The sequence below is a fragment of the Kitasatospora sp. NPDC058162 genome (assembly GCF_042884005.1).
Taxonomy (GTDB): Bacteria; Actinomycetota; Actinomycetes; order Streptomycetales; family Streptomycetaceae; genus Kitasatospora.
In genome coordinates this window covers 55,918-111,328 of record NZ_JBHVUS010000002.1, presented here as the reverse complement: position 1 = coordinate 111,328, position 55,411 = coordinate 55,918, and the positions used below count along the sequence as shown (strand labels likewise).

Sequence of the window (55,411 nt, the reverse complement as noted above, 5' to 3'; positions counted from 1 at the left end):
ATCTGCGACCCGGCCGGCACCACCCTCGCGCAGATCCCCCAGCCCCGGATGGGCGACGCCCCCTCCAACAACGGCATCCCGCGCCCCGCCCTGGCCCGGGTGCTGGCCGCCGCCGCCACCTCGGCCGGCGCCGACGTCCGCTTCGGCACCACCATCGCCTCGGTGGCGGACGACGGCACCGGGGTCAACGTCACCCTCACCGACGGCCACGGCGGCCGCTACGACCTGGTCGTCGGCTTCGACGGCATCGGCTCCCCGCTGCGCCGGCACCTGTACGGCGACCGGTACGCCCCCGAGTACACCGGCTTCGCCAACTGGCGCGTCACGCTGCCGCGTTCGCCCGAGGTCAAGGGCGTGGTGATGTCCGCCGGCAACCTGAAGGCCAAGGCGCTGCTCACCCCGATCAGCGAGGAACTCATGTACCTGGGCTCGGTGTTCGCCGAGGCCGAGGACTTCCGCCCGGACCCGGAGCGCGCCCACGAGCAGCTCCGGGAGCGGCTGGCCGGCTTCGGCGGCCCGATCGCCGAGGCCCTCGCCCAGGTCACCGACCCGACCGCCGTGGTCCACTCCCGGATCTCCCAGGTCACCGTCGAGGAGCCCTGGCACGTCGGCCGGATCGTCCTCGCCGGCGACGCCGCCCACGCCTCCACCCCGCACCTCGCCCAGGGCGCCGCGATGGCGGTCGAGGACGCCCTCGTCCTCGCCGAGAGCCTCGACACGGCGGCCGACGTCCCGGCCGCCCTCACCGCCTGGGAGGAGCGCCGCCGCCCGCGCGCCATGTGGGTCCAGTCGCTCTCCCGCGCCGTCCTCAAGCAGGAGACCGGCACGCCGACCACCCCGGAGGAGGACGAGCTGCTCAAGATCGGCATCCCGGGCGCCGCCCACGTGCTCGTCAAGCCGTACTGAGTCCGCTTCTTCCGGACACCGTGTCCGGATGCCGTCCCCGGTTGCCTCTCCGGACGCTGCCTCCGTACCCCGCGCGGGAGTTGCGCCCGCGCGGGGTCCGTAGCAGGCTGGTGATCATGACCGGCTTCTACCACGTCTGCTTCACCGTGCCCGACCTCGACGCGGCCATGGCCGACCTCACCACCGCCGCCGGAGTGCGGTGGCGGGAACCGGCCAACGGGCGGATCGGCGACTGGGACTACCGGATCGTCTTCACCACCGGCGACGCCCCCTACATCGAGCTGATCGAAGCCCCGAGCGGCGGCCCCTGGGGCGACACCGCCACCGCCCGCTTCCACCACCTCGGCTTCTGGTCCTCCGACGTCACGGCGGGCGCGGCCCGGCTCAGCGGCGCGGGCTTCCCGGAGGCCTTCTCCGGCTGCCCCTACGGACGCCCCTTCGTCTACCACCGCGTCGACAGCATCGGCGCGCACGTCGAACTCGTCGACTTCGCCCGGCAACCCGACTTCCTGGCCGCCTGGAACCCGGACGGCGCGCCGATGCCCGCGATCAACGAGTGATCTCCCGGCGCCGCTGCCACACCGCCCGCGAGACCCGGGCCAGCAGCCGGGCCGCCGGGTCGGTGCGGTCGCTGCCGTCGGCGAGCGGGCCGGTGTAGCAGACGGCGATCAGGTACGGCGGGCAGTCGTACGGGTGGACCAGGCCGACGCAGTGCCGGGCGCCGGGCACCCAGCCGTTCTTGAACGCGATCCGGATCCCCGGCGGGAGGCCGGCCGCCAGGTCCACCCGGAAGTCGTTGCGTTCGAGCAGGGCCAGCAACTCCGGCTCGTCGGCGAGCGAGTGCAGCAGGCGGACGAGGTCGCGGGCGCTCACCCGGTTGTGCACGCCCGCCGCGCGCGCCGCGTAGTCCTCGATCCCGCGCGGGCTGGAGCTGCGGGTGGCCCCCGCCCGGCGCCACACCTCGGCCACCGTCCGCTGGTCGGTGCGGGCCAGGCAGAGGTTGGTGGCCAGGTTGGAGGAGTGGGTGATCATCCGCTCGGCCAGCAGCCGCAGCGGCACGTGGGTGCCCAGCAGCTCCCAGGGCAGCGGATCGCTGTCCCAGTCGGGATCGTTGCCGAACTCCCCGCCCACCACGGACTCGAAGCGGTTCACCACCGGCACCTCGGCATCGAGGTCCACCCCGCCGCGGGCCAGCGCCGCCAGCACCGCGACCTTCATCGTGCTCGCGGCGTCGTGCAGTTCGTCCGGCGCGCGCAGGAAGACGGGCTCCGCCTGGCCCTCCCAGGGGGCCACCACCACAGACAGCATGGAGGAAGAGTAGGGGATATCCGCCCCGGAGCCGACGACCGCCGATACACGAACGAGACGCTCTCGACCGGAACATGACGTGATCGATGAACGGATGAAACGCCCTTCAGACATGAACCTGACCTCCCGTTCCTACAGTGCCGTCCATGTCACCCACACATGGCCGGACCAGGAACCGGGCGCGCACTCACCTCGCCCTGACGACAGTCGCGTTGGCCGCGGGGCTCGCGCTGGCGGCGCCCGCCTCCGCCGACGCCGGCGCTGGCGCCGGCGCCAGCCCGGTGGACCGCACCGCCACGAGCCGGGTCGCCGTCCACCCGTCGGCGGTCACGGCCACCCAGCAGCAGGCCGTCCTGGACTACTGGACCCCGGAACGGATCGCCGCCCTGACCCAGCCGTCCTCCGGCAACCCGCCCAAGAGCGGCCCCGACGGCGGTCCGTGGACCGGGTCCGACACCCTGAGCAGAACAGTGGGCAGGCTCTTCTTCACCAACCACGGTGAGGACGAGAGCTGCACCGCTACCGTCGTCAACAGCGCGAACCGCAGCACCGTCGTCACCGCGGCGCACTGCGTCAACAGCACCGACCTCCTCGGTGACAACAACGAGTGGCTGTCGAACGAGATGTTCGTCCCGGGCTACCACGACGGCCTCGCGCCGTACGGCAAGTTCGTCGCCCGCGCCGGGGTCGCCGACGCCACCTGGCTCCTCAACGACCAGCAGAACGGCCTGAAGTTCGACGCGTACGACCAGGCGTTCCTGGTCCTGAACAGCAACGCCGCGGGCAAGCGCGTGCAGGACGCCGTCGGTGCGGCCCAGCGCATCGGCTTCGACCGGCCGGGCAACGCTGCGGTCCACCAGTTCGGCTATCCGCGGGAGTCCTCGGGCGATCCCTCGCGCGCGGGCCTGCCCGAGTTCATCGGGGCGAGGCTCGCCGAGTGCGCCGGGCAGACCCGCGAGTACCCCGGCACCAAGGACCACCCGGAGCCCCGGGGCCAGTGGGGCGCCCCCTGCGTCATGGGCGGCGGCTCCAGCGGCGGTCCCCGCATCGCCGACTTCGACCCGTCCTCCGGGATCGGCACCGTCGTGGGCGACAACACCCAAGGCGCCTTCTTCGACTCCTCGGGCCAGGTCTGCGAGCGCGGCACCGCCTCGTGCACCCGGCACCTGGTCGGCCCGCAGTTCACCTCCGCGATCACGAAACCGCTCTACCAGGCCGCCCAGAGCGCCCGCGCCGCCGACTGAGCCGTCCGGGACGACGACAGGAGTGGGAAGTCGGACCGGCCGACTTCCCACTCCTCACCGCCGTCAGGGCGGAACAGGCCCCTCCCCGGTGATTTGTGGCCAGTTTCGACCCCGAACCATCCCTCCGTGGTCGATGCGCTCATTACATTCGCCCTTGACCTGTCATATACACGACCAGGGGGAAACGAATAATGATGCGTCCCGCAGGACCCGTCAGCCGCATCCGCGCATCACTCACAGCCGTGACGGCCACGGCGGCCGCCGTCGCGGCGACCGCCATCGGCCTCGCAGCCCCACCGGCCGCCGCGGCGCCCACCACCGCGTCCACCGCGGCGACGGCACTCCGACCCGGCGACAGTTGTACGACGGTCGACCTCGGCACCCGCCGCCCGTACATCAAGACCACCGAGGTCACCCCGACCATCACCCACTTCAAGGGCTGGTACGTCACCGCCGGCACGACCGGCACCCAGACCGTGAGCACCAGCACCCAGACCGTCATCGCGGTCTCCGTCGGCCTGACCGGCAACGCCGAGGGCAAGTTCGGCATCGACGCCCTCACCAGCGTCGGCGTCAGCCTGGGACTGAACGTCAAGGTCGACTTCACCTCCACCAGCACCGAGTCCAACTCGCTGACGTGGAACTTCAACCAGCCCGGCTACTACGGCGCCTACAAGGGCACCAAGAAGGTCACCGGCACGTACGGGAGCCTCTACTGCAACCGCGCCCAACAGGGCGACGGCAGCTGGGCGTTGAAGTGGGTCGAGGGGCCCCGCAACGGCAACTTCACCACCTACACCACCCTCGAGGAAGGCGTGGTGCGCTGCCAGGACAAGGTCCCCGCAGACAGCATCATGGCCAGGGCGCAGGACCTCCTCGCCTGCGGCTCCGCCGCCGCGAAGGCCGCGCACCCGGCGGGTGCGGTGGCGCCGACGGCGGAGCAGGAGCGGGACCGCTCCGCACCGGTCCAGGCCGCGGCCGGTGACGCGTCCGCCGACCAGCCCAAGGCCCCCGGGGTCGCCGCGCGGGCCCTCGCCCTCGACTGCACGCCCGGCGCCTACCGGATCGACGTCCCCGGCAGGGTCCTGAACTGGAGCGCTCCGCTCCTCGCCAACGACGGCGTCCGCCTGCGCGAGTCCACCTTCTTCAGCGCCCACCTGGACAACTGGCGCCTGTGCAACGTGACGGAGAACAACGGGATCCTCGAGGCGACCCTCTGGAACTGGGGCAACGGCGGCTGCGCGACCATCCCGGCAGGCATCGCCGACCAGGAGCAGGCCTACCTGACCACGGCCAACTGCGGGGAGGACGACCTCCAGCGGTTCTACGTCTACCGCGACGTGCCCGGCAGCTCGAAGGTCGGCATCCAGAACAAGTACACCGGCTCCATGATGAGCTACGACCGCTACGCGGACGGTGAGTTGATCCGCCAGTACGCCAGCGGCCAGCCGAACGGCACGGGCACGTTCACCATGACCGGAGTCTGACGACCCGACGCCCGACTCCCCCTGATCCGCCCCGGGTGGGCGGGGCCCGTGGTGGCCGTGCGGAGTCAGCGGGCGCTGATCAACCTGGGCACCGTGAAGTGGTTCAACGCCGAGAAGGGGTTCGGCTTCATCACCCCGGACATCCCCGGCCCGGACGTCTTCGTGCACTACTCGAGCATCATCGGGGTCGGGTACCGGACCCTGACGGAGGGCGAGCGGGTCGAGTACCAGGTGGTGGAGGGCCCCAAGGGCCCGCAGGCCGTCGACGTGCTCCCGCTCGGGTGAGGAACCCGAAGACCCCCGGCCGAGCGGGTCGGCCGGGGGTCTTCGACGGTCGGCGGCGCGTCAGCTGCTGCTGGGCTTCACGGCCGGCAGGGTGGCCGAGCCGGTCAGCAGCGGCCACTCCTTGTGGAAGGGCGGGAAGGGGAGGCTCTTCTCGAACAACGGGGTGCCGAAGATCTTGAGGTGGGCGGTCAGCGCGCCGGTCAGGTCGACTCCGCCGACGAGGGCCCAACTGCCCTTCAGCTCGGGCCCGTTGCCGGGAAGGTCGACGGCGAGGGAGCCGTCGGCCTTGGCGCTGAGGTAGGGGGCGACGGTGGCCTCGACGCCGACGGTGTCGTACAGGCCGACGCTGGCCTCGACGCCGAGGGCGGCGCGCACGGACGCCTTGCCGTTGAGGCGGACGTGCACCGGGGAGACCTTGGTGTCGGCGCTGGTGACCGGGGTCCAGCCCTTGCCGCCGGTGTAATCGGCGCGCACGGCCCAGGTGCCGGTGGCGTCCTGCTCGGTCTCCAGGTGGACCTGGCCGTCGGCGCTGACCTCCAGGTAGCAGGTGAGGCCGAGGTTGACGACGACGGGCAGGCCGGCGACGGTCAGCACCGGGCTGGCCTGCAGCTTGGCGAAGGGGACCCGGATCGGCGCCGCGCCGGTGTTGCGGGCGACGTCGCCGGTGACCTTCCAGTGCGCCTGGGCGCCCAGGTCGAAGCCGACCGAGGCGGTGCGCGGGCTGGTGGCCTGCGCGCCGTGGTAGGCGAAGTGGACGGCCGGGTGCAGCTGGAGGGAGCCGGAGGCGTCCAGGCTCGCGCCCGCGGGCAGCGGGATCGGGGCCTTGACGTCGATCCCCAGGGTGCCGGAGGCGTCGGCCTTCACGCCGTTGCCGTCGATGCCGGCGGTCGCCTTGAGGTCCTTGACCAGCGGGGTGACCTGGATGCCGTGCACGTCGATCGGCACCTGGCCGTCCGCCTCGGTGCCGCCGAGGAGTTCGGACAGGGTGGCCGGGCGAGTGGTCAGGTTGACGGTGTTGCCCGCGCCCGGGGTGGCGCCGGTGACGGCGACCAGGGCGCCCTGCGGGGCGGCGGCGGTGGGCGGGCTGGCGATCAGCTGGCCGGGCTGCACGGCCGCGGCGGCAGCGGTGGCGGTGGCGGTGGCGGAAGCCGAGGGGGCCGCGCTCGCGCTCGTGCCCGGCGAAGCGGTCGCCGAGGCGGTCGCCGAAGCGGTCGCCGAGGCGGTCGGCGAAGCAATCGGCGTAGCGGTGGACGAGGAACTCGGCGCGGCGCTCGGCGCGGCCGTCGCACCGGAGGAGGTGAGCACGGCCGTGCCCTTCCCCGGGTCGTACGCGGTGAGCTGGAGCGCCTTGGTCGCGGCCGTGACCGCGCCGCCGTCCTTGCCGGGGCTGCCGATGGCGGCCTGCTTGTCGTCCGCCGGCGCCACCGTGACGTTGCCGGTGCCCGAGGTCGCGGTCGGCCGGCCGGCGGCCGGGGTGCCGGCCCGGGCGCGGGGGGCGCCGGAGGCGGCGGCGCCGCCCGCCGGGCTGCCCCCGGCGGTGGTGGCGCCGGTGTCGGCGGTGCCGGTGGCTGCGGCCGCTCCGACGGCGGCCTGCGGGGTGCTGCCGGAGCCGGTGGGCCCGCACGCGGCCGTTCCGGCGAGGATGAGGGTGAGCAGGGCTGCGGGCGCGGCCCGGCCTATCGAGGGTTTGAACACGCGGCGTCATGTTACTGACGAGGAATAAGTTTGTCGAAGACAGGCCAACGGGCCGCCGGGCCGACCATGAGCCGCAGGTCAGACCAGCCGCGCGGCAGGCAGTCGACCGTCCGGCAGTGTACCCGCCGCGGGGGGCCCGGCGAGCTCGGCGAGGTAGCGGGCGCGCTCCGTCGGCTCCGCGCCGAGGCTGCGCACGTACGGCCCGTCCCACTGGGCGTCGAGCAGTCGCCCGCCCGCGGCACCGAACCGGGCCCCGAGGTCGGCGACGGCGATCCGGGCGGCGTCCGGGCGCCGGTGGAACATCGAGTCCAGGCTCAGCGCCGGGCCGACCGCCACGCCGAAGACCCCGCCGATCAGCTCCTCGTCCTCCCCCTCCCCCTCCCACACCTCGACGCTGTGCGCCGCGCCGAGCCCGTGCAGCTCGATCAGCACCGCCCGTAACTCCTCGGTCAGCCAGGCGGGTTGACGTCCCTCGGCGCAGGCCGTGAGGACCGCGTCGAAGGCCCGGTCGGCGGTCGTCCACCACTCCACGGCGCCGCGCAGCCGCCGGGCGAGCCGGCGGGGCAGCCGGACGGCCCCGGGGCGCAGCACCGGCCGCGGGTCGGGCGACCACCACGCCAGGGCGTACGGGTCCGCCCCGCCGGGCAGCAGGGCCACCTCGCCGGCCTCGACGGCGTCTCCGTGCAGCGCCTCGTTGTAGGCGGCCGCGTACTCGTCGGCGGCGGGCAGCGGGAAGAGTCCGCGCCGGTAGGCCGCCAGCAGCTGCCGCGGGCCGAGCACGCCACCGAAGGCCACCGGCCCGTCCCCCGGGGCGTGTCGGAGGTCGAGGGCGTCGACGTCGGGCACGGTGCGGGTCACAGGAACCCCTCGTCGGCCAATCGCGCCAGGTAGAGGTCCAGCAACCCGGCGTCCACGTCCGGCAGTTCGATGCCGCTGCCCTCCAGTGCCGCCTCCGCGTTGAGCCGGTCGAACCGGGGGAACACCGGCTGGAAGTACAGTTCGCTGATGGACAGCCGGGAGTCCGGCGCCCGGTCGACGAACAGCGGGACGAACGGCGTGATCGGGTGGGTCGGGTGCCCGGCGGCGAACCGGACCAGCCGCTGCACCCAGTGCCGGTACGGGAGTTCGGCGATCCGGTGGCCGCGCGCCCGGAGCCGGTCGGCGAGGTCGGGGAGCCCGGCCGGGTTCGGCGAGGTGAGGTGGTAGACCTCGCCGTCGGCGGGCGCGTGCGCGGCGATGTGGGCGAGCGCCCGGGCGAAGCGGTCGGCCGGGACGAAGTCCAGCGGCAGCCGGACGTCCGGGCAGCTGCCGCTGTCGGCGAAGTACTTGATCAGCGCGCAGAGTTCGGTGCCGGTGTTCATCACCCCGGTGGCGAGGTCCCCGGTGACGTCGTTGGTGCGCAGCACGGTGACCGGTAGTCCGCCCGCCGCCGCGTTGTGCAGCAGCTGTTCGGCGACCCACTTGCTCTCCACGTAGCCGACGCCGAGCCGTTCGGGGTGGGCGAGCGGGGTGCGTTCGGTGACCTCGCGGACGCCGGCCGCGCCGAAGCCGGCCAGCACCGCGAGGGTGGAGACGTAGTGCACGGGCACGCCCCGGCTGTGCCCGGCGAGCCGGACCACCTCCCGGGTGCCGCCGACGTTGGGCGCGCGCAGCTGGTGGTACGGGTAGAGGAAGTTGACCTGGCCGCCGAGGTGGTACACCGCGTCCAGGTGGTCGGCCAGCCAGTCGAACTGACGCTCCGTCAGGCCGAGCCGCTCGGCGGCCAGGTCGCCGACCAGCGGCACCACCCGGGCGTCCGCCAGGTCGTGGCGCAGGAAGCGCTGCTGGGTGGCGCGTAGCCGCTCCAGGGCGTGCTCCTGGTCGGGCGCGCGGACCAGGCAGTGGATACGGGCGTGGGTGGTGGCGAGCAGCTCGTGCAGCAGGTGGGCGCCGCAGAATCCGGTGGCGCCGGTGAGCAGGATCTCGGCGGGTTCGGCCCGGGAGGGCGCGGGGCTCCAGGACTGCCTGACGGCGTGGGTGAGTCGGGCCTCGGCGTACCAGTCGACGGCGGTGTCGGCCGAGGCGGCGGCGCCGGGGCCGGCACCGGTGCGGGCGGCCTGGAGGGCGGCCGTGAAGTCGCGCAGCACGGGCGAGCGCAGCAGCGCCCGGGTGAGGGTGCGGACGTGGCCGACGTCCAGGCCGAACATCATCCGGGCCCGGGCGAGCATCTCCATGGCGAGCAGCGAGGTGCCGCCGAGGGCGAAGAAGTCGCCGTCGGGACCGACGGGTTCGGCGCCGAGCAGCTCCGCCCAGAGGTGGCCGACGGCGTCCTCGACCGCGCTCGGTTCCGCCGCCCCGGGTTCCACCGCACCGGGTTCGGCTGCGGCCGGGGCGGCGTCGGCCCGGACCGGGGCGTCCGGCAGCGACCGCCGGTCGATCTTCCCGGCCGCCGTGAGCGGCATCGCCTCCAGCGCGACGAACTCCGCCGGGACGAGGTACTCCGGCAGCCGCTCCGCGAGGAACGCCCGCAGCCCCTCCGGCCGCACCGCCCGGTCGCCGAGCGTGTAGTACGCGGTGAGCAGGCGGCTGCCGTCCGGCGCGCTGCCGTCGGCCGCGACCCGGGCCTGCCGCACCGCCGGGTGGGCGGCCAGCACCGCCTCGACCTCGGCCGGGTCGACCCGGTGCCCACGCACCTTCACCTGGTCGTCGAAGCGCCCGAGGATCTCCAGCTGCCCGTCGGCCCGCCAGCGTCCGGCGTCGCCGGTGCGGTACATCCGCTCGCCGGGCAGCGGCGCGTACGGATCGGGCGGGAACGACTCGGCGGTGAGCCCGGGCTGCTCCCAGTAGCCCCGGGCGAGGCCCGGCCCGCCCAGGTGGATCTCGCCCCGCTCACCGGGCCGCACCGGGCGCAGCCGCCCGTCCAGCACGTGCACCCGCACCCCCGGCAGCGGGCGTCCGATCGGCACCGGCGCGGCCGGGGAGTCCAGCAGCTCCGGGGTGACCTCGCAGTGCAGGGAGGTGACGGCCGCCTCCGTCACCCCGTACGCGTTGAGCAGCCGCACCCCGGGCAGCCGCTCCGCGCAGGCCAGGCAGTCGTCGGCGTGCACCACGTCCCCGCCGACCACCACCAGCCGCAGCCCGGCCGGGGCCGGGCCGCCGGGCGGCAGCAGGTCGAGCACGTGGTGCCAGTACGCGGGCGTGAAGTCGGCGACGGCCAGGCCGAGCCCGGGCAGCCGCCGGACCAGCTCGGTCGGCGCCCAGGTGTCGCGGCCGCCGAGCACCACCGTCGCCCCGGTGAGCAGCGCGGAGAACACCTGCTCCAGCGCGGTGTCGGCGCCGAGCGCGGCCAGCTGGAGCACCCGCTCGCCGGGGGCGAGGCCGTAGGCGTGGACCACCCGGTCCAGGGTGAACACCAGCGAACGGTGGGTGACCGGGACGCCCTTGGGGCGGCCGGTGGTGCCGGAGGTGTAGATCAGGTACGCGAGGTCATCGGGGGTGGCCTGGTCCGGGGTGACCTCGTCCGGAGCAGCGTCGTCCGGCCCCACCCGCTCCACCCCGTCGAACCCGTTACCGTCCGTGACCGCCACCCGCGCCCCGGAGTCCGCCACCAGCCCGGCCAGCCGCCGCTGCGGATGCGCCGGATCCAGCGGCAGAAACGCCCCGCCCGCCTTGAGCACCCCCAGCCAGGCCACCACCAGCTCCACCCCGCGCCCCAGGCAGACCGGCACCACCTGCTCCGGCCCCACCCCCCGGGCCCGCAGCGCGGCCGCCAGCCGGTCGCTGCGCGCGTCCAGCTCGCGGTAGCTCAGCGTGGCCTCCTCCCCCACCACGGCGACCGCCTCCGGGTCGTGCGCGGCCCGGGCGCGGAACAGCCCGTGCGCGGTGTCCGCGAACCCGGCCCGGGCGGCGCGGGCGGCGCGCTCCGGTGCGGCCCGCCCGTTCCGCTCCACCCAGGCCCGGCACTGCGCCCGCCCGTCCGGGCCGTAGACTTGCCGCCACCCGCCGGGCAGGGTCAAGTCCCCAGGCCAGAGCGCGTACTGGCCGTCGTCGTTCCGTACCACGGCGTGACGTCCGGAGTTCACATCCGGGCGTACGCCCCGTGCGCTGTCGGCTGCGTCGTCCACCGGCTTGACCTCGTGCTGAAGCGGCAGAATGCTGGGAGGTGCGACAATTCCGACTATACGCACTCAGGGCACACCGACAACGTCCGTCGCACAGCCCGCCGGACGCCGCTCCCCCGTGGGCCGACCGGCCCCCGAGGACCCGTCCGCAAGACCCGCCCTCGCCCGAACTCCCCCGCCCGAACGGCGGGGTGGTGTCGCGGAGGAGGTAGCCTCGTTGACTCGCCGGCGACAACGCCTGATGGTCTGTTACCTGCTCTGGATGGTGCTGTTCACCGGCATCTACTTCGCCGACCCCGGGCTGCGGATCGTCTGGTGGACGGGCATGGGCCTCGGCGGCGTCGCCGCCGTGGTGGTCGGCGTCCGGCTCAACCGGCCCCGCCACCCGCTGTTCTGGTACGTGCTGGCGCTGGCCAACCTCAGCTTCACCACGGGCGAGGCGATCCAGGCCCTGCAGCTCGACATCCTGCACCTGAACAACCCGTTCCCGTCCGTCGCCGACGGCTTCTACCTCGCCGAGTTCCTGCTGTACGCGGTCGGCCTGCTCGGCTTCATCCGCTGGCGCACCGCCCGCCAGGACCGCGCCGGGCTGTTGGACGCCCTGATCATCACCCTCGGCCTGGCCCTGCTGGTCTGGATCTACCTGATCCTCCCGTACGCCCGGAACCCGGACCTCAGCTGGATCCAGAAGGCCGTCTCGATCGCCTACCCGCTCGGCGACGTCGTCGTCCTCGCCCTGCTGCTACGGCTGTTGACCCCGCGCGGCGGCAACTCCCGCTCGCTGCAACTGCTCACCGTCGGCGCCCTCGGCCTGCTCACCTCCGACGTCCTCTACGGGCTGATCCAGCTGCACGGCACCTGGCGGATCGGCACCGGCGTCGAGCTCGGCTGGGCCGCCTTCTACACCGCCTGGGGCGCGGCCGCGCTGCACCCGTCGATGGTCGAGCTGACCAGACCCGTCCCCACCCAGCAGCCGGACCTCTCCGCCACCCGGCTCGCGCTGCTGACCCTGGCCTCGCTGATCGCGCCCGGCATCCTGATCATCGAGTCGCTGGCCGGCAACACCAGCAACGCGGGCGTGATCGGCGCCTTCTCCGCGCTGCTCTACCTGCTGGTGCTGGCCCGGCTGGCCGTCGTGGTGGTCGCCCGCCGCCAGGCGGTGGCCCGGGAACGGGCGCTGCGCGAGGCGGGCGCCCGGCTGACCGCGGCGGTCACGGTGGCGGAGGTCGCCGACGCCGTCCAGTCCGCCGCCTCCACCCTGATGCCCGCCGAGCGGGGGCACGTCGCGCTGCTCGCGGTCACCGAGTCGGGGGTGCTGCACGTCCGCCGGGCCGGCAACAGCAAGGCGGGCGGCCGCGACAACCGTGGCGAGGACGTCGGCCGCGACGGCGCCGGCCGGGCCCCGGAGCAGGCCCAGCACGAGGCCCTCGCCCGCCTCGCCGCCCACCGCGAGACCCGCCTGCTGCCCGTCGGCTCCGACGAGCTGCCCACCCACCTCGGCGACATGCCCGCCGCCCTGGTCTGCCCGCTCACGCTGGCCGAACGCCCCTCCGGCGACCCGCTGATCGGCGCGCTCGTGGTCACCGGCACCGAACAGGAGCTGACCAGCCTCTGGGGCTCGCTGGAGATCCTGGCCGCCCAGGCGGCCCTGGCCGTCGAACGCCAGGTGCTGAGCCAGGAGATCACCCGGCGCAACAGCGAGCTGTACTTCCGCACCCTGGTGCAGAACGCCAGCGACGTCATCCTGATCCTCGACGCCGACGACGGCATCCGCTACGCCTCCTCCTCCGCCGAGCGCGTGCTGGGCCGCCCCGACCTGGACGGCACCCTGCTGACCGACCTCGTCCCGCCCGAGGACAGCCGGGAGGTCGGCACGGCGCTGGCCCGGATGCGCGGCTCCGGCGAGCCGCCCCGCGGCGACCAGCCGCGCGAGCACTGGCGGCTGCTGCGCCAGGACCGCACCCCGATCGAGGCCGAGGTGCGCTACACCGACCTGCGCGACGACCCGACGGTCGGCGGCCTGGTGCTCACCCTGCGCGACGTGACCGAGCAGCGCCAGATGGAGCGCGAGCTGACCCACCGGGCCTTCCACGACTCGCTGACCGGCCTCGCCAACCGGGTGCTGTTCCAGGACCGGGTCGGCCACGCGCTCTCCCGCGGCGAACGCAGCGGGGCCGTCACCGGAGTGCTGTTCATCGACCTGGACGACTTCAAGGTGGTCAACGACACCCAGGGCCACGCGGTCGGCGACGAACTGCTGGTCGCCGTCTCGCTGCGGATCTCCACCGCGCTGCGCAGCTCGGACACCGCCGCCCGGCTCGGCGGCGACGAGTTCGCCGTCCTGGTCGAGGACGCGTCCTGCCCGACCGACGTGGACACCCTCGCGGCCGGCGTGCTCGCGGTCTTCGCCGAACCGTTCAAGCTCAGCGCGGGCGCCGTCCGGGTCAGCGCCAGCATCGGGGTGTCCACCACCGAGGACAGCGTGGACTCCGCCGAACTGCTCGCCCACGCCGACCTCGCGCTCTACTCCGCGAAGGCGGCCGGCCGCCGCCAGTGGTGCCACTACCAGCCCGCCCTGCAGGCCGGGATGGTGGAACGGCACGAGATGAACGAGAACCTGGACTCCGCCATCGCCGAATCCGCCTTCCAGCTGTACTACCAGCCGATCGTCGACCTGCGCACGGGCGACCTGGTGGCCTTCGAGGCCCTCGTCCGCTGGCCGCACGACCGGCGCGGCATGGTGCTGCCCGACGAGTTCATCTCCCTCGCCGAGGAGAGCGGCCAGATCGTCCCGCTCGGCGCCTGGGTCCTCGAACGCGCCGCCGAGGAGGCCGCCGCCTGGCACGCCGCCAGCTCCGCCGCCCGCACCGCCACCGGCCGCCCCCCGCTGCGCGTCAACGTCAACGTCTCCGCCCGCCAGTTCCGCGACGCCGGCTTCGTCGACGTGGTCCGCCACGCCATCGACACCTCCGGCATCGACCCGCGCACCCTCGTCCTGGAACTCACCGAATCCGTCCTCATGCGCCGCGACGACCGGCTGCGCGCCGACATGGCCACCCTCGGCGAACTCGGCATCGGCCTCGCGATCGACGACTTCGGCACCGGCTACTCCTCGCTGTCGTACCTGCGCGAGTTCCCGATCTCCCTGCTGAAGATCGACAAGTCCTTCATCGACGGACTCGGCCTCTCCGCCCAGCAGTACGCCCTGGTCGAGGGCATCACCCGGATCGCCGACACCCTCGGCGTCCAGGTCATCGCCGAAGGCATCGAACACCCCGACCAGCGCGACCTGCTCGCCGCCATGGGCTGCCCGCTCGGGCAGGGGTACCTGTTCGCGCACCCGATGGACGGCGCGCACGCCCGGGTGCTGGTGCGGCGGACGACGTTCGAGCCGGCGTAGGGCCCTGACGATATTTCCGGCATATCGGAACCTTGCCGACGAATCGTCATTCCGTGAACGTCCCGAACCGTTGATCCGTTACGGAATCTTCATCCCCGTTGGCCATCCGGGGCTCATCGCCAATGAGAGATTGTGAATCGGCTTTTACCAAAGCCATGCGAAACATTGGCGATCTCTTGAGAGAGTCTTGATGACACGACGGTCTCAGGCCTCGTCCGGTTCCACGGACGGGGCCTTCTCCACGCGCAGGACACGGCGGATAGCCGCGATCCTGACGCTCGGTCTGCTCGTACAGACCGGTGTCGCGGTGGACGCGATCACGGCGGCCCCCGCGGCCGCCGCGCCCACGCCGCCCGTACCCCCGGTCGCGCCCGCCACCGAGGCGCTCGACGAGGCGTCCGCCCTGCTCACGGCCCGGCTGCAGAAGCGGCGGATCGAAGTCACCGGCGCCCGCACCGAGTTCACCACCCTGTGGGCCAACCCCGACGGCACGCTCACCTCCGACCGGTCCACCGGGCCGATCCGGATGAAGGTCGGCGAGGCCTGGGTGCCCGTCGACACCACCCTGGTGCAGACGCCCGACGGCAAGGTCGCGCCGAAGGCCCACCCGGGCGGGGTGGTCTTCGAGGGCGGCGACGCCGGGGTGACGGTGGGCGACAGCCTGCCGGGCACCGGCCCGACGGGGGTTCCGACAGCCGCTCCGACGGGGGTTCCGACGGCGGTTCCGACGGCCGCACCCAGCGCGACGCCGACGGCCACGCCCACGGCGACGCCTTCGGCAAGCGGCTCCGCCTCCCCCGCCGCCTCGCCCTCCGCTTCCCCGCCGGCCGACCCGACCCGGGCCTCCCGCGCGGGCGTCCGCCCCGCCGCCGACCCGAAGCCGTCCGACCCCAAGCCCGCCGACCCGAAGCCGTCCGACCCCAAGCCCGCCGAGCGCGAGCTGGTCAAGATCGGCTCCGGTGAGCAGCAGGTCAAGTTCGGCTGGCTCGGCAAGCTGCCCAAGCCCCGGCTGGAGGGCAACAAGGCGACCTACGTCGACGCCCGCCCGGGCGTCGACCTGGTCCTGGAGGCCACCCGGACCGGCTTCGAGCAGTTCCTGATCGTCAAGGACCGTGCCGCCGTCGCCCAGACCGGCACCGTGACGATCCCGCTCGACACCACCGGCCTCACCGTCGCCCCGCAGCAGGACGGTTCGATCCAGCTGCTCGACAAGGCGAGCGGCAAGGCCGCCGTCCGGATCCCGGCCCCCGTGATGTGGGACGCCGTCGTGGACCCGGCCTCGCAGGAGCACCTGAACCGCGGCGCGGTGACGATGCAGCTGCGCGGCCAGGGTGCCGACACCGAGCTGGTGTTCACCCCGGACGCCGGCTTCCTGGCGGACCCGAAGACCCGGTTCCCGGTCACCGTCGACCCGGTGGTGGACGTCGGCACGACCTTCGACACCTACGTCCAGACCAACGAGAACATCGACGCCTCCGCGTCGACCGACCTCAAGCTGGGCAGCTACGACGGCAAGGTCGTGGCCCGGTCGTTCCTGACCGTCCCGGGCGGGTCGTTCAACGGCAAGCAGATCCTGGGCGCCACGCTCCACCTCGCCAACTACCACTCCTCGTCCTGCACCCCGAAGCAGTGGGAGGTGTGGAACGCGGGCGGCGCGGCCTGGTGGACCCGCTGGGGCAACCAGCCCGCCATGGAGCGCAAGTGGGCCACGTCGAACGACACCTACGACGTCGCCGGCGACGGTGACAACCACGACTGCTACGCCCCGGACGGCACCTTCTGGGCCAAGGCCGACGTCACCGAGATGATCCGGCACTTCGCCGGGTTCGGCTACAACGACTACGGCTTCGCCCTCAAGGCCGCCGACGAGTCCAGCAGCCTGTCCTGGAAGCGGTTCAGCTCCGCCGAGGGCTACTGGCCGCCGTTCATCTCGATCACGTACAACACCGTCCCGGCGACCCCGGCGACCGTGGAGGTCCTGCCCTCGCAGCAGGGCAACCCCCGCTACACCTCGGACCCGAACCCGCGCTTCCAGGTGCAGGCGGCCGACCCCGACGGTGACCCGCTGAAGGTCTATCTGGACCTGTGGCGCGGCGGCACCTTCGTCGGCAGCATCGTCCGGGACACCCCGAACGGCGCGATCGCGACCGTCCGCCCCTCCGACTACGGCATCGCCCGCCTCGACGAGGGCGTGCAGTACTCGATCTGGGCCATGCTCGACGACGGCAAGTCCCGCTCCGGCTGGGTGGGCACCAACGTCGTCGCCGACACGGTCAAGCCCGGTACGCCGTTCGTGAGTTCGGCCGACTACCCGGCGGACGGCCTCTGGCACGGCACCGCCAACCAGCCGGGTTCGTTCACCTTCTCGCCCGCCCCGGGCACCGACGACACCACCGCCTACGTCCACACCCTGGACGGCGGCGCCCCGGTGACCGTCCCCGCGACCGGCGCGCTGACCACGTCGATCACGCCGACCACCGAGGGCCGGCGCGTGCTCAGCGTGCAGTCCAAGGACCGTGCGGGCAACCTGTCCCCGCCCGCGACGTACGTGTTCCACGTCGGCCAGGCGGGCATCAGCTCGCCGGTCAACGGCACCCAGGCGGCGAAGCGCGTCAAGCTCTCCGTCGACGCCCAGACCCAGTTCAAGCGGGTCCTCTACCAGTACCGCCGCGGCCCGGGCGCCACCGAGTACACCGTCCCGCGCGCCAACCTCACCAAGGCCGACAACTCCCCGGTCACCGAGGACAAGCCGCGCCTCGCGGACCTCGGCCCGCACGCCAACTGGAACGCGCTCGACACCCTCGGCCAGGTCGGCGGCGTCGTCCAGGTCCGGGCCGTGCTGTTCCCCGAGGACGGCTCCGGCAACGGCTACACCACCGTCTGGAACACCATGACGGTCGACCGCAACGCCGACGGCGCGGCGAGCACCGGCATCGGCCCCGGCTCGGTCAACCTGCTCACCGGTGACTACTCGACGGATGTCACCGACGCCGACGAGTTCGGCATGTCGGTCAAGCGGACCGCCTCCTCGCGCGACCTCGGCCGCGGCTGGCAGCCCCAGGGCGAGCGCCTGACGCTCAACCAGCGCCAGATCGGCGCCGACACCACGGGCTTCACCCCCGGCCAGGCGACCGTCACCCGCTCCACGACGCGGGGCCACGACAGCTCGACCGACTCGCTGTCGGTCACCCCGGCCGCCTCCGGCTGGGACTCCTTCGCCGCGCTGGGCCCCGAGTACACCATGGGTCAGGGCATGAAGCCCGGCCGCACCTACCGGCTGACCGGCTGGATCCACGTCCCCGGCGCGACCGGACTGGACAGCCCGCTGCCCAACCGCGGCCTTCGCCTCGTCGGCGTGTACCGCACCCCGGCCGGCTACGGCGAGACGGCCTCCCCGAAGGCCTCCTTCACCGACGGCTGGCAGCAGTTGACGGTCGACATGGCCGTCCCGGCCGACGCGACCGAGGCCTGGTTCCGCCTCTACAACGGCAATGCCGGGGGCAGCGGCAAGGAGGTGTTCTTCGACGACCTGTCCCTGAAGGAGATCGTCGCCCCCTTCGGTCCCCAGTGGGCCGGCGGCCCCGACGCCGGGACCGGCGGTGACTACCGCGCGCTGTCCTTCCCGCAGTCCGACCTCGTCGAGATCAAGGGCAACGACGACACCTCGCTGACCTTCGCCAAGGGCAACGACGGAACGTTCTTCCCCGAGCCCGGCGCCGAGTCCATGACGCTGAAGGCCATCCCGGCCAAGTCCGGCGCGATCGTGCTGTCCACCTCGGGCCAGTGCCTGGAGGTCCCGGGCGGCGTGCCCGGCAACGGCTCCCGGCTGCAGCCGGCCGCCTGCAACGGCGCCGCCAACCAGCAATGGACCCGCGGCGACGACCTCACCCTGCGACTGCTGGGCTACTGCCTGGACAACCCGCTGGGCCAGGTCGACAACGGCACCCCGCTCGTCCTGTGGACCTGCAACGGCGGTGACAACCAGCGCTGGGAGGTCCGCCCCGACAACACCGTGATGAACCGCCACTCGGCGAAGTGCCTGGACGCCGACAAGGGCGCCTCAGTCTGGGTCTGCTGGGCGGGCCCCAACCAGATCTGGGACCTCCAGACCGCCGGCACCACCTACGAACTGACCGAGCTGGACGGCTCCAAGACCGTCTTCGCCCGCCAGGCCGGCTCGAACATCTACCAGGTGGTCAGCGAGACGGGGCCCGAGGCCGCGTCGACCACCCGCTACCAGTACGACACCACCGACGGCCGCTCACTGGTCAAGCGCGTCATCCCGGCCGTCGAGCCGGGCGTCGACGACGCCAACGGCTGCACGGTCGACCCGCTGCCGCGCGGCTGCGAGGTGATGGAGTACGACTACGCCAAGGCGACGACAGCGACGGCCTCGGCTCCGGGTGACCACCTGGACCGCGTCCGCGGTGTGAAGGTCTGGTCGTGGAACCCGGCCACCTCCAAGCAGGAGGCCGTCGAGGTCGCGCACTACGCGTACGACGACCGTGGCCGCCTGGTGCAGGCGTGGGATCCGCGGCTGGCCACGCCGTTGAAGATCTCCTACGGCTACGACGACACCGGCCGGGTCACCCGGATCGGCGCCGCCGGTGAGCAGCCGTGGAGCTTCGACTACGGCAAGGCCGCGACCGACCAGGACCCGGGCCGACTGCTCAAGGTGCGGCGCAACACCCTCGCGCCGGGCAGCAAGGACCAGGTCATCGGCGAGAACGCGACCAACGTCGTGTACGAGGTGCCGTTGACCCGTGCCGCGGGCGGACCGTACGACCTGGCGGGCGCCGACGTGGCCACGTGGGCGCAGACCGACGCGCCGACGGACGCCACCGCGGTGTTCGGCCCGGAGGACGTCCCCGCCGTCAACACCGCGTCGGCGGCCAAGCCGGGGCCGGACGGCTACAAGCCGGCCGCCGTCCACTACCTCAACGCCTCCGGCAACGAGGTCAACACCGCCGTCCCGTCCATCACCCCCGGTGGTGACATCAGCACCTCCGAGTACGACCGCTACGGCCACGTCGTGCGCTCCATCACGGCGACCAACCGTTCGATCGCACTCGGCACCCACCCGGACGCCGAGAAGTTCGCCGCCGAGCTGAACCTGCCGACGGACACCGCGTCGCGGGCCCGTCTGCTGGACTCGCGCACGGTCTACTCCGCCGACGGCATCGACGTCGTCGACACCCTGGGCCCGGCCTACCGCGCCTCGCTCGCCGAGCAGGTCGACGGCCAGACCACCCCGGTCGCCGTGACCTCCGAGGCCGAGAAACTGCCGCAGCTGGGTACCAACACCAAGGTGCAGGTCGACAGCGACTGCTGCGGCCTGACCTGGTCCGGGGGTGCCCACCTGGGCATCCGCGGCACGGCGGCTGGCTCGTTCGACAGCATGCGGGTCAGCGTCCCCGAGGAGGGCGACTACGTCCTCTCCGGCCAGCTCACCAAGAACAGCGACCACGGCGTCATCCAGTGGGCGATCGACGGCCAGAACGTCGGCCGGCCGATCGACACCTACAACGCCACCGCCGTGATCTCCCCGTTCACCGTCGGCCAGTCGGTGCGCCTGGCCCGCGGCGACCACGAGCTCAAGCTCACCCTGGTCGACACCAACGCGGCCAGCGGCGGCGAGCGCTTCCACACCGGCATCGACACCGTCGCCCTCACCAAGACGACCGTCAACCCGACCCTCCCGGCGGGCACTTCGGTCGTGGCGCGGGACCACAACACCAACACCTACGACGAAGGGAAGCCCGACGGCCAGGCCTACCACCTGGTCACCACCGCCACCGACGGCGCCCGCATCGACGGCTACGCCGAGGACGTGGAGCTACGCGTCACCAAGCACGGCTACGACGCGCCCATCGGGGGCACCCCCGGCTGGACGCTGAAGACGGCGACGTCGGTCACCACCGACGCCCTCGGCGCCAAGCTGACGGCCTACGTCAAATACGACCCGGCCGGGCGGGCTCTGGAATCCCGCAAGCCGGGCTCCAACGGCAGCGACGCCGGCACCGTCAAGTCGGTGTTCTACACCGCCGGGGCCAACCCGGACGACACCGCCTGCGCCAACCGCCCCGAGTGGGCGGGCCTGCCCTGTGCCACGCTGCCGGGCGGCACGATCACCGGGGCCGACGCGACCCGGATGCCGACCACCCTGCCGGTGAAGCGAGTGACCCGCTACTCGTCGTTCAACCAGCCGGAGGAGGTCACCGAGGCCAATGCGGGCAAGTCCCGCAAGACCGTCACCGGCTACGACGGCCTGGACCGGATCGTCTCCACCGAGATCACCTCGGACGACGGCAAGCCCCTGCCCAAGGTCACCGCCGAGTACGACCCGGCGACCGGCGACGCGGTGAAGACCACCGCCGACGGCAAATCCCTGACCCGGGTCATGGACACCCTCGGCCGCCTGATCTCCTACACCGACGCCGACGGTGCCACCACCACCACGGAGTTCGACCGCTACGGCAAGCCGGTGAAGGTGAGCGACCCGACCGGGTCCACCACCTACGGCTACGACCGTGCCAAGGAGCCGCGCGGGCTGGTCACCTCGGTGACCGACAGCGTCGCGGGCGAGTTCACCGCGACGTACGGACCCGACGGCCAGCTGGTCGAGCAGACCTACCCCGGCGGGATCGTCCGCAAGGACACCTTCAACGCGGTCGGCGAGGCCACCGGCCGCAGCTACACCCGCAGTTCCGACAACACGGTGGTCTGGGCCCAGACCACCGACATCTCCACCCAGGGCCAGGTGGCCAAGGACACCAGCTCCACCGCCACCCGCTCCTACCGGTACGACCGGCTCGGCCGGCTGGTGAAGGCCGAGCAGACCACGGCCGCCGCCGGCTGCGTGACCCGGCAGTACGCCTTCGACGCCCACTCCAACCGCCTGTCCAAGCAGACCTCCCCGCGCGGGGCGGCCGGCGAGTGCAGCACGGCCGGGGCCACGGCGGAGAACCACACCTACGACAGCGCCGACCGCCTCACGGACGCGGGCTTCGCCTACGACGCCTTCGGGCGCACGGTGAAGACCGCCACCGGCGCGACCAACACCTACTGGGCCAACGACCGCGTCGCCGCCCAGGAGAAGGGGGACACCAAGCAGGAGTGGGCCGTTGACGCCGCTCACCGCCTGACCGCGTTCACCACCGGCAAGAAGCAGGCCGACGGCAGCTGGGCCAACGCCACGTCGAAGCTGAACCACTACGGTGACGACTCCGACCACGTCCGGTGGACCGTCGAGGACACCACCCAGGGCACTCTGACCCGCAATGTGTCAGGCCCCGACACCGACCTGGTCGCCACCACCGGCAAGACCGGTGACGTCCAGCTGCAGTTGACCAACCTGTTCGGCTCGGTGGTCATCACCACGGACACCGCACTGACCAAGCCGGTGGTGCTGGACTTCGACGAGTTCGGCATCCCGCAGGACAGTCAGGCGAACGTCCGCTACGGCTGGCTCGGCGGCAAGCTCCGCTCCGCCGAGGCCCAGGATGGCGACATCCTGATGGGCGCCCGTCTCTACAGTCCGGCCCTCGGCCGCTTCCTCCAGGTCGACCCGGTCCCCGGTGGGAATGCCAGTCCGTACGACTACTGCACCGGCGACCCGGTCAACTGCACCGACCTCGACGGCAACTGGGGCATGCCCAAGTGGCTGAAGAAGACGGTCGAGGTGGTCGCCAAGGTCGCCGAGGTGGCCGCCTACATCCCCGGCCCCATCGGCGCCGTCGCGGCCACCGTCTCGGCGGTCTCCTACGCCGCCACGGGCAACTGGGAGAAGGCCGCCGAAATGGCGGTCACGGCAGTCGCCCAGACGGTCGGTGCCGGTCCCGTGGTCAAGGCGGCGGCCACCGTCGTGAAGACCGTGCGGGTCGCCTCCCGAGCTGCTCGGGCGGCACCGGAGGCCAGAGCCACGTTCCGGGCCGTCGCAAGTTCGCCGATCAAGAACTTCGCGTCCAAGCTGGTTCGGCAGGCCCCGCGCCGTCAGACCCCTTGGCATCCCACGACGTTCCAGAGCAAGGCCGAGGCGGTGGCACAGGCCAAGACCGACGCCAGGGCCGCCGGACGCGCCCGTTATCGTGATGAGTGCAGTAAGCGCGGGCACGTACACGTCGATCATTTCGACACGCACGGCCGAATCGGCGTAACCATGCACTACAAATACATCACGAAGAATCCTCCGAAGGTCTCGACCGTAAGGCGACACGGAAAGCAGAAGGTTCGGCGCTGACCGGTACTGATTGATCTGGCCCGTCCACCAGCTGCCGGTCCACCCTTGCAAGGGTGGACCGGCAGCCCGCGCCAATGGGAGCATGAGAGATGGCAAAAAAGAACAGGCGGGAGCCGACGCTGAGCGAAGTCCTGGCCGGCCTTCCCCCCTCGACCAACGCACCAGGCGGCTTCATTCCATCCCCGGCCGATCGCGACGAATTCACGGACGAATCCGGATTCACCTGGCAGAAGATCCGTGGACCGATTGAACGCAGGCTGGCCGCGCGACTCGTCGAAAACGCCGATGTCATGATCGTGGGCTGGGGCGCGGGTCAGGAACTTCGCCATCTGGCGACCGAGGAACGCGGCGCAGTATGGAAGGAGATCAAGGACCGCCTTCGCACGCCGAACATTCCCAGCTATCGGCCCTTCGAATACGCATCTGCGGACGGCCTCAGCCTGCTCTACATCGAGGAGAACTGCTGAGCGGCACATGGAGGCCAGGAGAGGAACAACGTGTCCGTCGAGGAGAATCCCGACATCCAAGCAGCCGTCCGACTGCTGATCCAGACGCTGGAGCGGCATGCCCGGGTCATGGCCGGCAGCAACCCGGCCCCGCCGGACGCCGTGACGGCCGAGGACGCGGTGCGCGCAGCGGCCGTGGCATACGCCGATGCGGTGATGAACCACAACGGCTGGGGCCACCCGTTCAACCTCGAGTTCGCCGATGAGGCCACCACGGATGGCGGCCAGGAGGAAACGCCGCCCGCCCTCGGCGAGGCGGTGCGCCTCAGCGTGGAAGGACGCTGGGACTTCTACGTCGAGGACAGCGCGGCCTGGTCCGATTACGTCGCCGCCCGACTCGCGGAACTCGGTGCGGGCGACTGCGCTCCGGACCTGACCGGTCCCGGGTACGCCCTCCGGGAACTCCTCGCCCATGACGACTTCACTGCACGGTTCACCGCGCACGGACTCCGTGACGGCGGTAACGCGGTATTCGCCGGGGAGGTCGAGCGGACGCTCGCCGAGGAGATTTGACCGCCGCTCCACCCCTTCTCCGACTGACGCACTGTCACAGTGCACGCTCTGCCGTCGAGACGTCATAGGAGACCGACCGATACCGAGGAGTGAGATGACGGAACATTCAAGGCTCCTGGTGGAGAACAAGCTGGACAAGAAGGTCGAGCTGACCCTCGAACCGGTCGGAACCGACCACTGGATGAACCCCGGCGAGACCTTCACCCTGGTCTTCGACGCGTCCAGCGGCGACGCCCCTCACATCCAGCTGACCAGCGCCGGCCTTTCGGTGTGGCTGGACAACGACTCAGGTCAACTCCTGGACGCCAACGGGGACCAGGTCGAATGCGGCTACCAGCGGCCGACCAAGCTGGAGGCGCTCCACAACAAGTGGCTCCGACGCAAGCCCTGACGGAGCCGGAGAAATGGAAACAACAACGGGATCAGCCACTGATCGTCCGCACGGAATCTGACTGATCCCCGACGCCGGTAACGGCGGGGCACCCGTATCGGCTGCCCCGCCGTTACCGATTCCAGGGATTGAACACGGCAGCGCAATGTGCACGAACCCTCAGCGCCTTCGAAGAATGACCACCCCCGAAGCACCGTTGATCCATTCTTCAGGATCTCGCCGGGCGACCTCCGTCCAGAAGCCGCCCGGGCGGTTGTGCCCCCGGGCCCCTAACGGCCGATCCGGATCAAGGCGGCCCGGATCCGGCGCACCTCGGAGCCCTCGGCCCAGCCGCAAGAATTGGCGCAAGGCGAAACTCTCCAGCTGATCAGAAGTAGCCGATGAATCGGGTCGCCCACTTCCGTGCGGAAGTGGGCGACCCGAGCAATTCACCCACCCACGCTCATGCCATACTCTTCGAATGGAACGCAAGGTGAAATTCAAGGTCGAGATCGAGAACCGTAGCGACCGGCGAATGGAGCTGATGCTCGAGCCCGAAGGCAGCGACATCTGGTTGGAGCCCGGCGAGGCCGTCGTCGTGAACAGCGAGGCGCCGCCCACCACAGAAATCCCCTTCGTCGTTCAGATGACGAATGACGGCGTGTCGGTCTGGTCCAACTACGGACCGGGCTCGGTATCCACTCGGGCCGGCGAGGACCTCGACACCGGACACAACAGGCCGGACGACGCCTATCCGGAGCTGAAGGATTCCGCCATCGAAGGATTCAGGGTCATCACCAAGAAGTTCCGGAAAAGGTGACATGCGCGCACGCTTCATCGGACTGGATCCCTGGATCCCGCCGCTCGACACCGTCGAGATCCGGGCGGCCGGCCGGCACCTGGACCTCCACAACGACACCGCGCTCCTGGGCGTCCGCCTGGGCGGGTACCCGGTAGTCGCCCTCACCATCGACTTCCGGCACGACCGCCACGGGGCCTTCGCGCTGGCATTCCGGGACGTCGAGGAACTGCACCTGGAGCAGAGCGGGCTCAGCTCCGACGGCTGGTCCGGCACGCCGGAGGGCGAGCCCGAGGGCGTCGACATCGTCCAGTACTACGAGTACGGCCGCGAGCTGCCGCCGGTCTTCGAGATCCAATCGGTCGACCTGCGCCTGAAGTTCCGCGCCTGGGAGGTCGAGTACCTCCCAGGCAACGGGCGTTGACCTCGGTGGCGGAGCGTCCGGAAGCGCTCCGCCGTCGGCCTCCCCCGGCGTCCCGGCCGGGCGGCTGTGCCCCCGGTCCCCTAACGGCCGATCCGGATCAGGGCGGCCCGGATCCGGCGCACCTCGGGGTCCTCGGCCCAGCCGTGGGCCGTGCAGGCGCGGACCAGGCCGGCGGCGGCTGACGTCAGGGAGTCCACGGGGAGTTCCGCCGAGCGGGACTCGGCCGTGAGGATGACGGCGCCGTTCTCGCCGCTGGCCAGCTCGACCCGGAACGGGCCGTCGTAGAAGCGCACCCGGCGTCGGCGGCGTGGGGCGGAGGCCACCTCCGCGAAGGCGTCGAGGAGTTCGGCGGCGAACAGCACCGGGAAGTCCGACCAGCCCTGCTCCGGGAAGGCCTCACCCTCGATCTCACACCACACTCCACCCCAGATCGGGCCCGACCCGGTCCGCTCCAACGACTCCGTGTCCCAGTGCACCGTCATGCTGCGACGATATGCGGTTGCCCGCGGGCTCGGCTGGCGGTGAGGATGTCCGATTCGGTGCGCGGCGGGAGGAGATCGGCATGGCCCCGGCAGGGAAGTCCTGGTTTGCGGTGCGGTGTGTGTTCCGGTGGGAGGCCTCGGAGGGGCCGTGTTATGAGGAGCGGCTGACGTTGTGGCGGGCGGCGTCGACGGAGGAGGCGATCGGGCGGGCGGAGGTGGAGGCCGGGCGGTATGCGTGCGAAAACGGGTTCAGGCAGCTGGAGTTCGCGCAGTCGTACCGGCTGGCCACCGACGGGCGGCCGGGTGACGGGGACGAGGTGTTCTCGCTGTTGCGCGGGAGTGAGCTGGACGGGGAGGCGTACCTGGACCGGTATTTCGACACCGGTCACGAGCACCAGACGACGATCCCGGGCGAGTAGCGGGTGGATGAACCGGGCGGCGGTCAGGGAGACTTGACCGCCGCTTCACCCTTTTCCGGCTGACGCACTGTCACACTGTGCGCCCCGCAGTCGAGACGAGGAGCCCTGATGGACAGCAGACGACCCCTGATCGAGGACTTCCCCGCACATCCGGACGGCGATCCGGCGGGCGATCTGGCGCGGGCCGTGCAGGAGCGGCGGGCGGCGCTCGGGTGGTCGGTGGCGGAGCTGGCGGAGCGGTCGGGGCTGGCCGAGGGGCAGCTGCGGGCGGTCGAGGCGGGGCACGCGGCGCCGACGCTGCCGCTGCTGGCGGCGCTGTCGGAGGCGCTACGGGTGGTCGACTGAGCGGCCTTCGGCGCGCAGGAGGCCAAGGAGGCCGGGGAAACGGGTGTCGAGGTCGGCGCGGCGCAGGGTGGCGGCGCGGCTGTTGCCGCGGTCGACCTGGCGGATCAGGCCGGCTTCGCGCAGGACGCGGAAGTGGTGGGTGAGGGTGGATTTGGAGACCGGGAGGTCGAAGGAGGCGCAGGTGCGGGCGGTGCCGTCGGCTTCGCGGAGCAGGGCGGCGACGACGCCGTAGCGCAGCGGGTCGGCGAGGGCGCCCATGACCGTGCGCAGGTCGAGTTCGTCGACGGCGGGGTGGCCTTCTTCGTCGGGCATGGCTGCCGGTCCTCCCGGGCAGGGCTCAGGTATGGGTTGCATCGTACCTCGACGGCGTGGCGGCGTGGTGCCGTGGCGGCGACCCAACGAGTCGACACCTCCCAATGAGGCCTGTCCGGTCAGTACGCCAACACGCCGATGAAGCAAGGGAGTTCACCCGCACGAGTGATTGTCGACGCTCCGCATACTGACCGACACTCGGAGTATCCGGAGAGCCCGTGGAGGCTCTCCCGGCGTTAGGAGAGCCGCCATGACCGCAGCCGAATCCTCCGCCTCCCACAGCCCGCAGATCGCGGGCAGCTCGCAGCCCACCAGCCCCGGACAGGAGCTCGCCGCGATCGGCGGCAACGTCGGCGCCGTGTGGCGCGGCTGGTGGACCTGGACCCCCTCGCACGGGACGTTCAACCTGCAGATCCCCTGGAACGTCATCGGGATCGACTCCACCGTCGTCATCACCGCCTCCGAGATCGACTCCAACGGGAACCGCTTCGTGGGCGCCGCCGCCTTCCAGGTGTCGAGCATCGCCCCCGGCAACGGGATCGTGACCTTCAAGATCAACATCGGCTGGAGCAGCTCCATCCCGATGCGCACCGACGTCCTGGTCTTCAACTGAGACTGACCGGACCTCGACGCAGGGAGAACAACGGGAGTGGGAAGTCGGCCGAGCCGACTTCCCACTCCCGACCCTTTTCGCGCCCGGCCCTTTTCGCTCCCGACCGTCCTCGCGGCCGGCCGCGCATCAGCCCGGGGATGTAAACCCGTGGACCAATGCGCCCGGCCGGGAGATCAATCACCGGGCTGATGCCGCTCCCCGGCGCCCCGTGACAGCGTTCCGCGCATGGACACCACGCCGTTCACCGGCCCCACCGGACTGACCCGCCGTCGCATGCTGGGCACCGCACTGGCCCTGGGCGCCGCCGCCCCGCTCGGCCTGGCCTCCACCGCCCTGGCGGCCACCCCCACCGCGCCCACCTCACCCACCGCGCCCACCACCCCGAGCGGCACGCCCGCCCGGCTCACCCTGCCCGAGCCCACCGGCCCGCACCGCATCGGCACGGTCGACCTGCACCTGCGCGACACCTCCCGGCCGGACCCCTTCGCCGGCCCCGGCCGCTTCCGCGAACTGATGGCCGCCGTCTGGTACCCCGCCCGGAAGGCCGAGGAGCTCCCGCTCGCCCCCTGGCTGTCCGACGGCGCGCTCAAGGCCTTCCTGGACGACGCCGGCTACCAGCTCCCGATCACCGCCGGCCCGCTGACCGCCGCGCGCCTGGGCGCGCCCGTCCACCGCCCCGGCCACCGGCTGCCCGTCATCGTCTACTCGCACGGCGCCCACGCCCACCGGGCCGTCAACACCGTGATCGTCCAGGAACTCGCCAGCCACGGCTACGTCGTGGTCACCGTCGACCACACCTGGGACGCCTTCACCGAGTTCCCCGACGGCCGCGTGCTCACCCCGTGGATCGAGGGCGCGCCCAGGATCAGCCCGAACGACTGCGCCGCCGACGCCCGGTTCATCCTCGACTGCGTCGAGGAGCTCGCCGCCGGCCGCAACCCCGACGTCGACGGCAAGGCCCTCCCCGAGGGCCTCCTCTGCGCCCCGGACCCGGCCGACGTCGGCATGTTCGGCTGGTCCAAGGGCGGCTCGGCCACCGCCGCCGTCATCATGGCCGACCGGCGCGTCCGGGCCGGCCTCGCCATCGACGGCCCGATGGGGGCGATCACCGTCACCGACCTCGACCGGCCGTTCATGATGCTCACCGCCGAGTTCGGCCGCGACCAGAACCCGGACGCCGTCACCTTCTGGAACCACCTGCGCGGCTGGCACCTCAACATCCAGGCCGACGGCGTCCGCCACAACTCCTACGAGGACGCCGCCATCCTGATGCCCCAGGTCGGCAAGCTGCTCAACATCCCCGACGCGCAGATCCAGCGGATGGTCGGCACCCTGCCCGCCGACCGCTCCGCCCGCATCCAGCAGTCCTACCCGCTCGCCTTCTTCGACCGCCACCTCCGGCACCGTCGCAGCCCGCTCCTCGACGGGCCCTCGCCGAAGTTCCCGGAGGTCAAGTTCCTGCCGTGACGGGACTCCTGCCGTGACGAGGCGGTGGGCGGCCGCCACGGGGGTGCGGCCGCCCACCGGTCCGGGCCGCGACGCCGTTACGGTGTCGCGCCGTTACGGTGTCGCGCCGTTACGGTGTCGCGGCGTTACGGTGTCGCGGCCCGGATCTCGTCCAGGGACTCGGTGAGCACGCCCCGCGCCCGGGTGAACCAGTCGGCGATCACCGCGGCCTCGTCCGGCGTGTAGTCGGCGAGCAGCGCGCCGATGCGCTCGTAGTACGGGCCGTAGACCTGCATGATGCGCTGCTGCGCGTCGTCCGCCATCACCACCCGCACCCGCCGGCGGTCGCCCGGGTCGGCCTCCCGGCGCGCGTACCCGGCCTTCTCCAGCCGGTTGAGCACACCGGTGACGGCCCCGGTGGTCAGGTGGGCGCGCTCGGCGAGGTCGCCGGCGGCCAGCGACTCGTCGGCCAGTGCGGCCCCGATCACGAAGCCGAGGCAGGTCAGGTCCGTCACATTGAGCCCGAGCCGGGCGGCGATGTCCTGCTGGCCGAACTGGGCCAGCGCGATCATCTGGTCCATCGCGTACAGCGCCTGCTCGGGCGTCGCCCGGGGGCGCGGCTTGCCCTTCACCCAGGATCTCCTTAGCATCTAAGTAACTTATCTCGTGAGATAAACGAAGCGGTTCCGCCTGTTCACCGCCACCCACCCATCTCACACCACTGGAGGATCCATGAGTGCCCACGGTGATCACGACATGGGACACACCGTCGCCGGCTGGACGGGCTCCGCCCTCGCGACCACCGGTTTCGCCGTCGCCGGCGCGGCCCTCGTGCTCGGCTGGGCACCCGGGCTCTGGGCCGGCGGGGCACTCACCGCGCTCGGCGCGCTCGCCGCCTGGCTGCTCCACGTCACCGGCTGGGGCAAGCCCACCGGCCCCCGCCCGCCCCACCTCCGGCACTGGCGCACCCCCGACCCGGCCGGCCGCAGCGGCCACCCCGACTGCCTCGGCTGCCGCCTCGCCCGCCGCCGGCCCCACCCGGCCGCCACCGGGGCGACGACGCCCACCCCGAGCCGGCCACGGGCCCGAGCCGGCGCCTGAGGTCCCCGCCCGGGCCGGGGCACAGCGAGACCGCCCGGACCGGGCCGCAGGGGAGCCGACCGGACCGGGCCGCAGGGGGCCGACCGCCCGCGCGCCCAGCCGTCCGCTTCCCGGGACGGGCGGGGATGTCCCAGGGACGCCGGGACGGTGGAGGGACGGTGACTCGGCGCCCGAGAGTGGAAGCGCTGATCCAACTCTCCCGCACCACTCCGGAGGACTCCATGCGTTCCCTCACCCGCAAGGCCGCCACAGCCGGCGCCACCCTGGTCCTGGCGATGTCCGGGGCGCTCCTCGCGGCCGGCCCGGCCTCCGCCGCCACCAGCTGCTACGCGAGCAGCTGCACCGGGAAGGACCCGGCCACCACCACCTGCGCCAACGACGCCATCACCGTCTCCACCGACGGCGACCTGGAGCTGCGCTACAGCCCGTCCTGCCGGGCCGCCTGGGCGCGGGACCGGAACGCGGACGCCGGTGAGTCCGTGTCGATCAAGAACCACCCGGGCCAGGACAACGACTACTCCACCTTCACGGCCTCGGGCGGCGCCATCTGGTCCGCGATGGACAACGACGCGAACATCCAGTCGCAGGCCACCTCCAACGGCGGCCACAAGGGCTACCACGAGACCGGCTGGTACTAACCGACCGCGCAGCGGCCCCCGTCGAGCGATGTGCTCGACGGGGGCCGCTGCGTGTCCCGGTGCGGTCAGACCGACATGCCCTGGGTGGCGGTGACGGTGGGCGGGGTGGTGCTGCCCGCGGTGGTGCCGAGGCTGCGTTCGACCTTGGCGACGGCGGTGCGGTACTGCATCGAGGCGGTCTGCGCGTCGGCGCCCTGGCGTTGGAAGAAGCCGTAGGCCATGCCGACGGTGCCGAAGCGTTCGATGCCGAGGTAGGCGCTGAGCTGGACGCCGGCCAGGGTGCCGTCGAGCCGGACGGCGGGGGCGTCCTGGCGGTCGCCGAGGGCGACGGGGGTGACGGTGAAGGTCACGGAGTCCCCGATGCCGGCGTTGAAGGTGATGGTGTGGCAGGTCTTGAACGCGTCGGTGACGGTGGCGAAGTCCGCGGCGAGCCGGGCGGAGTCCTCGGCGGCGAGGGACTCGGTCACCATCGGGTTGCCGTCCGGGCCGTCGAGTTCGGTCTCGGCGTGCGGGGTCGCCGGGCCGGGCGCGGTGGCGTGCATGGTGATCAGGGCATTGAGCGCGTCGCAGCCGCTGACCGGGGTGGGGTTCTCGCTCGGGCTCGGGCTGCCGGTGACGGGGGCCTCGGTGTAGCCGGGGCCGACGTCGTTGGCGGTGAGCAGCGCGGACTTCAGCTGGTCGACGGAGGGCAGCACCGGCGCGGACGCGGCACCGGCGGCAACGCCCGCACCGACGGCGCCCGCGGATCCGGCCGGGCCCAGGACGGCCGCCGCGACGAGGGCCGCGGCGGCGAGGGCGTGGAGAGTCCTCGGGAGGGACATGCTGGCCCCCGGTCGAGAGGTCGGGCAGGGACAGGGCACCAGTCTCCCACCGGGGCCCGGGCCGAGCGCGCGGGCCGACGTCCTCGCAGGTCAGGCCACGTCAGAGAGACAGGGACAGGAACAAGCACAGGAACAGGCCACCGGGCCCGCGGCACGGCGCCGCGGGCCCGGTACGCCGGGTAGCCCCCCGGCCACCCGGTGTCAGAGGGCGGCGGCCAGTTCCGTCCCCTGCTTGATGGCCCGCTTGGCGTCCAGCTCGGCGGCCACGTCCGCGCCGCCGATCAGGTGCACGGACAGTCCGCGCTCGCGCAGCGCCGCCTCCAGGTCGCGGCGCGGCTCCTGGCCGGTGCAGAGCACCACGGTGTCCACGGGCAGGAGTTGGCGTTCGCCGTCGACGGTGTAGTGCAGCCCGGCGTCGTCGATCAGGTCGTAGGTGGCGCCGGCGACCATGGTGACGCCGCGGTGCTTGAGCTCGGTGCGGTGGATCCAGCCGGTGGTCTTGCCGAGCCCGGCGCCGACCTTGCCGGTCTTGCGCTGCAGCAGGTGGACGCTGCGCGGGGGCGTCGGCTTCTCGGGCGCGCGCAGGCCGCCGCGCTCGCGGTACTCCGGGTCGATGCCCCACTTGGCCTGGAACACCGGCGGGTTGAGGCTGGCCTGGTCGCCCTGGTCGGTGAGGAACTCGGCGACGTCGAAGCCGATGCCGCCCGCGCCGAGGATGGCGACGCGCTCGCCGACGGGCGCGCCGTCGCGCAGCACGTCCAGGTAGCCGAGCACGCTGGGGTGGTCGATTCCCGCGATGTCGGCGGGAGTTCGGGGCGTGACGCCGGTGGCGAGGACGACCTCGTCGAAGCCCTCGGCGGCGAGCTGCTCGGCGGTCACGACGGCGCCGAGGCGCAGCGTGACGCCCAACTCGGCCAGCCGGGTGCGGTAGTAGCGCAGCGTCTCGTTGAACTCCTCCTTGCCGGGGATCCGCCGGGCGATGTTCAGCTGCCCGCCGACGCTCTCGGCGGCGTCGTACAGCGTGACGGCGTGGCCGCGTTCGGCGGCGGAGACGGCGAAGGCGAGCCCGGCCGGGCCGGCCCCGACGACGCCGACGGACTTGCGCACCTTGGTGGGGGCGAGGACGAGTTCGGTCTCGTGGCAGGCGCGCGGGTTGACCAGGCAGGAGGTGATCTGGAGGTTGAAGGTGTGGTCCAGGCAGGCCTGGTTGCAGCCGATGCAGGTGTTGATGGAGTCGGCGCGGTCCTCGCGGGCCTTGGCGACGAAGTCGGCGTCGGCGAGCAGCGGGCGGGCCATCGACACCAGGTCGGCCTTGCCCTCGGCGAGCAACTGCTCGGCGATCTCGGGGGTGTTGATGCGGTTGGTGGTGACCAGCGGGATGCCCACCCGGCCCATCACGCGCTCGGTGACCCAGGCGAAGGCGCCGCGCGGCACGGAGGTGGCGATGGTGGGGATGCGGGCCTCGTGCCAGCCGATGCCGGTGTTGATGATGGTCGCGCCGGCGGCCTCGACGGCCTGGGCGAGCTGGACCACCTCGTCGAGGGTGGAGCCGCCGGGGACCAGGTCGAGCATGGAGAGCCGGTAGACGATGATGAAGTCCTCGCCGACCCGCTCGCGGACCCGGCGGACGATCTCGACCGGGAAGCGCATCCGCCGCTCGTAGGGGCCGCCCCACTCGTCCTCGCGGTGGTTGGTGGCGGCGACGACGAACTCGTTGATCAGGTAACCCTCGGAGCCCATGATCTCGACGCCGTCGTAGCCGGCCCGGCGGGCGAGTTCGGCGCAGCGGGCGAAGTCCTCGATGGTCTGCTCGACCTGCTCGGCGGTGAGCTCGTTGGGCACGAAGGGGCTGATCGGGGCTTGGAGGGCGCTGGGGGCGACGAGGTCGCGGTGGTAGGCGTAGCGGCCGAAGTGCAGGATCTGCAGCGCGATCTTCCCGCCGGCGGCGTGCACGGCGTCGGTGACCACCCGGTGCTCGTCGGCCTCCGCCTCGGTGGTCAGCATGGCGCCGCCGTCCCAGGGGCGTCCGGCCTCGTTGGGGGCGATGCCTCCGGTGACGATCAGGCCGACGCCGCCGCGGGCGCGTTCGGCGTAGAACGCGGCCATCCGCCGGTAGCCGCCCGGGGCCTCCTCCAGGCCGACGTGCATCGAGCCCATGATCACCCGGTTGGGCAGGGTGGTGAAACCGAGGTCGAGGGGGCTGAGCAGGTGCGGGTAGCGGCTGCTGCCGGGGGTCGAGCTCATCGACGTCTCCTGTGGGGGCGGCCGGCGGGAGGTGTCTCCCGGATTGTTACCGCAGAGTAGGTGACGCTCGCGGCGCTATGCAACTAGTTGCATAGCCCGGCCGCGGGAGGCCGCGCCGGAGCGGCCGTACCGCCCCCGTGGCGGGCCCACGCCGCGTATCGTCGACTCCCGGGGCAACGGACCCGGAAGACCCTTCCCGGCCTCCCGGGGCCCGGCGAGAGCGTCACGGGGCCCGGCGAGAGGGGACGGACCATGCGGGGTGGAGCGGTCGCCGTGGTCGGCGGCAGCATCGCCGGAAGCGCCTTCGCGGGGGCGGCGGCCCGGCTGGGCGCGGAGCGGGTCGTGGTGCTGGAGCGCAGCCCGGGCCGACTGGAGGACCGCGGCCTGGGGATCTGCACCCACAACGACCGCTTCGCCGAACTGGTCGACGCCGGCCACCTCGCCCCGGACACCCGCCGCCACCGGCTCACCGTGCGCCGCTGGGCCGCCCGCGGGCCGGCCGGCGAGGGCGACGGCCCGCACGGGCGGGGGCGGCCGCTCTGGCTCCAGCCCTTCCCGTTCCACTCCCACCACTGGGCGGTGCTCTGGCAGACCCTGCGCGAGCAGGCGCCGGAGTCGGTGGAGTACCGGCCGGGCACCACCGTCACCGCGGTCGGCGGCGACCGGGACGGCGCCTGGACGGAGCAGGCCGACGGCACCCGCACCCCGTACGACCTGGTGATCGGCGCGGACGGCTACCGCTCGGTGGTCCGGGCGGCGGTCTGCCCGCAGGCCGAGCCCGAGTACGCCGGCTACGTGTGCTGGCGCGGCAGCTACGACTCCGCACTGCTGGACGCGCTGCCCGGCGGGGCGGCGGCCTGGCCGGAGGAGGAGTGCGCCACCGTCTGCTACCCCGGCGGCCAGGTCGTGCTCTACCGCATCCCCGGATTCGACCCGGGCAGCACCCTGGTGAACTGGGTCTTCTACGCGCCCACCCCGGACTGGCTCCGGCTGGACGGCCCGACCGCCGTCGCCGCGGGCACCCTCACCGACGAACAGCTGGACGGCATGCGGGAGTTCGCCGCACGGCAGCTGCCGCCGTACTGGGCCGGCGTGATCGCGCTGACCCCGCGCGAACGGACCCTGCTGCAGCCCGTCTACGACCTGGCGACCCCATACCGCACCGCCGGGCGGCTGCTGATCGGCGGGGACGCGGCGACCGTCGTCCGCCCCCACAACACCAGCGGCGCGGTGAAGGCGCTGCAGGACGCCCACGCCTTCGAGCAGGCCGGACGGCGGCTCGGCGGCGACACCTGGGCGCCGCTGCTGGCCGCGTACGACCGCGAACGGAGCGCGGCCGGGCTGGAGTTGGTGAACCTGGGCCGGACGCTGGGCCGGGCGCAGGTCACCGGGGCGCCGGACTGGTCGGCCATGGACGAGCCGGCCATGGCCGAGTGGTGGCGGGGCCAGCTCGGCGGCGGCGGAGGGTTCGGCGGACACGCACTCGGGCGGGCCGGCTGAGCCGACCCGCCCGGGCGGGGAGCCTGGTCAGGCCCCTCGTGATGACTCAGCGGATCAGACGTTCACGCCGTAGTCGGTGGCGATGCCGCGCAGGCCGGAGGCGTAACCCTGGCCTATGGCACGGAACTTCCACTCGGCGCCGTTGCGGTACAGCTCGCCGAAGACCATCGCGGTCTCGGTCGAGGCGTCCTCGGTGAGGTCGTACCGGGCGATCTCCTGGCCGTTGGCCTGGTTGATGATCCGGATGAAGGCGTTGCGGACCTGGCCGAAGTTCTGCAGCCGGGCGTCGGCGTCGTAGATCGACACCGGGAAGACCACCTTGGCGACGTCGGCCGGCACCCGGGCGAGGTCGACCTTGATCTGCTCGTCGTCGCCGTCGCCGCCACCGGTCAGGTTGTCGCCGCTGTGCTCGACCGAACCCTCGGGGCTGCGCAGGTTGTTGAAGAAGACGAAGTGCTGGTCCGAGACCACCTTGCCGAGCGCGTTGCACAGCAGCGCACTGGCGTCCAGGTCGTAGTCGGCCCCGGTGGTGGTGCGAACGTCCCAGCCGAGACCCACGATCACGGCGCTCAGACCGGGCGCCTCCTTGCTCAGCGAGACGTTGCCGCCCTTGGCCAGCGAAACTCCCACAATGCCCTCCTCGGATCTCCCTGCGGACGAATCTACAACACTGTAGAGATCACGAGAATCCGCCTGCAGGCGGGCCCCACCCCGGGGATTTCTCAGGGGCCGGAGCGGGAACCGATCACCCCCGGCCCGGATCCGTCCGCACACCGATCACCGTACCGGCCGGAGCGCCTGGAGGATACGGGCCGGAGCGCCGGGAGGGTACGGCCGCCCTAAACTGGCGGTGGATCCCCGGCCGTCCCCGTTCCGAGGCCCTCGCGGGAGGTTCCCATGCGCCAGCGGTACAGCTTCCACCTCGACCGGGACGGACACTCGGTCACCGTCAACGTCCGCTCCGGCTGGATCACCGAGACCGAACTGCTGGTGGACGGCAAGGAGTGCGCCTTCCACCGCGTCCACGGCCACGGCGGCTACCCGCTGACCCTGTCCGGGCAACTCGCCGAGGAGCCGCCGCGGCCGCTGGCCGTCCGGCTGGACCGGACGGGCCGGGCGGAGCACCCGCTGGCCTGCGTGCTGGAGCTCGCGGGCGCCGTACACCCGATGCCGGAGCGCACCGCGCGCTGAAGCGGACCATAAGGGTCATTTGCGGACGAATGCCGCAGAAACTACAATCGCCCGTCCGCTTCCGCCCGTCCGAAGGCCTCCCCCATGACCTCCCCCGCCACCCCCGCCACCCCCGACGCCTTCGACGAGCTGCTGCGCGAGGTGATGGCCGACGCCGACCGTTTCGGCCACGCCCAGCACATCCGGCTCACCTGGCTGGCCGTCCGCCGGCACGGCGCCACCGCCGCGCTCGACCTGATCGGCGAGGGCATCCGGCGCACCGCCGCCAAGGCCGGGGCGCCGCAGAAGTTCCACGTCACCATGACCCGGGCCTGGGTCGAGCTGGTGGCCCACCACGCCGAGGGCCCGGCCGACTTCGAGGAGTTCTGCGCGCGCCACCCCGAGCTGCTCGACCGGGACCTGCTCGCCCGCCACTACCGGGCCGAGACCCTGGCCGACGACCGGGCCCGCACCGCCTGGGTCGGGCCGGACCTCACCCCCTTCCCCTGGGCCGGCTGAGCCCGACCCCGCGCCCGACCAACGTCCGACCGAACCCCGGCCGGACCCCGACCGGGTGCGCGCTTGGCTATGTTGCTAGCAATCTAATGTGCTAGCGTTCTTGTCGTGGGAAACGAGGATGTGAAGCAGTTCAACGTGTACCTGCCGATCGAGCTGATCAAGCAGGTGAAGTTCCGCGCCATCGAGGAGGAGCTGTCGCTCTCGGCGCTGGTCGCCGCGGCGCTGCGCGCCTACCTCGACGCCCCCACCACCGGGCAACCGTCCACCGGATCCAGCGAGGAGAACTGAGATGACGACCGAAGGCATCGAAGCCGTGTTCATCGAGACCCACAACTGGGGCAAGTCCGTGAAGTTCTTCCAGAACCTCGGCTACGAGCTGGAGTTCGAGACCGACCACAACTCCGGCCAGCTGCGCAACGGCGACGGCCCGACCCTCTTCGTCGCCGAGGTCCCCGCCGACCGCGAGACGCCGCTCCAGCTGGTGCTCAAGGTCGCCGACGCCGACGCGTTCCGGGCCGGCGACGCCGTCGAGGTGGTGTCCCCGTTCGAGGACACCCACTTCGGGACCAGGCTCGCCACCGTCCGCGACCCCGACGGGCGGCTCTGGAACCTCCAGGCGCCGCGCAAGGACCAGCCGGAGGCCGGGCGCGCGTAACACCACCCCCGCCCGGGGCGGGGCGCCGGCCCGGCTGACGGTCAGCCGGTCCGGTGCTCCGCCAGGATCTCCTCGACCGCCTTCCGGGCCCGCTCGGCGTCCTCCGCCACCAGGCCGAGCCTGGTCCGCCGGTCCAGCACGTCGGCCGCGTCCAGCGCGCCCTCGTGGGTGACCGCGTACGCGATCTCGGCCCGGGTCACGTCGAGGCCCTCCGCCACCGGCGTCAACTCCCCCGCCGCGACGACCTCGTGGGACAGTCCGCCGTGCCGGGCGACCAGCGAGGCGGGCACCCCCTGGATCGGCACCGGCCGGCTGTCCTGGTGGCCGGGGGCGCCGACCAGCGGCAGCCGGGCCGTCCAGCAGGTACGGGCGGGCAGGCCGCGCAGCCGGACGGCGGTGTCCACCGCGTCCTGGGCCATCCGCCGGTAGGTGGTGAGCTTGCCGCCCACCACGGTGACCACCCCGGACGGGGACTCCAGCACCGCGTGCTCCCGGGAGATGTCGGCGGTGTTCCCGCCCCCGGTGTCGATCAGCGGGCGCAGGCCGGCGTAGGCGCCGCGCACGTCCGCCCTGGTCAGCGCGGTGGCGAGGGCCGCGTTGACGGTGTCCAGGAGGAAGGTCAGCTCGGCCTCGGTGGGCTGCGGCTCGTCCGGGATCGGGCCCGGGGCGTCCTCGTCGGTCAGGCCGACGGCGACCCGGCCGAGCTGCTGCGGCAGCGCGAAGACGAAGCGGCTGGTCGAGCGGGGCACCGGCACCGTGAGCGCGGCCACCGGGTACCCGAGGGTCGCGGCGTCCACCAGCAGGTGGGTGCCGCGGCTGGGGCGCAGCGTGATCGAGGTGTCCACCTCGCCGGCCCACACCCCGGTGGCGTTGACCACCGCACCGGCCGTGACGGTCAGCGACTGGCCGCTCAGCGCGTCGACCAGCCGGGCCGACGTCCCGGTGACGGACTCGGCCCGCACCCGGGTCAGCACGCTCGCCCCGTACTGCGCGGCGGTGCGCGCCAGGGCGACCACCAGCCGTGCGTCGTCGACGAGTTGGCCGTCGTTGGCGACCAGCGCGCCGCGCAGGCCGGCCGTCCGCACACCCGGCACCAGCTGCCTGGTCCGGGCCGCGTCGATCCGGCGGACCCGGGGCAGCAGGGCGCCCGGCGTCCCGGCGCTCAGCCGCAGCGCGTCCCCGGCGTGGAAGCCCGCGCGGATCAGCGCGGCCTGGCCGGGGCGCAGCAGGTCGGGCAGCAGCGGCACCAGTTGGGGCAGCGCGCGGACCAGGTGCGGGGCGGTGCGGGTCATCAGCACGCCGCGCTCGACGGCGCTCTCCCGGGCGACCTTCACCCGCCCGGAGGCGAGGTAGCGCAGGCCGCCGTGCACCAGCTTGGAGCTCCAGCGGCTCGTCCCGAAGGCGAGGTCACGGGCTTCGACCAGGACGGTCCGCAGGCCGCGCGCGGCGGCGTCCAACGCCACCCCGGCGCCGGTGACCCCGCCGCCGATCACCAGCAGGTCGACCCGCGGGTCGTCGGCCAGCGCGTCGAGCTCGAACGTCCGTCGCCGGGCGTCGAGTCGGGCGGTTCCCTGGTACGGGCCTGCGGAGAGGGTCATGGCGCGAGGTATCCGTTCAACGCTCTGGCCAGTTCGCGCCGCCAGGCCGCCTCGGGCAGCAGGGAGGCGACCATGCGGTGCGACTGGACGGTGGACTGGGCGATCAGCAGGACCATGGCGGCCAGCTCGGTCGGTTCGCCGGCCCGGATCGAGCCCTCGGCCTGGCCCTGCTCGATGCCGGTGCGCAGGGCCTCCAGCAGACCGCGCTGGCTCTCGCCGAGCCGCTCGACCACGTACTGGAGCAGCAGGTCCGAGTCGTCGGAGTGGAGCAGCACGCCGAGCACCGGGTGGTCGCGCAGCCGGACGGCGACCTCGACCACCCGGTCGACGAAGGTCGCCCGGTCCACGAGGGTCCCTTGGTCGCCCTGGTCGCCCGGGTCGCCCGGGTCGCCCGGGTCACCCGGGTCGCGCACCCCCAGCGAGGTGCCCTCCAGGGTGGCCATGATCTCGCGGGTGAGCAGCGCCCCGATCACCGCCTGGACGTCCGGCCAGCGCCGGTAGACGGTCGGGCGGCTGACCCCGGCGCGGCGCGCGATCTCGGCCAGCTGGGTGCGGCGGACGCCGAAGTGCACCACCAGCTCGGCGGCGGCGTCCAGGATCGCGTCGTCGGTGCTGCGCGGCTCGGTGCCGCGGGAACCCGTGCTGAGAGGCCGCTGAGGCTCGGCGTTACTACTTGACATGATGTGTGAAACTGTAACGCATGGCACCTGAGACGCAAGCGGGAGCGGCCGCAGCCGCGCTGCCGCTCCCCCCGATGAAGTGGAACGCCTGGGGCGACCCGGCCCTCGCCAAGGAGCTGTCCGCGGACATCAAGGGGCTGCTCGCCGCCGCCCTCGGCGTCACCGGCGACGCCGCCCCCGGGCCGAGCGCCGCCGAGGTCGTGCTGCGCCCGTCCCGGATCACCGCCGAGGACCTGGAGGCGCTCGCCGCCGCCGTCGGCGAGGCGCACGTCAGCGCCGCCGACGCCGACCGGCTGCCCCGGGCCGGCGGCAAGTCCACCCCCGACCTCCTGCGCCGCCGCAGCCGCGGGGAGCAGGACGCGCCCGACGCCGTCGTGCTGCCCGGCGACGAGGCCGAGATCGCCGCCGTCCTCGCCCTCTGCGCCGAACTCCGCATCGCCGTCGTCCCGTTCGGCGGCGGCACCAGCGTCGTCGGCGGCCTCGACCCCGAGCGCGGCCCGTTCCGGGCCGTCGTCTCCCTCGACCTGCGCCGTCTCGACCAGCTGCTCGACCTGGACGAGACCGCCGGCGAGGCCGTCCTCGGCGCCGGCCTCACCGGCCCGGCCGCCGAAGCCCTGCTCGCCGAGCGCGGCTGGGAACTCGGCCACTACCCGCAGAGCTTCCGCTACGCCACCATCGGCGGCTTCGCCGCCACCCGCTCCTCCGGCCAGGACTCCGCCGGGTACGGGCGCTTCGACGACATGGTCCGCGGTCTGCGGGTGGTCACCCCCGCCGGGACGCTCGACCTCGGCCGCGCCCCCGCCTCCGCCGCCGGCCCCGACCTGCGCCAGCTCTTCCTCGGCTCCGAGGGCACCCTCGGCGTCATCACCGCCGTCCGCCTGCGCGTTCACCCGCTGCCCGCCGTCAAGGCGTACGAGGCGTGGAGCTTCCCCGACTTCGCCACCGGGACGGCGGCGCTGCGCGCCGTCGAGCAGCAGGGCACCGGCCCCACCGTGATCCGGCTCTCCGACGAGGCCGAGACCATGATCAACCTCGCCATGACCGAGCAGATCGGCGGCGCCCCCGCCGTCAGCGGCTGCCTCGCCGTCACCGTCTTCGAGGGCAGCGCCGACCAGGTCGCCGCCCGGCACCAGCTCACCCGCGAGGCCCTGCTCGCCGCCGGCGGCACCTCGCTCGGCGAAGCACCCGCCCGGGCCTGGGAGCACGGCCGGTTCAACGCGCCCTACCTGCGCGACTCGCTGCTCAACGCCGGCGCGCTCTGCGAGACCCTGGAGACCGCCGCCGGCTGGCGCGGGCTCGCCGAGCTGCGGACCTCCGTCACCGAGGCCCTCACCACCGCCCTGCCCGGCTCGCTCGTGCTGTGCCACATCTCGCACGTCTACCCGACCGGCGCCTCGCTCTACTTCACCGTCGTCGCCGCCCTCGGCGAGGACCCGCTCACCCGCTGGGGCGCCGCCAAGCGGGCCGCCGGCGACGCCATCCTGCGCGCGGGCGGCACCATCACCCACCACCACGCGGTCGGCGCCGACCACCGGCCCTGGATGACCGACGAGATCGGCGACCTCGGCGTGCGCATCCTGCGCGCCGTCAAGGCCGAACTCGACCCGGCGGGCATCCTCAACCCCGGCAAGCTGATCCCGTGACCGCGGCGAGAACCGTCATCCGCAGGGTCACCGTTCTCACCAACCCGGCGGCGGGCATCGGCCACGCCGAACCCGCCGCCCGCCGGGCCGTCGCCCGCCTGCGCACCCTCGGCATCGAGGTCGACCCGCAGGCCGGGCGCTCCGCCGACGACGCCGTCCGCCTCGCCCGCGAGGCGGCGGCCGGCGGGGCCGACGCGGTGGCCGTGGTCGGCGGCGACGGCATGGTCAACCTCGCCCTCCAGGCCCTCGCCGGCGGCCCCGTCCCGCTCGGCGTCATACCCGCCGGCACCGGCAACGACCACGCCCGCGAGTACGGCCTGCCCATCGGCGACCCCGAGGCCGCCGCCGACGTCATCGCCGCCGGACGCACCCGCGACGTCGACCTCGGCCGGATCACCGGCCCGGACGGCGCCGTCCGCTGGTACGGCTCCGTCCTCGCCAGCGGCTTCGACTCCCTGGTCAGCGACCGCGCCAACCGGCTGCGCTGGCCCCGCGGCCGGATGCGCTACAACCTCGCCATCCTCGCCGAGTTCGCCAACCTGCGGCCCCTGCCGTTCCGGATCACCCTCGCCGACGGCACCGTCATCGAACGCGACCTCACCCTCGCCGCCGTCGGCAACACCCGCAGCTACGGCGGCGGCATGCTGATCTGCCCCGCCGCGCTCCCCGACGACGGGCTGCTCGACGTCACCCTCGTCGACGCCATGCCCCGGCTGCGGATCGCCCGCTTCTTCCCCACCCTCTTCAAGGGCACCCACACCACCCACCCGGAGGTCACCACCCTGCGCACCGAGTCGCTGCGGATCGAGTCCCCCGGCATCACCGCCTACGCCGACGGCGAGTTCATCACCGCCCTCCCCGTCGACGTCACGCTCCTGCGCGCGGCCCTGCACCTGCTGGTGCCCTGACCCCTCGGGCCCCGGACGACGGCGGCCGCCCGGGGCCCGAGGCCCGTCGTCGTCACAGATGGGCCCTGATCTGGCGGACCGGGCGACCGAGGGCGGCGGCCAGGGCCGCCAACTGCGCCTCGGTGAACCAGGGTTGCTCCGGGTCCCACACCTCCGGCCCGAAGCGGCGAAACCGCACGGCCAGTCGTAGTCCAGGGTCAGCCGACCAGCCGACGGCGCCAGAGCAGCGGACGTATCTCGATCGCGTCGGACGGGTCGCTGCTCCACACCGTGGGCAGGCCGACGGCCGCGAGGGCGGCGACCACCTCCCGGCCGACGGCCGCGGTGGTCGCCGCGGAGCCGTCGAAGCCGCCGTAGAGCAGGGACAGGCCGCGGCCGGCTGCGGCCGACTCGGTGCACTGGGAGTGGAAGTAGACGAAGCCCCGGGCCTCCGGCGCCCCGACCGCGCCGATCTCCGCCTCCCCGCAGGAGCGGCAGCAGGCGAAGTCCTCCCGCGCCGTGATGCCGCCCGCGTCCAGCGCGGCGAAGGCCCGGGCGAGGCGCTCCGGATCCGTCTCGCCGATCCAGCCGCTCTGCACGCCGACCCGCTCCAGCCAGAGCCGGTCGGCGAGCTGCTCGGCCTGGGCCCGGGAGAGCGGGCGGCGGTCGCCCGACACCAGGTACTCCTCGGCGTGCTCGGCCAGCCGGGCGCGGTCGGTGTAGCCGCAGGCGAGGGTCAGCCGCAGCTGCTCCTCCAACTGCCGCCGCTCCTCGGCCTCCAGCTCCGGCGCGGGCACCGGCTCGGGCGCCGGACCGAAGTCCAGCGGCGCCCAGGCCAGTCCGTCGCCCCAGCCCGGCTCGTGCCGCGCCCAGCCCGTCATCGCCGCGACCACGGCCTCCGGCCCGTCGACCCGCACCTCGAAGTGCCGGGCGGCGGAACCGTCCCGGTGCTCCAACGCGTAGTGGCCGCCCGCCTTGTGCCACACCTGGATGTACACGTCCGGCAGATCCGGTATCCGCTGCACGACGAGGAAGGTGTCGGCCCCGGCCCCGATCCGCCGGACCAACCCCGCCAGTTCCTCCGCGGTCACCCTCGGGTGCCGCCCCTCGTCCGTCTGCACCGTGATCGCCAGCATGCGGTCACCCTCGCACACCCCACTGACAATCCGGCCGGGCGTCCGGGGGTCAGTCTCCGACGCGGAGGACGATCTTGCCCTGGATGTGCCCCTGTTCGGCCCGGCGGTGGGCGGCCGCGGCCTCGTGCAGCGGGTACACGCCGTCCAGGGCGACCCGGAGGCGCCCGTCCGCCAGCAGGGCGGCCAGTTCGGCGAGGTCGCTGCCGCTGGAGCGGACCTGCCAGACGCCCTCGTTCACCACCACGCCGAGCTCGGCGGCCAGCTCGGGCCGGTAGTCGCCGAGGTAGACGGGCAGCACCCGGCCGCCGCGGCGCAGCGCGGGCAGCAGGAGGTGGGCGTCGGGGCCGCCGACGGTGTCGAAGAGCAGGTCGGCGTCCCGGACGGCGTCGGCGACCGGGGTGCGGGTGTAGTCCACGAAGCGGTCGGCGCCGAGCCCGCGCAGGAACTCCTCGTGCCGCCCGGAGGCGACCGCTATGACCTCCTCCGCCCCGGCCAGCCGCAGCAGTTGGAGCGCGAAGTGGCCGACCCCGCCGGCCGCGCCGACGACCACGGCGGGCCCGCCGCCCTGGTAGCCCAGGTAGCGGTGCAGGAACTGGTAGGCGGTCAGTGCGGCCATCGGGACGGCAGCGGCCTCGGTGTGTCCGAGGGCGGCCGGCTTGCGGGCGAGGGAGTCGGCCGGGGCGGCGACGTACTCGGCGTAGCCGGAGGCGAGCCCGGGGAACCGGACGAGCCCGAAGACCTCGTCCCCGACGCTCCACCCGGTGTCGGGGCCGCCGAGCTCCGCGACCGTGCCGGAGACGTCGCTGCCGAGGATCAGCGGCGGCTGCCAGGCGGGCCGCAGTTCGCGGGGGAGGTTCGGGAAGCCCCGCCGCGCGTACCAGTCGAGCGGGTTGACGCCCGCCGCCCGGACCCGGACCAGCACCTCGCCGGGCCCGGGCACCGGCCGCGGCACCTCCTCGTGCACCAGCACCTCCGGCCCGCCGAAGGCGTGCAGCCGGACGGCCCGCATCGTCGTTCCCGTACCCATGTGTCTCCCCCAACGCGGTGTGGACGGCCCCGAGTAGAATCCGGAGCACTGCTCCGGAAAAGATTAACCGGAGCAGTGCTCCGATTGTCAATGGCGAGGAGACCCATGCCCGTCGAACCGCGCGCCCCCCGCGCCGACGCCCAGCGCAACCGCGACCGGATCCTGGCGGAGGCGGCCGCCGTGGTCGCCGAACAGGGCACCCAGGCCTCGCTGCGCGACGTCGCCCGGCGCGCCGGGATCGGCCTCGGCACGCTCTACCGGCACTTCCCCACCCGGGAGGACCTGCTGGAGGCCCTGCTCGGCGCCCGCTTCGACCACCTCGCCGCCCGGGCCGACACCCTCGCCGCCGCCGACCTGTCCGCCGAAGCGGCGCTGGCCGACTGGCTGCACGAGTTCGTCCTCGGCGCCGGTGCCTTCCGCGGCCTCCCGGCCACCCTGCTGGCCGCCCTGCACGACCCGGACTCCGGCCTGCACGGGAGCTGCCTGCGGATGCGGCAGGCCGGCGGCCGACTGCTCGCCGCGGCCCAGCGGGACGGCGTGATCCGCCCGGACGTCGAGCCGGTCGACCTCTTCGCCCTCGCCAACGCGCTGAGCTGGGTCAGCGACCAGGCCCCGGTCCTGGCGGAGCGCCGCGACCACCTGTTCCGACTGGTCCTCGACGGCCTGCGGCCGCGCGGCTGACCGCACCGCCGGTCCGGCGCCCCCGTCCTCGCCCTCGCCCGGAACTCGGAGGCCGTCGAGAGCGACGAGGCCATTCCCTGACGGGAATTGTCCGGCCGCGACGCCGCGCCGAGGATGGGGCGCACCGCAACCGACCGGACCCTCCGAGGAGCCGATGATGACCACCGTCACCACCACCACCGCCCAGCAACTCGCCGACCGTTACGCCGCCTTGTGGACGGAGCCGGACGCCGGAGCGCGCCGCAAGGCCATCGAGCGGCTGTGGACCGAGGACGGCGCGCACCTGGTGCACCCGCCGGAGGAGATCCGCGCGGAGGCCACCCGGGTCGGCTTCCCGGAGCCGGCACTGGAGGCGCGCGGCTACCGGGAGTTGGAGTTCCGCGTCGCCCGGGCGTACCAGGAGTTCGTGGCGCCCGGGGAGTTCACCTTCCGGGCGCGGCAGGACGCCGTGCGGCTGCGCGACGTCGTCCGGTTCAGCTGGGAGATGGTGTCCGTACGGGACGGTGAACCGGCGGGCGGCGGCGTGGAGTTCGTCGTCCTGGACGCCGAGGGGCGGATCACCGCCGACTACCAGTTCCCCGGGCTCTGAGCAACAGCTCCGCCGTCCGGGCGTCGGCCGGGAGGAAGGCCTCCAGTTTCAGCTCGGCGAGCGTGACGTCGACGGCGGTGGCGAAGGTGGTCACCGTCGTCATCAGGTGCAGCTCGCCGAGCCCGGTCCGCAGCTCCAGCGGCACGGCGAAGCCCAGGTGCTCGTCCCCCACCGCGACCTGCGGCACGTACGAGCTCAACTCCCGGTGCAGTTCGCCGAGATGGCGGGTGCGTTCGACGATGTGCCGGGCCCAGGCGGCGAAGTTGAGGATGCGCGGCGCCAGCCCGTCCGGGTGCAGGGCCAGCCGGTAGGCGTTGGTGCCGGGCCCGACCAGGCGCGGGTCGGCGCCCGCCGTGATCACGTCCAGCGCCTCGTTGGCCGCGACCACGTCACCGCGCCGGTCCACCACCAGCGCGGGGTAGGGCAGGTGCCCGGCCAGCAGGTGGTCGATCGCCTCCCGGACGGGCGCCAGCTGCGGCCCGTCGAGCGGACTCTCCGGGTAGACGGGGGCGTAACCGGCGGCCAGCAGCAGCTCGTTGCGTTCGCGCAGCGGCAGGTCGAGCGACTCGGCGAGGCGCACCACCATGCCGCGCCCGGGGACGGAGCGGCCGGACTCGATGAAGCTGAGGTGCCGCTGGGTGGTGCCCGCGCGGGTGGCGAGGTCGAGTTGGCTGAGCCGACGGCCGATGCGGCGCTCGCGCAGCGCCTGGGGGAGGTCCACGCCCCACTTCTACCCGTACCCAGGAGGTGCCCGCCATTCCTCCGGGGGAATTGAGCCCGTTCACCCGAAGGCGAAGGATCCACGGCATGGACATCGGAGTATTCCTTCCCACCGGCCGGCAGCAGTGGCAGCCCGCCGGCGACCCCCGCGAGCTGATCGGATTCGCCCGCCGCGCCGAGGAGTCGGGCTTCGCCTCGCTCTTCGTCAACGACTCCCTGCTCACCCCGCGGATCGAACCGCTCACCATGCTGGCGGCGGTCGCCCCGGTGACCGAGCACATCCGGCTGGGCACCGGCGCGCTGCTGCCGGTGCTGCGCCGCCCGGTGCAGGCCGCACAGGCACTCGCCTCGGTGGACCTGCTCTCCGGCGGACGGCTGACGGTGGCGGTCGGCGCGGGCTTCCCGGGCCGCTTCGGGCAGCCGCTGCACGAGCTGTCCCAGGTGCCGTGGGAGCGCCGCTTCGCCCGGCTGGACGAGACGGTGGCGCTCTGGCGGGCGCTCTGGGCGGGGGCGACCGAGTTCTGCGGCGAGTTCCACTCCTTCCCCGAACTCCCGCCCGCCACCGTGCCGTTCCGGCCGTCCGGCCCGCCGATCTGGCTCGGCGGCGCGACCCCGGCGGCGCTCGCCCGCACCGGACGCCACTACGACGGCTGGCTGCCCTACCCGCCCGAACCGGCCGACTACGCCACCGGCCTCGCCGCCGTCCGCAAGGCCGCCGACGAGGCCGGACGCGCCCCGGACGCCGTCACCCCCGCCCTGTTCGTCAACGTCCGGATCGACCCGGACCCCGAGGCGGCCCGCCGCACCATGGACGCCTACGCCCGGTCCAACTACGGCATGCCGCTCGAGGAGCTGAGGCGGATCCAGGCGATCGCCATGGGCACCCCCGAGCAGGTCGCCGCCACCCTGCGCCGCTACCGCGAGGCGGGCGCCGAGCACCTCGTCGCCCGGCTCGGCGCGCTCGACCTCGCGGGCCAGTACGAGCAGTTGGAGCGCCTGGCGGCCCTCGCGCGCCCTGCAGCCGTCACACCCCCCGTGGCGATCAAACCCCCCGGGTCGCCGTGACCCGCCCCGAGGCGATCGCCTCGACCAACTGCCGGTGGTCGGCCGCCGTCCGGTCCGCGTACCGCAGGGCGAAGTCGGCGACGGCGTCCGCGAAGGTGTCGGCGCCGCCCAGGTAGCCGGCGACGGCGAGGCGGTCGCCGGTGCGGGCGTGGGCGCGGGCGAGGGCGCGCCCGCACAGGTCGGCGTAGGCACGGAGGCCGGAGGGGGTCATCGCGCCGACCTCCACCGAGCCCTTCATGTCGCGCAGTTGGCGGCCGTAGAAGTGCCGCCCGGCGGGGCCGGTGGTCCAGCCGAGGAAGATGTCGCTCGCGGCCTGCATCAGGTGCTGCCCGGTGACCACCCGGCGCCCGCCGTGGTGGGCGGCGACCTCGGCGTCCAGCCGGACGGGCGGCAGGTGGTCCTCCAGTACCGACCGGCCGGCCTCCTTGAGCTGCAGGAACAGCGGGTCGCGGGTGTCCCGGCCCTCCAGCAGGACGATGTGGCAGCGGGTGCCGACGCTGCCGACGCCGACCACCTTCATCGCCGCGTCCACGAAGCGGTAGCGGTCCAGCAGGACCCGCCGGTCCTCGGCGAGGGTGGCCCGGTAGTCGCTGAACACCTGTCCCACGCCGCGCAGTTCGTTCCCCTTCAGCTCCTCGATCAGCGGCGGCGCGCTGACGATCCGGCGCCGCCCGTCCCGTTCCTCGGTGAGCTTGCCGAAGGCCTGGAGGCTGGTGCGGCGCCGGGCGGCGGCGAGGTCGGCCTCGACGGCCTTGCGCCGCCCGGTCCGGCGGATCAGCGGCAGCAGCTCGGCGGTGTCGATCCGGCTGTACCAGACGTCGAGTTCGCCGAGCCCGGCCAGCCGGCGCATCGCGGCGGCGTAGCCCAGCACGGCGGTACGGGCGGCACGCCGGGCCCGGTCGTCGTCCTGGCCGTGGTCGCGGGCGGCGACCGCGATGCTGGCGGCGAGGCGCTTGACGTCCCACTCGAAGGGCCCGGGGTGGGTCTCGTCGAAGTCGTTGACGTCGAAGAGCAGGGCGCGCTCCGGGGAGGCGTACACCCCGAAGTTCAACAGGTGGGCGTCACCGCAGAGTTGGACTGTCAGCCCGGTGTCGGGGACGGCCCCGAGGTCGGCGGCCATCACGGCGGCGGCGCCGCGCAGGTAGCCGAAGGGGCTGTCGGCCATCCGGCCGTAGCGGATCGGCAGCAGCCGGGCGACCCGGTCCGCACCCTGGGCCTCCAGCACGCCGAGCGGGTCCGGCCGGTCCGCGGCCGGGATCCACCGGCCGTGCTCGGAGCGGGAGACGCGCTCGCGGGCGGCCCGCCCGGTACGGCGGCGTTCGGCGGGGGTGGTCATGCGGCGGCTCCGTCCGTCACCCGGCAGGCTCTCGCCGCACACCTGGGCACGACGCTAGGACCAGAGTGCCGGAGGGCGCTGCCCGCGCCCTCCGGCACTGGGCCGAACGGAGGAACGGAACCCAGCAGAGCGGGCGGCGGGCTCACCCCACCGTGAAGTCCGCCATCATCGCCATGTCCTCGTGCTCCAGGTTGTGGCAGTGCATCATGTACGTCCCCCCGTAGTCGGTGAAGCGCACCAGCACCTCCACCGCCTCGGCCGGCCGCAGGTCCACGGTGTCCTTCCAGCCCGCGTCCCACGGCCCCGGGCCGCCGTCGTTGCGCCCGATCACCTGGAAGTGGTCGAGGTGGACGTGCACGGGGTGGTGCACATCGGTGGAGAAGCGCCAGCGCTCGACGCTGCCGAGGGCGGGGGTGGCGAGGCTGCGCCCGGGCTGGTACGGGTCGCCGTTGATGGTCCAGCCGTCGCCGCCGCTGCGCCGGAAGGTGAAGTCGCGGGTGGCGACGGCCGAGGCGGCGTCCAACTGCTCGACGGTGGACAGCTGGTCGGGCACCTTGGCGTCGTCGCTCACCGCCCGGGAGGAGACGTCGAAGCGCATCACCTCGGCCGTGCGCCCGCTGCCGAACCGGTTGAGCAGGCGGACCTGGGTGCCGGGCTGGTAGCGGGAGAAGTCGACGACCACGTCGAAGCGTTCGGCGGGGGCGATCTCGACCCCGTCGTGGGTGACGGGCGCGGCGAGCAGGCCGCCGTCGGAGCCGATCTGGACCAGCGCGTCGCCGCCGGAGGGCTGCGGGTCCAGTTCCAGCCGGTAGAGCCGGGAGTTGGAGGCGTTCAGCAGGCGCAGCCGGTAGTGCGCGCGGTCGACGTCCAGGCGCGGCCAGGGCGCCCCGTTGACCAGGATGACGTCGCCGAGGACGCCGTTCATGTAGCCGGCGGTGACGCCGGGCACGGCGAGCGAGGCGTCCGTGGACGGGTACTTGAAGGAGCCGTCGGCGGCGAAGGAACGGTCGGTCAGCATCAGCGGGAGGTCCCGCTCGCCGCGCGGCAGCGGCAGCGCGCCCTCCTCGTCGTCCTGGACGAGGTGGAACCCGGCCAGGCCGCGCCAGACGCCCGGGCCGGTGAAGCCCATCCGGTGGTCGTGGTACCAGAGGGTGGCGGCGCGCTGCTTGCCCGGGTAGGTGTGGGTGCGCTCGCCGACCAGGTTGTGGCCGGTCATGTGGCCCATGCCCGGCATGCCGTCCATCGAGGAGGCGGCAGGGGCGGTGGAGCCGACCGGCAGCAGCAGGTCGATCGGGTAGCCGTCGCTGTCCGCCGGGGTGTGGCCGCCGTGCAGGTGGACCACGGAGGCCACCGGCAGCTGGTTGCGGTGCTTGACCACCGCGGCCCGGCCGGAGCGGGTGACCACGGTCGGCCCGGGGAAGGTGCCGCCGTACGTCCAGGCCTCGGTCTTCACCCCGGGCAGGATCTCCAGCTCGGCGACCTGCTGGGTGATCTCGTAGTAGTCGTTGGTGCCGTCGCTGCGCACCGGCTGGAGCACGGGCGGTACCGGCAGCGGGACTTGGAAGGCCGCGGGCAGCGGCAGGTCGCTGCCGAGCAGCCGCCCGGGGCGGCCCTCCGCGAACAGGTACGCCGCCGACGGGACGGCGACGGCGGCCAGCGCGCCCGCGCCGAGCACCGAGGCACCGACGCCGAGGAACCTGCGGCGGTTCACCGCTTCACCTCCACCGGCCCGCCGGGGCGCGGCAGCCGTCCGCCGCCGTCCGGGCCCCCCTCGTACCGGCCCTCCCGCACCGGCAGCGGCAGCCGCCAGGCGCCGACCAGGCCGAACAGGATGCCGCTGACCAGCAGCACGCCGAGGGTGACGTGCACCCCGATCGACCGGGCGTACCCGGCGGTGATCTGGCCGATCACGGCGACGGTCAGCAGGGCGGTGCTCCACAGCGGCCAGAGCGGCCCGCCGCCGGGCCGGCGCACGAAGAACGCCACCACCAGCTGCACCACCACCACGGTGGCCAGCATCATCGCGTTGTCCTCGTGGTCCTTGAGGGAGTCGTAGGTGCCGTTGAGGAAACTGCCGGCGAGCATGGCCTGGAGCAGGGCCAGCAGCGCCAGGGTGGTGGCGGTGACGCGCAGGAGGATCAGCGGCCAACGGGGCGCGGGGGCGGCAGGGGGACTGCTCATGTCGGGGCTACTCTCTGCTTCGGCGGGTCGGGCGGGCGGGCGAGAGCGTAGCTGATCTCTGGTCATGATCAGCCGTTCACAAGGGATTTGAGCAGCCACGCCGTACCATTGCGCCGGTTACCACGGGGTTTGTCACCCGTGCGGGCGATCCCCTCGAGCGGTCCTCCAGCGAGGCGGCGTCGGGGAGGCGCTACACCGGGTCGGCGGCGATCCCGAGGTACGCGGCGCGCAGCTCGGCGAGCAGCGGGTGGGCCGGGTCGAAGGCGGTGCCGTCCACGGCGGCGAGCGGACGCAGCCCGACGCCCGCGTTCAGCGCGAAGGCCGCGTCGAAGCGGGCCAGGTCGTCGGCGCGGACCGGCTCGCGGGACTGCGGGCCGCCGTACGCGCCCGCCAGCAGCGCCTCGGTGACACCGGGCAGCGCGGGGCCGGCCGGCCGCACCAGTCGGCTCCCCGCCAGGAAGGCGACGTTCCAGGTGGCCCCCTCGGTCACCAGGCCGTCCCCATCGGTGAGCAACACGTCGTCGTACCCGGCGAGTTGGGCCGCACGGCGGTGGTGCACCAGCCCGAACAGGCCGACGTGCTTCACCTCCGGCAGCTCGCGCCGGCAGGCCACCGTGCGCACCCGCAGCGGGGCCGGCTCGACAACCGCGGCCGGACGGGTGGTGACCAGCAGGACGGGGGCGGCCGGGGCGCCGGGGCGCTCCAGGCCGAGCGCGGGGTCGTAGCAGGTCACCCGGACGATCCCCGGCCCGCCGTCGGCGGGCAGCGCCGCGCGGATCCGCTCCCGGACCACCGCCCGGTCCAACTCGGCGGCGAACAGCGTCCGGCAGTCCCGCACCAGCCGGTCCAGGTGCAGCTCCAGACCGCGGACGGCGCCCGCCTCGACCCGCAGGGTGGTGAAGTGCCCGTAGTTGAGCAGCCCCAGGGCGGCGAGCCGCGCCGGGTCCGCGGGCGCGCCGTCGATCTCGATCTCAGCCATTCCCCGAGTCTGCCAGCCGCGGGGACAGTGGCGCGGTCGACTCCGGCGCCGACTCCGCTGCCGGGCCCGGCAGCGCCACCGGACGGTACGGACCGGCCCCGTCGCGGCCCGCCGCCCGGGCGGTCCGCTCGAACTCCTCGATCCTGACCGCCAGGCCCTCCGGCTCGCCCGCCTCCGCCCAGCGCCACGCCTCGGCCCACCACTGCGGCCCGCGCACCAGCGGCCGGCCCGCCAGCGCCAGGTACAACGCCAGCGTCGACCGGGCGTACTCGTGCACCCAGGCGTCGCAACCCCGGTAGTCCGCCGTCTCGTCCAGCCGCAGCCAGCGGCCCTCCTGCCCGGCGGCCAGTATCGGCACCCAGCCGCGCTGCCGGTCCGCGACCAGCAGGAGCAGCCGCCCGTCCTCCTCCCGCACCCGGTGCAGGGGCAGTTGGGGCATCCGGGCGAGCGACACCGAGCGCTTCCAGCCCACCACCCACAGCCCGCGGCGCAGGTAGTAGCGGACGGCCGACTGCCAGCTCCAGTGCGCCTCCAGCCGGAAGCCCGGCAGGCCCTCGGCGGTGGCCGCCGCGTACACCTCGTCCAGCGCGCCGGCGGCCAGCCCTTGCCCGCGCGCCTGCGGCCGCACGTAGAGGGAGGAGACGGCGAGCTGGCTCGGGCCCTTGGTCCAGTTGTCCACCGCGACCGTCCCGGCGACCGCGCCCCGCCCGTCCAGGATCCAGTACCGGCGCCGGTACAGCTCCCCGCCGGGCCAGTCCCGGCCGCTCTCCCCCAGCCGCTCCCGCCAGCCGCGCTCGGCCCGCTCGTCCAGCCCGTCCGGGTCCACCAGCTCGCCCAGCTCGCCCTCCAGCAGCGACGCCAAGTCCCAGCGGGCGAACCGCCGTTCCTCCCCCTCGACGGCGGCCCGCAACCGCACCCCCGCCGCCAACCGGTCCTGCGCCCGCTCGACCGCCGCATCCCACGACCTCACCACGGGGGCCACCCTAGCGGCCCTCCGGGCACGACCCGTAATTCGGCGGCCACCGAACGTCAGCCCGACCAGCGACCGGGCGCGGGCGAGGCCGGGGCGCGGCAACCCCGGCCCGGAACGGCGGGGCTCCTCGCTCATCCGCCCAGGGTGTCGGCGCGGCGGGTCGGCGGGGTGGCGGCTCGGGCCGGGGTGGGGGTGGCCGGGGGGTGGCGGGGGCGGGTCAGGGCGACGGCGGCGACCACCAGGAGGCCGCCCGCCAGGGCGTTCCAGCCGACCGGCTCGGCCAGCAGGGCGGCGCCCAGGGCGGTGGACCACAGCGGCATGACGTAGGTGACGGCGGAGGCCACGGCGGTACCGGCGGTGCGGACCAGGCCGAGGTTGAGCAGGTACGCCAGGCCGGTGCCGGCCGCGCCGAGCACCAGCAGGGCGGCGGCCGCCGAGCCGCCCGGCCAGTGCGGGGCGCCGGCGGCGAGCGGGGCGATCAGCGCCAACTCGGCCGTGGCGCAGGTGATCTGGAGCGCGGAGAGGGTGGTGACCGACTCCGGGCGGCCGGACAGGAAGCGGCGCAGGTAGGCGAAGCCCGCGCCGTAGCAGCAGGCGGCGGCCAGGCAGGCGAGGGCGCCCGTGCTCTCCCCCGCGCCCAGGCCGCGCCACACCCCGAGCACGGTGAGCACGCCGACGAAGCCGAGCCCGAGGCCGGTCAGCCGGCGGGCGCCGGGGCGGCGCTCCTCGGGCACGGTGAGCACCGCGAAGAGCATGGTGAACAGCGGGGTGGTCGCGTTCAGGACCCCGGCGAGCACCGAGCTGACCCTGGTCTCGCCGAACGAGAACAGGGTGAACGGCACCGTGTTGAGCAGCACCGCGACCGCCGCCGAGTGCCCCCACAGCGCCCGGTCGCGCGGGGCCCGCTCGCCGCGCAGCAGCAGGACCGCCCAGAGCGTGCCGGCGCCCAGCAGGCTGCGCCAGAGCGCCACCCACACCGGCGGCACCCCCGCGTCGACCGCCACCTTGATCAGGGCGAAGCTGGCGCCCCAGATCGCCGACAGTGCCACGAAGCCCGGCCACCAGCGCCGCACCCCGACCACCTCCCCGTCCCTGCGTGCCCACATGCCCGCGCGTGCCGCGACGCCTTCCGCGTCCTGGACACAGGGTGGCCCGGCGACGGAACATGAGTCCAACAAGTGGCGATGCGCGAAGGATGAGGAAGTCTCATGGCCTCGGAGGTCAACCTGGCCCAGCTCAGGGCCCTGGTCGCGGTCGCCGACACCGGCGGCTTCGGCGCGGCCGCCGACGAGCTGGGGATCAGCCAGTCCGCCGTCTCGCACGCGGTCGCCGCCCTGGAGCGCGCCCTCGGCGCACCCGTGCTGCGGCGCGGCGCCCCCTGCCGACCCACCCCGCTCGGCGAGCAGGTCCTGCCGCACGCCCGCACCGCCGTCGCCTCCGCGGCGGCCGTCCGCACGATCGCCACCCGGCACTCCGGCGGCCTCACCGGCACCGTGCGGCTGGCCGCGCCGACCACCGTCTGCCAGGCCCTGCTGCCCGGGCTGCTGCGGGAGTGGAAGGCGGCGCACCCGCAGGTCACCGTGAGCGTCTTCGAGGGCGAGGACGACGAGCTGACCACCTGGCTGGAGGCGGGCACGGTGGACGCCGCCGTTCTGGTCGACGCCACGACGCTGCCGCCCGGCGCGATCGCGCTCGGCGCCGACTCGATGCACGCGCTGCTGCGCCGCGACCACCCGCTGGCCGGCCAGGAGACCATCCACGTCGGCGAGTTGGAGGACGACGACTTCCTGCTCTCGGAGGGCGGCTGCGAGCGCCACATCCGGGAGGCCTACCGGCGGGCCGGCACCCGCTTCGCCCCCCGGCACCGGATCCGCGACCTCAACAGCCTGATCGGCATGGTGCACGCGGGCGTCGGGGTCTCGGTGATGCCCGCGCTCGCCCTGACCATGCTGCCGCCGGACTGCGTCCTGGTGCCGATCCGGCCCGCCGTGCACCGCACCCTCACCCTCACCGGGCCGACCGGCCGCCCCTGGTCGCCGGCGGTGAGCGGACTGCTCGCCGGAGTCGGGGTGACCGTCCCCGGGTAGCACATCCGGTGCGCCGGGCGGCTTGACCTCTTTGGGGTTGACCACCCCTCCTCAACAGGTCTATACCAGTGATGACCTTCGGCAACTACCCGCCGCCGACGGTCCGTTCGGCCGTCCCGCCACCCCCACACCGGCGCGACCAGGCCCGCCACCCCCACTGCCGTTTCCTGGAAAGGCATCCGATGGAGCGCGCTCTTCCCCCACACCACTCCCCCTCACCGCACACCCCCGCACAGCACACCCCCTCGACCCCTCGCAGGCGCCGCTCCGGCCGGGCCGCCCTCGCCG

Annotated in this window: 52 protein-coding genes (2 of these 52 running past the window's edge); 30 read left to right on the top strand and 22 right to left on the bottom strand. The window is 73.4% G+C overall.

Features of this window, described 5'->3' with window-relative positions; translation table 11 throughout:
- A protein-coding gene (locus tag ACFVXG_RS03985; protein WP_387924069.1) for an FAD-dependent monooxygenase crosses the window boundary here: on the top strand, window positions 1-906 show its 3' portion. Its footprint begins 228 nt before the window's first position; only the last 906 of its 1,134 coding nucleotides appear in the window; the start codon falls outside the window, past its left edge; its stop codon occupies window positions 904-906.
- Between the two features lie 116 nt (window positions 907-1,022).
- Window positions 1,023-1,466 (top strand): VOC family protein, encoded by a 444-nt coding sequence (locus ACFVXG_RS03980; RefSeq protein WP_387924067.1) that lies wholly within the window; start codon window positions 1,023-1,025, stop codon window positions 1,464-1,466.
- Here the strand turns inward: ACFVXG_RS03980 and ACFVXG_RS03975 are convergent.
- Window positions 1,456-2,214, bottom strand: coding sequence for a serine hydrolase (locus ACFVXG_RS03975; protein WP_387924065.1), 759 nt, complete (start codon window positions 2,212-2,214; stop codon window positions 1,456-1,458). The two genes, ACFVXG_RS03980 and ACFVXG_RS03975, sit on opposite strands and share 11 nt — an antisense overlap.
- Before the next feature lie 146 nt (window positions 2,215-2,360).
- Here ACFVXG_RS03975 and ACFVXG_RS03970 point away from each other — a divergent pair, with 146 nt between their 5' ends.
- The 3 genes from ACFVXG_RS03970 to ACFVXG_RS03960 all read left to right on the top strand — a co-directional run bounded on the left by ACFVXG_RS03970 (window position 2,361) and on the right by ACFVXG_RS03960 (window position 5,230).
- Window positions 2,361-3,458 (top strand): trypsin-like serine peptidase, encoded by a 1,098-nt coding sequence (locus ACFVXG_RS03970; protein ID WP_387924064.1) that lies wholly within the window; start codon window positions 2,361-2,363, stop codon window positions 3,456-3,458.
- Between the two features lie 194 nt (window positions 3,459-3,652).
- Window positions 3,653-4,945, top strand: a complete 1,293-nt coding sequence (locus tag ACFVXG_RS03965; protein ID WP_387924062.1) for a hypothetical protein — start codon at window positions 3,653-3,655, stop codon at window positions 4,943-4,945.
- A gap of 78 nt (window positions 4,946-5,023) precedes the next feature.
- Complete coding sequence (locus ACFVXG_RS03960; RefSeq protein ID WP_387924852.1) at window positions 5,024-5,230, top strand: cold-shock protein; 207 nt, start codon at window positions 5,024-5,026, stop codon at window positions 5,228-5,230.
- A gap of 60 nt (window positions 5,231-5,290) precedes the next feature.
- Here the strand turns inward: ACFVXG_RS03960 and ACFVXG_RS03955 are convergent, their stop codons facing one another.
- The 3 genes from ACFVXG_RS03955 to ACFVXG_RS03945 form a co-directional block, all read right to left on the bottom strand.
- On the bottom strand, window positions 5,291-6,925 hold the full coding sequence (locus tag ACFVXG_RS03955; RefSeq protein ID WP_387924060.1) for a hypothetical protein: 1,635 nt from the start codon (window positions 6,923-6,925) through the stop codon (window positions 5,291-5,293).
- Between the two features lie 78 nt (window positions 6,926-7,003).
- Window positions 7,004-7,783 (bottom strand): leucyl/phenylalanyl-tRNA--protein transferase, encoded by a 780-nt coding sequence (locus ACFVXG_RS03950; RefSeq protein ID WP_387924058.1) that lies wholly within the window; start codon window positions 7,781-7,783, stop codon window positions 7,004-7,006.
- A complete protein-coding gene (locus ACFVXG_RS03945; protein WP_387924056.1) occupies window positions 7,780-11,028 on the bottom strand; it encodes an amino acid adenylation domain-containing protein in 3,249 nt (1,082 codons plus the stop codon). Before ACFVXG_RS03945 ends, ACFVXG_RS03950 begins: the two co-directional genes overlap by 4 nt.
- Window positions 11,029-11,242: 214 nt before the next feature.
- On the opposite strand from ACFVXG_RS03945, the gene ACFVXG_RS03940 reads away from it, so the two are divergent.
- The 7 genes from ACFVXG_RS03940 (at window position 11,243) to ACFVXG_RS03910 (ending at window position 25,276) form a co-directional block, all read left to right on the top strand.
- Window positions 11,243-14,425 carry a putative bifunctional diguanylate cyclase/phosphodiesterase gene (locus tag ACFVXG_RS03940; protein ID WP_387924054.1) on the top strand — a complete coding sequence of 1,061 codons (3,183 nt, stop codon included), beginning with the start codon at window positions 11,243-11,245 and terminating at the stop codon, window positions 14,423-14,425.
- Window positions 14,426-14,615: 190 nt separating this feature from the next.
- Window positions 14,616-22,664: a ricin-type beta-trefoil lectin domain protein gene (locus ACFVXG_RS03935; RefSeq protein WP_387924052.1), complete on the top strand. Its 8,049-nt coding sequence runs from the start codon at window positions 14,616-14,618 to the stop codon at window positions 22,662-22,664.
- 89 nt (window positions 22,665-22,753) lie between these two features.
- Entirely contained in the window at window positions 22,754-23,131 is a 378-nt protein-coding gene (locus ACFVXG_RS03930) for a hypothetical protein (RefSeq protein ID WP_387924050.1), read from the top strand.
- Between the two features lie 30 nt (window positions 23,132-23,161).
- Window positions 23,162-23,683: a hypothetical protein gene (locus ACFVXG_RS03925; protein ID WP_387924048.1), complete on the top strand. Its 522-nt coding sequence runs from the start codon at window positions 23,162-23,164 to the stop codon at window positions 23,681-23,683.
- 94 nt (window positions 23,684-23,777) lie between these two features.
- Entirely contained in the window at window positions 23,778-24,074 is a 297-nt protein-coding gene (locus ACFVXG_RS03920; protein ID WP_387924046.1) for a hypothetical protein, read from the top strand.
- Between the two features lie 460 nt (window positions 24,075-24,534).
- Entirely contained in the window at window positions 24,535-24,873 is a 339-nt protein-coding gene (locus ACFVXG_RS03915) for a hypothetical protein (RefSeq protein WP_387924044.1), read from the top strand.
- Between the two features lies 1 nt (window position 24,874).
- Complete coding sequence (locus ACFVXG_RS03910) at window positions 24,875-25,276, top strand: hypothetical protein (RefSeq protein ID WP_387924042.1); 402 nt, start codon at window positions 24,875-24,877, stop codon at window positions 25,274-25,276.
- An 80-nt stretch (window positions 25,277-25,356) separates the two neighbouring features.
- Here ACFVXG_RS03910 and ACFVXG_RS03905 read toward each other — a convergent pair whose 3' ends face one another.
- A complete protein-coding gene (locus ACFVXG_RS03905) occupies window positions 25,357-25,758 on the bottom strand; it encodes a hypothetical protein (protein WP_387924040.1) in 402 nt (133 codons plus the stop codon).
- 80 nt (window positions 25,759-25,838) lie between these two features.
- Here ACFVXG_RS03905 and ACFVXG_RS03900 point away from each other — a divergent pair, with 80 nt between their 5' ends.
- Together ACFVXG_RS03900 and ACFVXG_RS03895 are read left to right on the top strand one after the other, a co-directional pair.
- Window positions 25,839-26,177, top strand: a complete 339-nt coding sequence (locus tag ACFVXG_RS03900) for a hypothetical protein (RefSeq protein WP_387924038.1) — start codon at window positions 25,839-25,841, stop codon at window positions 26,175-26,177.
- A gap of 108 nt (window positions 26,178-26,285) precedes the next feature.
- Window positions 26,286-26,522, top strand: a complete 237-nt coding sequence (locus tag ACFVXG_RS03895) for a multiprotein-bridging factor 1 family protein (RefSeq protein WP_387924036.1) — start codon at window positions 26,286-26,288, stop codon at window positions 26,520-26,522.
- Here the strand turns inward: ACFVXG_RS03895 and ACFVXG_RS03890 are convergent.
- Window positions 26,505-26,834 carry an ArsR/SmtB family transcription factor gene (locus ACFVXG_RS03890; RefSeq protein ID WP_387924034.1) on the bottom strand — a complete coding sequence of 110 codons (330 nt, stop codon included), beginning with the start codon at window positions 26,832-26,834 and terminating at the stop codon, window positions 26,505-26,507. The genes ACFVXG_RS03895 and ACFVXG_RS03890 overlap by 18 nt on opposite strands.
- Before the next feature lie 250 nt (window positions 26,835-27,084).
- On the opposite strand from ACFVXG_RS03890, the gene ACFVXG_RS03885 reads away from it, so the two are divergent.
- Both ACFVXG_RS03885 and ACFVXG_RS03880 read left to right on the top strand, forming a co-directional pair.
- Window positions 27,085-27,447: a hypothetical protein gene (locus tag ACFVXG_RS03885; RefSeq protein WP_387924032.1), complete on the top strand. Its 363-nt coding sequence runs from the start codon at window positions 27,085-27,087 to the stop codon at window positions 27,445-27,447.
- Between the two features lie 225 nt (window positions 27,448-27,672).
- On the top strand, window positions 27,673-28,914 hold the full coding sequence (locus ACFVXG_RS03880; protein ID WP_387924030.1) for an alpha/beta hydrolase family protein: 1,242 nt from the start codon (window positions 27,673-27,675) through the stop codon (window positions 28,912-28,914).
- Window positions 28,915-29,039: 125 nt separating this feature from the next.
- Here the strand turns inward: ACFVXG_RS03880 and ACFVXG_RS03875 are convergent, their stop codons facing one another.
- Window positions 29,040-29,525, bottom strand: a complete 486-nt coding sequence (locus ACFVXG_RS03875; protein WP_387924028.1) for a MarR family transcriptional regulator — start codon at window positions 29,523-29,525, stop codon at window positions 29,040-29,042.
- 100 nt (window positions 29,526-29,625) lie between these two features.
- On the opposite strand from ACFVXG_RS03875, the gene ACFVXG_RS03870 reads away from it, so the two are divergent.
- Window positions 29,626-29,994 carry an HGxxPAAW family protein gene (locus tag ACFVXG_RS03870; RefSeq protein ID WP_387924026.1) on the top strand — a complete coding sequence of 123 codons (369 nt, stop codon included), beginning with the start codon at window positions 29,626-29,628 and terminating at the stop codon, window positions 29,992-29,994.
- A 221-nt stretch (window positions 29,995-30,215) separates the two neighbouring features.
- Window positions 30,216-30,632, top strand: a complete 417-nt coding sequence (locus ACFVXG_RS03865; protein ID WP_387924024.1) for a DUF2690 domain-containing protein — start codon at window positions 30,216-30,218, stop codon at window positions 30,630-30,632.
- Between the two features lie 65 nt (window positions 30,633-30,697).
- On the opposite strand, the gene ACFVXG_RS03860 is transcribed toward ACFVXG_RS03865, so the two are convergent.
- The gene (locus ACFVXG_RS03860) at window positions 30,698-31,453 is read right to left on the bottom strand and encodes a hypothetical protein (RefSeq protein WP_387924022.1); all 756 of its coding nucleotides are present in this window, start codon (window positions 31,451-31,453) and stop codon (window positions 30,698-30,700) included.
- Between the two features lie 201 nt (window positions 31,454-31,654).
- Window positions 31,655-33,697, bottom strand: coding sequence for an FAD-dependent oxidoreductase (locus ACFVXG_RS03855; RefSeq protein WP_387924020.1), 2,043 nt, complete (start codon window positions 33,695-33,697; stop codon window positions 31,655-31,657).
- A gap of 252 nt (window positions 33,698-33,949) precedes the next feature.
- Between ACFVXG_RS03855 and ACFVXG_RS03850 the strand changes: the two genes are divergently transcribed.
- Window positions 33,950-35,197 (top strand): FAD-dependent monooxygenase, encoded by a 1,248-nt coding sequence (locus tag ACFVXG_RS03850; RefSeq protein WP_387924018.1) that lies wholly within the window; start codon window positions 33,950-33,952, stop codon window positions 35,195-35,197.
- 54 nt (window positions 35,198-35,251) lie between these two features.
- Here the strand turns inward: ACFVXG_RS03850 and ACFVXG_RS03845 are convergent, their stop codons facing one another.
- Window positions 35,252-35,827, bottom strand: coding sequence for a TerD family protein (locus ACFVXG_RS03845; protein ID WP_350508479.1), 576 nt, complete (start codon window positions 35,825-35,827; stop codon window positions 35,252-35,254).
- Window positions 35,828-36,094: 267 nt separating this feature from the next.
- On the opposite strand from ACFVXG_RS03845, the gene ACFVXG_RS03840 reads away from it, so the two are divergent.
- The 4 genes from ACFVXG_RS03840 (at window position 36,095) to ACFVXG_RS03825 (ending at window position 37,541) form a co-directional block, all read left to right on the top strand.
- The gene (locus tag ACFVXG_RS03840; protein WP_387924016.1) at window positions 36,095-36,388 is read left to right on the top strand and encodes a hypothetical protein; all 294 of its coding nucleotides are present in this window, start codon (window positions 36,095-36,097) and stop codon (window positions 36,386-36,388) included.
- An 84-nt stretch (window positions 36,389-36,472) separates the two neighbouring features.
- Window positions 36,473-36,886, top strand: coding sequence for a hypothetical protein (locus tag ACFVXG_RS03835; protein WP_387924014.1), 414 nt, complete (start codon window positions 36,473-36,475; stop codon window positions 36,884-36,886).
- A 105-nt stretch (window positions 36,887-36,991) separates the two neighbouring features.
- Window positions 36,992-37,174: a CopG family transcriptional regulator gene (locus tag ACFVXG_RS03830; protein ID WP_350508477.1), complete on the top strand. Its 183-nt coding sequence runs from the start codon at window positions 36,992-36,994 to the stop codon at window positions 37,172-37,174.
- A gap of 1 nt (window position 37,175) precedes the next feature.
- The gene (locus ACFVXG_RS03825; RefSeq protein ID WP_387924012.1) at window positions 37,176-37,541 is read left to right on the top strand and encodes a VOC family protein; all 366 of its coding nucleotides are present in this window, start codon (window positions 37,176-37,178) and stop codon (window positions 37,539-37,541) included.
- A gap of 41 nt (window positions 37,542-37,582) precedes the next feature.
- Here the strand turns inward: ACFVXG_RS03825 and ACFVXG_RS03820 are convergent, their stop codons facing one another.
- Complete coding sequence (locus ACFVXG_RS03820; protein WP_387924010.1) at window positions 37,583-39,139, bottom strand: glycerol-3-phosphate dehydrogenase/oxidase; 1,557 nt, start codon at window positions 39,137-39,139, stop codon at window positions 37,583-37,585.
- A complete protein-coding gene (locus tag ACFVXG_RS03815; protein WP_387924008.1) occupies window positions 39,136-39,819 on the bottom strand; it encodes a helix-turn-helix domain-containing protein in 684 nt (227 codons plus the stop codon). The genes ACFVXG_RS03820 and ACFVXG_RS03815 overlap by 4 nt, the downstream gene beginning before the upstream one ends.
- Before the next feature lie 20 nt (window positions 39,820-39,839).
- On the opposite strand from ACFVXG_RS03815, the gene ACFVXG_RS03810 reads away from it, so the two are divergent.
- A complete protein-coding gene (locus ACFVXG_RS03810) occupies window positions 39,840-41,462 on the top strand; it encodes an FAD-binding oxidoreductase (RefSeq protein WP_387924006.1) in 1,623 nt (540 codons plus the stop codon).
- The gene (locus ACFVXG_RS03805) at window positions 41,459-42,370 is read left to right on the top strand and encodes a diacylglycerol kinase (RefSeq protein ID WP_387924004.1); all 912 of its coding nucleotides are present in this window, start codon (window positions 41,459-41,461) and stop codon (window positions 42,368-42,370) included. The genes ACFVXG_RS03810 and ACFVXG_RS03805 overlap by 4 nt, the downstream gene beginning before the upstream one ends.
- A 52-nt stretch (window positions 42,371-42,422) precedes the next feature.
- On the opposite strand, the gene ACFVXG_RS03800 is transcribed toward ACFVXG_RS03805, so the two are convergent.
- The 3 genes from ACFVXG_RS03800 to ACFVXG_RS03790 are packed head-to-tail and all read right to left on the bottom strand — an operon-like array spanning window position 42,423 to window position 44,512.
- Complete coding sequence (locus tag ACFVXG_RS03800) at window positions 42,423-42,548, bottom strand: hypothetical protein (RefSeq protein ID WP_387924002.1); 126 nt, start codon at window positions 42,546-42,548, stop codon at window positions 42,423-42,425.
- A 19-nt stretch (window positions 42,549-42,567) separates the two neighbouring features.
- On the bottom strand, window positions 42,568-43,485 hold the full coding sequence (locus ACFVXG_RS03795; protein WP_387924000.1) for a DUF6891 domain-containing protein: 918 nt from the start codon (window positions 43,483-43,485) through the stop codon (window positions 42,568-42,570).
- 49 nt (window positions 43,486-43,534) lie between these two features.
- A complete protein-coding gene (locus tag ACFVXG_RS03790; RefSeq protein ID WP_387923998.1) occupies window positions 43,535-44,512 on the bottom strand; it encodes an NADP-dependent oxidoreductase in 978 nt (325 codons plus the stop codon).
- 105 nt (window positions 44,513-44,617) lie between these two features.
- On the opposite strand from ACFVXG_RS03790, the gene ACFVXG_RS03785 reads away from it, so the two are divergent.
- Both ACFVXG_RS03785 and ACFVXG_RS03780 read left to right on the top strand, forming a co-directional pair.
- Window positions 44,618-45,193, top strand: a complete 576-nt coding sequence (locus ACFVXG_RS03785; RefSeq protein ID WP_387923997.1) for a TetR/AcrR family transcriptional regulator — start codon at window positions 44,618-44,620, stop codon at window positions 45,191-45,193.
- Between the two features lie 157 nt (window positions 45,194-45,350).
- Window positions 45,351-45,782: a hypothetical protein gene (locus ACFVXG_RS03780; protein ID WP_387923996.1), complete on the top strand. Its 432-nt coding sequence runs from the start codon at window positions 45,351-45,353 to the stop codon at window positions 45,780-45,782.
- Here the strand turns inward: ACFVXG_RS03780 and ACFVXG_RS03775 are convergent.
- Window positions 45,751-46,503: a helix-turn-helix domain-containing protein gene (locus tag ACFVXG_RS03775; RefSeq protein ID WP_387923995.1), complete on the bottom strand. Its 753-nt coding sequence runs from the start codon at window positions 46,501-46,503 to the stop codon at window positions 45,751-45,753. The two genes, ACFVXG_RS03780 and ACFVXG_RS03775, sit on opposite strands and share 32 nt — an antisense overlap.
- A gap of 86 nt (window positions 46,504-46,589) precedes the next feature.
- Between ACFVXG_RS03775 and ACFVXG_RS03770 the strand changes: the two genes are divergently transcribed.
- Window positions 46,590-47,567 (top strand): LLM class flavin-dependent oxidoreductase, encoded by a 978-nt coding sequence (locus tag ACFVXG_RS03770; protein WP_387923993.1) that lies wholly within the window; start codon window positions 46,590-46,592, stop codon window positions 47,565-47,567.
- Here ACFVXG_RS03770 and ACFVXG_RS03765 read toward each other — a convergent pair.
- The 6 genes from ACFVXG_RS03765 to ACFVXG_RS03740 all read right to left on the bottom strand — a co-directional run bounded on the left by ACFVXG_RS03765 (window position 47,545) and on the right by ACFVXG_RS03740 (window position 54,142).
- Complete coding sequence (locus ACFVXG_RS03765) at window positions 47,545-48,903, bottom strand: DUF2252 domain-containing protein (RefSeq protein WP_387923991.1); 1,359 nt, start codon at window positions 48,901-48,903, stop codon at window positions 47,545-47,547. The genes ACFVXG_RS03770 and ACFVXG_RS03765 overlap by 23 nt on opposite strands.
- Before the next feature lie 142 nt (window positions 48,904-49,045).
- On the bottom strand, window positions 49,046-50,614 hold the full coding sequence (locus tag ACFVXG_RS03760; protein WP_387923990.1) for a multicopper oxidase family protein: 1,569 nt from the start codon (window positions 50,612-50,614) through the stop codon (window positions 49,046-49,048).
- The gene (locus ACFVXG_RS03755; RefSeq protein ID WP_387923988.1) at window positions 50,611-51,084 is read right to left on the bottom strand and encodes a hypothetical protein; all 474 of its coding nucleotides are present in this window, start codon (window positions 51,082-51,084) and stop codon (window positions 50,611-50,613) included. The genes ACFVXG_RS03760 and ACFVXG_RS03755 overlap by 4 nt, the downstream gene beginning before the upstream one ends.
- 190 nt (window positions 51,085-51,274) lie before the next feature.
- Window positions 51,275-52,063, bottom strand: a complete 789-nt coding sequence (locus ACFVXG_RS03750; protein ID WP_387923986.1) for an aminotransferase class IV — start codon at window positions 52,061-52,063, stop codon at window positions 51,275-51,277.
- Entirely contained in the window at window positions 52,056-53,036 is a 981-nt protein-coding gene (locus ACFVXG_RS03745; RefSeq protein WP_387923984.1) for a GNAT family N-acetyltransferase, read from the bottom strand. The genes ACFVXG_RS03750 and ACFVXG_RS03745 overlap by 8 nt, the downstream gene beginning before the upstream one ends.
- 131 nt (window positions 53,037-53,167) lie before the next feature.
- Window positions 53,168-54,142 carry a DMT family transporter gene (locus tag ACFVXG_RS03740; protein WP_387923982.1) on the bottom strand — a complete coding sequence of 325 codons (975 nt, stop codon included), beginning with the start codon at window positions 54,140-54,142 and terminating at the stop codon, window positions 53,168-53,170.
- 102 nt (window positions 54,143-54,244) lie between these two features.
- Between ACFVXG_RS03740 and ACFVXG_RS03735 the strand changes: the two genes are divergently transcribed.
- Window positions 54,245-55,123 carry a LysR family transcriptional regulator gene (locus tag ACFVXG_RS03735; RefSeq protein WP_387923980.1) on the top strand — a complete coding sequence of 293 codons (879 nt, stop codon included), beginning with the start codon at window positions 54,245-54,247 and terminating at the stop codon, window positions 55,121-55,123.
- Window positions 55,124-55,305: 182 nt separating this feature from the next.
- Window positions 55,306-55,411 carry the beginning of a carbohydrate-binding protein gene (locus tag ACFVXG_RS03730; protein WP_387923978.1) on the top strand. The gene runs 1,244 nt beyond the window's last position, so the window shows 106 of its 1,350 coding nt (coding positions 1-106); it begins with the start codon at window positions 55,306-55,308; its stop codon lies beyond the right edge, outside the window.

What these genes read in the sequence shown, in the direction of transcription:
- ACFVXG_RS03915 (WP_387924044.1), top strand. Translation starts at nt 24,535, where the DNA reads ATGGAACGCAAGGTGAAATTCAAGGTCGAGATCGAGAACCGTAGCGAC.
- ACFVXG_RS03850 (WP_387924018.1), top strand. Translation starts at nt 33,950, where the DNA reads ATGCGGGGTGGAGCGGTCGCCGTGGTCGGCGGCAGCATCGCCGGAAGC.
- ACFVXG_RS03870 (WP_387924026.1), top strand. Translation starts at nt 29,626, where the DNA reads ATGAGTGCCCACGGTGATCACGACATGGGACACACCGTCGCCGGCTGG.
- ACFVXG_RS03895 (WP_387924036.1), top strand. Translation starts at nt 26,286, where the DNA reads ATGGACAGCAGACGACCCCTGATCGAGGACTTCCCCGCACATCCGGAC.
- ACFVXG_RS03935 (WP_387924052.1), top strand. Translation starts at nt 14,616, where the DNA reads ATGACACGACGGTCTCAGGCCTCGTCCGGTTCCACGGACGGGGCCTTC.
- ACFVXG_RS03965 (WP_387924062.1), top strand. Translation starts at nt 3,653, where the DNA reads ATGCGTCCCGCAGGACCCGTCAGCCGCATCCGCGCATCACTCACAGCC.
- ACFVXG_RS03910 (WP_387924042.1), top strand. Translation starts at nt 24,875, where the DNA reads ATGCGCGCACGCTTCATCGGACTGGATCCCTGGATCCCGCCGCTCGAC.
- ACFVXG_RS03780 (WP_387923996.1), top strand. Translation starts at nt 45,351, where the DNA reads ATGACCACCGTCACCACCACCACCGCCCAGCAACTCGCCGACCGTTAC.
- ACFVXG_RS03900 (WP_387924038.1), top strand. Translation starts at nt 25,839, where the DNA reads ATGGCCCCGGCAGGGAAGTCCTGGTTTGCGGTGCGGTGTGTGTTCCGG.
- ACFVXG_RS03755 (WP_387923988.1), bottom strand. Translation starts at nt 51,084, where the DNA reads ATGAGCAGTCCCCCTGCCGCCCCCGCGCCCCGTTGGCCGCTGATCCTC.
- ACFVXG_RS03770 (WP_387923993.1), top strand. Translation starts at nt 46,590, where the DNA reads ATGGACATCGGAGTATTCCTTCCCACCGGCCGGCAGCAGTGGCAGCCC.
- ACFVXG_RS03750 (WP_387923986.1), bottom strand. Translation starts at nt 52,063, where the DNA reads ATGGCTGAGATCGAGATCGACGGCGCGCCCGCGGACCCGGCGCGGCTC.
- ACFVXG_RS03740 (WP_387923982.1), bottom strand. Translation starts at nt 54,142, where the DNA reads ATGTGGGCACGCAGGGACGGGGAGGTGGTCGGGGTGCGGCGCTGGTGG.
- ACFVXG_RS03970 (WP_387924064.1), top strand. Translation starts at nt 2,361, where the DNA reads ATGTCACCCACACATGGCCGGACCAGGAACCGGGCGCGCACTCACCTC.
- ACFVXG_RS03795 (WP_387924000.1), bottom strand. Translation starts at nt 43,485, where the DNA reads ATGCTGGCGATCACGGTGCAGACGGACGAGGGGCGGCACCCGAGGGTG.
- ACFVXG_RS03825 (WP_387924012.1), top strand. Translation starts at nt 37,176, where the DNA reads ATGACGACCGAAGGCATCGAAGCCGTGTTCATCGAGACCCACAACTGG.
- ACFVXG_RS03820 (WP_387924010.1), bottom strand. Translation starts at nt 39,139, where the DNA reads ATGACCCTCTCCGCAGGCCCGTACCAGGGAACCGCCCGACTCGACGCC.
- ACFVXG_RS03735 (WP_387923980.1), top strand. Translation starts at nt 54,245, where the DNA reads ATGGCCTCGGAGGTCAACCTGGCCCAGCTCAGGGCCCTGGTCGCGGTC.
- ACFVXG_RS03840 (WP_387924016.1), top strand. Translation starts at nt 36,095, where the DNA reads ATGCGCCAGCGGTACAGCTTCCACCTCGACCGGGACGGACACTCGGTC.
- ACFVXG_RS03930 (WP_387924050.1), top strand. Translation starts at nt 22,754, where the DNA reads ATGGCAAAAAAGAACAGGCGGGAGCCGACGCTGAGCGAAGTCCTGGCC.
- ACFVXG_RS03855 (WP_387924020.1), bottom strand. Translation starts at nt 33,697, where the DNA reads ATGAGCTCGACCCCCGGCAGCAGCCGCTACCCGCACCTGCTCAGCCCC.
- ACFVXG_RS03880 (WP_387924030.1), top strand. Translation starts at nt 27,673, where the DNA reads ATGGACACCACGCCGTTCACCGGCCCCACCGGACTGACCCGCCGTCGC.
- ACFVXG_RS03785 (WP_387923997.1), top strand. Translation starts at nt 44,618, where the DNA reads ATGCCCGTCGAACCGCGCGCCCCCCGCGCCGACGCCCAGCGCAACCGC.
- ACFVXG_RS03975 (WP_387924065.1), bottom strand. Translation starts at nt 2,214, where the DNA reads ATGCTGTCTGTGGTGGTGGCCCCCTGGGAGGGCCAGGCGGAGCCCGTC.
- ACFVXG_RS03835 (WP_387924014.1), top strand. Translation starts at nt 36,473, where the DNA reads ATGACCTCCCCCGCCACCCCCGCCACCCCCGACGCCTTCGACGAGCTG.
- ACFVXG_RS03865 (WP_387924024.1), top strand. Translation starts at nt 30,216, where the DNA reads ATGCGTTCCCTCACCCGCAAGGCCGCCACAGCCGGCGCCACCCTGGTC.
- ACFVXG_RS03980 (WP_387924067.1), top strand. Translation starts at nt 1,023, where the DNA reads ATGACCGGCTTCTACCACGTCTGCTTCACCGTGCCCGACCTCGACGCG.
- ACFVXG_RS03920 (WP_387924046.1), top strand. Translation starts at nt 23,778, where the DNA reads ATGACGGAACATTCAAGGCTCCTGGTGGAGAACAAGCTGGACAAGAAG.
- ACFVXG_RS03815 (WP_387924008.1), bottom strand. Translation starts at nt 39,819, where the DNA reads ATGTCAAGTAGTAACGCCGAGCCTCAGCGGCCTCTCAGCACGGGTTCC.
- ACFVXG_RS03810 (WP_387924006.1), top strand. Translation starts at nt 39,840, where the DNA reads ATGGCACCTGAGACGCAAGCGGGAGCGGCCGCAGCCGCGCTGCCGCTC.
- ACFVXG_RS03890 (WP_387924034.1), bottom strand. Translation starts at nt 26,834, where the DNA reads ATGCCCGACGAAGAAGGCCACCCCGCCGTCGACGAACTCGACCTGCGC.
- ACFVXG_RS03790 (WP_387923998.1), bottom strand. Translation starts at nt 44,512, where the DNA reads ATGGGTACGGGAACGACGATGCGGGCCGTCCGGCTGCACGCCTTCGGC.
- ACFVXG_RS03765 (WP_387923991.1), bottom strand. Translation starts at nt 48,903, where the DNA reads ATGACCACCCCCGCCGAACGCCGCCGTACCGGGCGGGCCGCCCGCGAG.
- ACFVXG_RS03860 (WP_387924022.1), bottom strand. Translation starts at nt 31,453, where the DNA reads ATGTCCCTCCCGAGGACTCTCCACGCCCTCGCCGCCGCGGCCCTCGTC.
- ACFVXG_RS03885 (WP_387924032.1), top strand. Translation starts at nt 27,085, where the DNA reads ATGACCGCAGCCGAATCCTCCGCCTCCCACAGCCCGCAGATCGCGGGC.
- ACFVXG_RS03905 (WP_387924040.1), bottom strand. Translation starts at nt 25,758, where the DNA reads ATGACGGTGCACTGGGACACGGAGTCGTTGGAGCGGACCGGGTCGGGC.